The organism is Arthrobacter sp. 2RAF6 (assembly GCF_052115205.1).
In the GTDB taxonomy this organism is placed as follows: domain Bacteria; phylum Actinomycetota; class Actinomycetes; order Actinomycetales; family Micrococcaceae; genus Arthrobacter.
In genome coordinates, this window is record NZ_JBFRGF010000016.1 from 56,903 (window position 1) to 99,082 (window position 42,180).

Below are 42,180 nucleotides of genomic sequence, written 5' to 3' on the forward strand. Positions count from 1 at the left end.
ACCGGCTCCCAGCCTTCGCAAGCTCAGGCCGGGGCCCTCGCCGGCGTGGGCCCACCCACCGGCTCCCAGCCTTCGCAAGCGCGGGCCGGGGCCCTCGCCGGCGTGGGCCCACCCACCGGCTCCCAGCCTTCGCAAGCGCGGGCCGGGGCCCTCGTCGGTGGGGAGTTGCGGTTTCGGCGTTATTCGGGAACGGTTCATTCCTGATTCATGGGACGCCGATACGGTCTCCGGAGACCTCTCTGGAAAAGGACTCAACCCATGGATCGACGGACATTCGCCTCCGCTGCCTTGCTGACCGCGGCGGCACCGCTGCTCACCACCACTCCGGCCCTCGCGGACTCTTCCGGGCGGGGAAAGGATGCCAAGCTCACACGCACCATGTTGGACGCTTTGGAAGGGGAACTGGACGACCGTGCCACCGCCGCCGTCGTGGAGCCCCACATTGAAGACATCGGATTCAACTGGCATCCGCCAACCAAGCCGGTCGAGAGCATTGATTTCATCATTGCCTATGGTTTCGGCAACCGACCACTGGCAGGAGGCGGAGATCCCAGCCGCGTGCTCTACGAGCCTGGCCCGGTGAACGAAGCCCTCGCGGACACGGTTGCGAAGCTGCGGGCAAGGCGCAATGTTCCCGTCTTTGCCCAATGGGAAATCGCCAGGTTCCTCGAGTCCAAGTACCACATGAGCGGGGTGACTTCGATTGAACCGGTCATTTCGGCGGAAGGCACCATTGTGTATCTGAGCACGGACGGCGTCGCAGCCCAGGTCAAGGAGCGCCGCGCCTCTCAGCCTGCGGGGATCGCCGGCATTGTTGGATTCCGGGACCATATCAAGCGCTGTGTCCAGACCACCCAAGACCGCGGGATGGACGCTTTCGCTCCCCAAGGAATCGACATGCCCGGCACCTATGATCCGCAGTCGGGACAGCCGTGGACCCGGCGTCGTGATCTCTATCTGGTGCACGACATGTACGCCCAGATGGCTGTGCTCCGCGGGAAACTGATCGCACAGGCCTATCCCAACGGCTGATTTCCAGCTGGCGGAGTGGCATGTTCAGCAGGTCGTGTTCAGCGCGCCGGCACCGTATCCGAGCTATCCCAGTCGATGTGGTGGCGATAGAGCCAGTCGAAGTTGTCGGCCGTCTTCCGGGCGAGTGAGCGGAAGACGGCCTTGAGGATGAGGTCTTCGAAGACGCGCTTGAACTGGCCTCGGATCTTCGGGGCGGCGTTCCGGCGGCCCCATTCGACTACTGATTCGGCTCGTGTTCGGCGTTGTTTCTCGTAGAGGGACAGGGCGCCGGGGATGTCGCCGGGCGAGATGCCCCGGAGCGATCGGCCCAGCGCGATGGCGTCTTCGATCGCCATGGAGGCGCCTTGCCCGGAAGATGGCGAAGCGGCATGGGCGGCGTCTCCCACCAGCACGAGCCTGTCCCGGTGCCAGCTGGGTATGCTCGGAAAATCGGAGGTGCTGTAGGGCCGGATGATGCCGTCAGTCGCGGTGATGATCTCGGCCATCGGCGTGCGGTCCCCGGCCACGAGCTGCGTCAGCCAGGACTTGCGGGCCCGGTGATCCAGCGCGGCCGGATCCTCAGACGACCGCTGCAGCGGGTTGGCAAACCACCAGATTCTGCCCTCCGGATCCTGCATGTAGCAATAGAAGCAGCGCTTGCCGAAGACCATCTTCATTCGTCCCGGTTCGACGTCCAGCAGCCCGGCCGGGAGCAACCCGGCCTCGACGATCCCGCCGGTATTGAGCAGGGGGATATTGCGGGGTGCCGGGGATGAGGGGTCAACCAGGGGCCGAACGGCCGAGCGGAGCCCATCGGCACCCACCACCAGGTCTCCGTGCGCGGAGGTGCCGTCCGCGAAAACGGCCGTGACGCCGTCGGGCGCTTCCTTCACCGTGGCGAGCCGCTTGCCATACTCGATGCGGATCCCGCGGTGGCTTGCCGCCTCGCGGAACATGCCGTGCAGCTCGGAACGCGTCATGGTGCGGGCGGTGGTGCCGTCAGGGAGGGAACCGCCGTAGTCAAAGTCGATGAGGTGTTTTCCAGTACTACCCAGATACATGGACATCTGTGGGGTGCTGAAGCCCAGACTGGCGGCTGCCTCCTTGAGCTCGAGGGTTTCGAGGGCATCGAAGCCATTGACGGCCACAGTGAGGAAGCCGCCGACGCCGTCCGAGGGCCCACTGTAGGCCTCGAAGACGGTGGCGTTATGGCCGGCTTTCTGCAGGGAGATGGCTGTGGCGAGTCCGGCGATCCCGGATCCGATGACAAGGCAATTCAACATGGCGGAGTCCTTTGGAATATATTTCGTTCGGTTAAAAGAAATATATTGCTCCAATGTGGTGTGGTCAATCCTTTCGGTGAGGCGAAATAATTTGCTAGCCTCGGAGGATGAAGAACCAACCGGCCGTCAGTGCGCAGCGCCAAGAATTGCTCGAGGCGGTTTTTGCCTCGGGACGGGAGCTTTCGACGGCGGCGATCATGTTCCACACAAAGCTGTCCGAGCTGCGCGGACTGTCTGCGACGGAGGGCAAGGCGATCGACATTCTGCTGCGCTTCGGACCCATGACGGCGGGGGAATTCGGCGAACATTCCGGGCTGGCTCCCGCCTCGGTCACGGGACTGATGCAACGGCTCGAGAGCAAGGGTGTGGCGCGCAGGATCCGGCACGAAGAGGACAAGCGGAAGGTCCTGATCGAGCTCGTGGGGGACCAGGTTACTGCCGCAATGCCCCATTTCGTGGATTTCATGGCCGGGCTGGCGAGCCTGTTGGAGGGCTACAGCGACGAAGAACTCCGCGTCATCGCGGACTATTCGTCCAAAGCCGCCCGGATCCAGCAGGACGCGGCGGGGCGACTGGGTGCCTGAGCCCGGAGGGAAAGCGCGTGATTCCCCATCCAGTGCTGAGTAACCGCCGTTTTGAGCCATCAGAACGGCAGTTACGGAGCAACGGATTCCTAGCGAAGGAACCCCTCGATGGCGTCGGCGGCTGCGGGGGCTCCGCCGGCGCCGCGGACGCGCGCGCTCATTGCCTCGAGGTTGCCCTTGATCGCCTGGTCGGCGCTGACTTCAATGACAGTTTCCCGGATCAGCTCGGGGGAGAGCGCCTCCAGGGGGAGCCGCCGCCCGAGTCCCAGGTCCTCCACCCGGCGTGCATTGGCTCCCTGTTCGGGCTGCAGCGGGAAAGCCACTAACGGCACCCCGAAATAGAGCGCCTCCATGGTCGAATTCATCCCGGTATGGGAGAGGAAAGCATCGGCGTGGGGTAGGACTTCCAGCTGCGGAAAGAAGGGCCGTACCTCAAAGTTTTCCGGGATGTCCCCGAGCTCCGACTCCTCGACGCGCTCTCCGATTGCCATGGCGACTTGCCAGCGGGTGCCCGCAAATCCTTCCAGGCACATCCTGAAGAAATCCGGCCGGTCATTCAACGGTGTGGTGCCAAGCGAGACGAACAACAGCGGCCTGTCCTTCGCGCGCGGCTGCCAGGCCTCCTCGTTTCCCCGCAGGCCAAGGCAGGGGCCTACGAAGTGGAACCTGGCATCGAATGTCTCTCCCGAGGGCTGGAATTCCCTCGGGATGAAGGAGATGTTCAGCGACGCAGGAGGGCCTCCCATGAATTGCAGATGACCCACGCCATGCTCCGCAGCGAATTCATTGATCCTTTGACTGGCCTGTTTCCAGACCTCGACCATGCCTGGCGGCGGCGGGCCCGGCATGAGATCCCGCATCGAGAAATGTTCGTTGGTGGCATAGCTCGGAAGCAACGCAATATCGGGCAAGGCCAGCTTCGCGGCAGCCATCTTCCCGGAGAGCGTCATGGCGTCGTAGCACACCCCGTCCGGCATGTCCTCGGCCAGCCGGGCCAGCAGGGCCGGGAATTCCTCTCTCGCGCCCTTGAGAATCCGCTCAAGAAGTCCGGACATCATTCCCGATGGCATTCCGGCGAACATCCCCGCCATCGGTGCCGGCGCAGGACCGCCATCAGCGGAACGCTCGCGCGGGGGGAGGAATGCCGCCAGATCCTCTCCACTGGGGAAGAATGCGGCGCCGGCAGATTCGACCGCCTTCGAGTACTTCGCCGACGTCGCATACGTGACCCGGTGCCCCCGGCGAACCAGTTCGGCGACCACTGGCAAGGTCGGGTTCACATGGCCCGCCGCAGGCAAACAGATGAAGGCTATGTGCATAGCGCCAGTCCCAAGAACCGTGGAGGCCTCATTGAGAAAGGTCGGTGCTGTGAACGCTGCGCCGCCGCGATTTCAGCCCGGTCTCCAACTTGGTCCGCACCTCGCGCTTCACCCGGGCGGCAAGCTCAGTCTCATGCATTTCAAGGAAGGTTCGGACGGCGCGCGGATCCCACGGCACCAAGGACCGCAACGCCCAGCTGACTGCCTTAACAACGCTGTCGTCGCGATCATTGATCAAGATGCCGACGACGGCGAGCGTGCGTTGCGTATCGCCGGTTCCCCACCGCGACCTGGTGTTGAGCACAGTGGTGGAGACAAGCGCTATGCGCCGCCACCAATGGTCCGGGCTCCGCGCCCAGCGGTCGACATCGGCATCAGAGATGAGCCCTTCGCGCCACGCGGGTCCCACCAAGACGGTGGCGAAGGCATCGGCCTGGCCCCAAGCAGCGATGCCTTCTCCCAGGTGCTCAAGCCGGGCCGGCGTGAGTTCAGCGAAAGCCGCCCGATGGGCATTGATGAATTCCCAGCCCTCCCAGTCAAAGCCAGCCTGTACAAGCCCTTCGGCGAGATTGAAGACGACGGCGGCGTCCATCGTGGCGATTTCCGCGGAAACCCTGCGGCGGACGGTGCGGAAGCTCGCGGCGTCGTGCTTCTCCAAAGCGCGCAGTTCGTCGAGGACGCGCGCCAACAATTGCCCCGGTTGGGTATCCCCCGGAGGGACGAGTACCCCGTGCGAAGCCACTTCAGGCCTCGGATTTCGCAGGCCGAGCGCTACTGTGCGGGGGCGTCGTCGGTATCCGGCCCTTCGGCAGGTTCCTGGCTATGAAGGCCGGTATCGTGGGGCACCCAGCCCTCCGTTTCCCCTTCGGCAGGGGCGTCACTGTGATGGCGGACGTCGTTGGGATCTGCTGTTTTGCTCATTCCGGATACTTCCTGTCCTTCGTTGGACTGTTCCCGCGAACGCCTTAAAGTCTACGCCGGAGAGGGGGCGTGTGGCCTAGGCTAGGCAAGGAACTACCGAACGAATCCAACGGCTGAATGCAGAGGTGAAGAATGGCAAAGCGACCCAACCCGGCAGTAAAGATTGCGCAGGAAACGGCCCACAACGCCATGTTCGACGCCAGCGGCAAAGCCAAGCCCGGTGTCCACAATGTGCTGCTTCGGGCCGTCGAGGTCCAACGTCCCCTTGTCTTGGCAAACCTGCGCCGACTGCAGCGCAAACACCCGCAGGCCACGGCGGCGCAGCTGGCCGCCAAACTTGAGCGGGACTACCTCACCGCAGTCACTGGCGGGGGTGCCGCCGTCGGGGCAACCGCCGTCGTGCCTGGCATCGGCACCGCGGCCTCGCTGGGCCTTTCCGCGCTTGCCACCATCGGGTTCCTGGAAGGAACCGCGCTTTACGCCGCTTCCCTGGCCGAGCTCCACGGCATCCGCCTGACCGATCCGGACCGTGCACGAACCATGGTCATGGCCATTATGCTCGGCGAGGAAGGCACCGCCCTGCTGGGTGCACTGAGCGGACAATCGCTCGGCAAAGGCAAAGGCGTCACGCAGGCCTGGGGTAAGACCCTCACCAAGAAGCTGCCCGGCGGAGGATTCGGGGTCATTCGTGATGCCATCCAGCGCGCCTTCCTCAAGCGGCTCGTCAAGCGCCAAGGCGCCGCTTTCCTCGGCCGTGCCCTGCCTTTCGGAGTGGGGGCCGTGGTGGGCGGAGTCGGAAACCGCGTCATGGGGCGTGCAGTGGCGGCATCGGCGAGGGAAGCATTCGGTCCCATGCCGGACACCATCCCGGGCGAGCTGCTCCCAGCCGCCCGCCAGAACGCGCTGGAAGGCGGAAATAGTGGATCTCAACGCTGATTCGGGGGAGTCGTTCGGCTCCTGGACCATGGGGAACGACGCGTCAATGTTCCGGATTGTCAGCAGCGCCAACGTCGCGTGCGGCTTCCACGCCGGTGATCCGGTGACCATGCTTGACAGCTGCCGTGCCGCCTTCGAGCTCGACGTCCGGGTCGGCGCCCACGTCGGCTACCGGGACCTGCACGGCTTCGGGCGCCGATCGATGGACATGTCCTTCGATGAGCTCTTCGGCGACGTCCTCTACCAGCTTGGCGCCCTGGACGGCATGGCCCACGCGGTAGGCGCCTCCGTGGACTACGTCAAACCCCACGGCGCCCTGTACAACAGGATCGTCAACGACGTCGAGCAGGCCGAAGCCGTGGTGGCTGCGATTCACGCCTACGATCCCGGGCTACCGGTGCTTGGCCTGCCGGGCTCGGCGCTGCTGCGCCTCGCCGAGGAATCCGGGCACCCGGTGTTCCGGGAGGCGTTCGTGGACCGCGGCTACATGCCGGACGGCACCTTGGTGCCGCGCTCGCGGGAAGGCGCAGTAGTGCACGATCCCGCCGCGGTAGTTGAGCGGGCCGTGCGGTTTGCCGTACGGGGTGAGGTGCTGGCCGTCGACGGCACGGTGGTGCGGGTGAAGCCCGATTCCTTGTGCATCCATGGCGACACCCCGGGTGCTGTCGAGCTGGCGGCGGCGGTGCGCGCTGGCCTTGAGGAAGCTGGTGTGGAGATTGAATCCTTCGCCTGAGGTTCTTGGTTCGGGCGGCGCCGGTTCGGCGGGCGCGGGCGGCCGGATCCTTTTGCCCTGCGGCGACAGCGCATTCTTGGTGGAACTGCCCGAACTGACCGCCGTCGTCGCGTACTACCGCGGACTGACCGGGCCCGGCGCGTCGGCGGGCGTTTCAGTGCCGGAGGGGATCATCGACGTCGTGCCCGCCGCCCGCACTGTCCTCGTCACCTTCGATCCCGAAACGATCCGTCCTTCCGAAGTCCGCGGCTGGCTGGAGTCCGCGGAACCTGCAGAGGGGGTCTCCGGCTCGGGCCGCGAAGTGACCATCGAGGTCTCCTACGGCGGCCCCGACCTCGCCGAGACGGCACAGTTCCTCGGCATGAGCGAGGCCGAAATGGTCAAGCTTCACACGGGCTCGGCGTGGACGGCCGCCTTTTCCGGTTTTGCGCCTGGCTTTGTGTACCTGGTCACCACGCACGAGCGGCTCCGCGTTCCGCGTCGGAACACTCCACGCACGGCCGTGCCGGCTGGCTCGGTTGGCCTCGCAGGCGAGTTCAGTGGCGTCTACCCGCGATCCTCTCCAGGCGGTTGGCAATTGATCGGAACCACGACGGCGGCACTGTGGGACGCGTCCAAAGCCGAGCCCGCGCTGATCCGGCCGGGTGACCTGGTCCGGTTCGTGGAGGCCTGATGGGGATTGTCGTGGTGAACCGCGGCCCACTCACCTTGGTGGAAGACCTTGGCCGGCAGGGCTGGGCTTCCTTGGGGCTGAGCTCTTCCGGTGCCCTGGACCGGCAATCACTCCGGCTTGCCAATCTGCTGGTGGGGAACCCCACGGAATCGGCCGGCCTGGAAATATTGCTGGGCGGGCTTCGCTTGAGGTTCGTCACGGCGTCGACAGTCGCGGTGGCAGGCGCGGAAGGAATCGTGACACTCAACGGCGCCGAGATTCCGCTCAACCAAGCCGTGCGGGTGGCTCCGGGCGCGGTACTGGACTTCGGTGCTCCGCTGTTCGGTCTGCGATACTACCTGGCAGTGCAGGGCGGCATCGATGCGCCCAAGCTCCTCGGTTCACGCAGCACGGACATGCTCTCCGGCGAAGGCCCCGCACCGTTGACATCGGGTGTGCAGTTGGGAATCGGACGTGTTACCGCGGGCAACGGCCTGGTTTCGGAAGCGGGTTCCGTTCCCGGGCATGGGGTTGGACCTGGGGCCGGATCTGGGGCTGGATCTGGGGCCGGCGCGGCCACTGGGACCCTCAACAATGCGCATGCCCTCCCTGCCATCCGCCGCGCTCCTGATCCTGGGCGCGCCATCACAGCCCGCGTTGACCGCGGCCCCCGCGCAGACTGGTTCGACGACGATTCCTGGCGCCGCCTTGTCAGCCAGGAATGGACCCTGTCGCCTGCCTCCAACAGGATCGGTGCCCGGCTGGTGGGCCGCCCGCTCACCCAGACCCGGCTCGAGGAACTGCCCAGCGAAGGCATGGTGCTCGGCGCACTGCAAGTGCCGCCGTCGGGCCTTCCCACCGTATTCCTGGCTGATCATCCCGTGACGGGTGGCTACCCCGTGATTGCCGTGGTGCGTCGCATGGACCTGGACTTGTTAGGCCAAGCCCGCCCCGGCCAGCGGATCCGGTTCCTGGGCTGACGGTCCACCTCCACCGGACATGCGCCGCCTTCGCTGCGAAGAGCGGACATGTTGGGATTATGTCCGTTGCTTGCCGGAAGGGGTGGGCATGTCCCTTGCTTGCAGCCGCGCCGAACCCTCGTCAGCCGAACACCAAGTGCGCCACAGTGAAGATCGCGAGCCCGGCCAGCGATCCCACCACGGTGCCGTTGATGCGGATGTACTGCAGGTCCTTGCCCACCTGGAGCTCGATCTTTTGCGAGGTTTCCTCGGCATCCCAGCGCGCCACGGTGTCCGTGATGACCCCCGCAATGTCGGAACGGTACGTTTTGACGAGGTACGCGGCAGCATCGCCGATCCAGGCATTGACCTTGCCCGCCAGCTCGTCATCGCTGACAAGCCGCGAACCGAAGTCCCGGACGGCGCTCTTGAAACGCTGCGTCAGTTCGCTGTCGGGATCGTCGACGGCGGTGAGCAGCGCGTCCTTGATGGTGCCCCACGTGCGGGAGGCAAGTTCGCGGACCTCGGGATCACCAAGGACTTGGGTCTTGATTGCCTCGGCCCGGGCAATCATTGCAGGATCGTGCTGAAGATCCTGGGCAAGATCGCCGAGGTATGTATCGATCGACTGGCGCACTTGATGATCGGGATCCTGCTGCACCGCCCGGATGAACTTGGCGATTTCGTTGTAGACCCGGTCGCCGACGATGTCGTCCACGAAGGACGGAACCCAGAGCGGCGAACGGTCGGACACGAGCCGGTTCACCGTGGAGTGGTTCGCTTCCACCCAATCTGCCGCGCGGTCAACCAGCAGATCGACGAGCTTGTGGTGATGGCCCTCGGCAAAGATCCGTTCGGCCATCCGGCCCACAGGCGGTCCCCAAGGTGGAGTGAGCAGGTGCTTGCGGACCATGCCCTCGATCACTGCCTGGACGTCGTCGTCGTTCAGCACGGTGAACGCTCCGCGGATCAGTGCTGAACCTTCCTTTGCTATACGCTCCGGTCCGCCCGGGGAAGCGAGCCACTTGCCGGCTTTCCGGGCGATGTCGACGCTCGCGAGCTTCTCCTGGACCACCTGCTCGGACAGGAAGTTGGTCTCTACGAATTCCCCAAGCGAAGCGCCGATCTGGTCCTTGCGCCGCGGAATGATGGCCGTGTGCGGGATTTTCAGGCCCATGGGGTATTTGAACAACGCAGTGACGGCGAACCAGTCGGCCAACGCTCCCACCATTCCGCCCTCGGCAGCGGCCCGCACATATTCCAGCCATGGATATTGCCTCTGCAAGGCGAAAGCAGCGGTGAAAACCACGGCCATCACAATCAGGAGCGCCAGCGCCACCGACTTCATCCGACGCAGGGCAGCGGCCTTTTCGGCGTCACCATTTCGTTGCCCGACGCCGGCCGCAACCGTTGAGCTGTTCCCGGCACCTGCGTGCCGGGTGGCCTCCCTGGTCGGGTCACTATTGCTGTCCGTCACCGGGATTTGTTCAGAGTTCACCTGCATGTGCCCAGCGTAGCCCCGTCGCTGTCATGGGCGTGGGCTACCGTATCCCCATGACGAACGACGAGCCCGGTCGCCCAGACCAAAGCACGGACCAAACCACGCGGCCCATGGTCTACGCCCACCGCGGAGCGAGTGCCGCATTTGCGGAGCACACGCGCGCAGCATACCTGAAGGCAATCGCCGATGGCGCCGACGGCGTCGAGTGCGACGTCCACTTGACCCGGGACCAGCACGTTGTCCTGCTTCACGACGCAAACTTGGACCGTACCTCGGACGGCACCGGTCCCGTGGCTGAGAAGACGCTCGAAGAGTTGCGGCAGCTGGATTTCTCCTCCTGGAAGGGCGCCCGGATTCCGGACCAGTACGGCGCGAAGTCGGACCAGCTGCTGACGCTCCCGGAGTTGCTGGACATTCTGCGCGATGCCGGCAGGGCCATCGGCTTGGCCATTGAACTCAAGCACCCGAGCCCGTACCAGCTCAAGCTTGAAGACCGCGTGCTCGGGCTTCTGGGCAGCCAAGGCTGGAACGCAGAGACGTCCATGCTGGACAACATCCAGGTCTCCTTCATGAGTTTCAGCCCGGATTCGGTCAAGCACCTGCTCCAGTTCGTTCCCGCGCAGCACATCTGCCAGTTGGTGGACGACGTCACGGTGGAGGAAGTCCGCGATGAACTCGGCCTGGGCGTCATCACCGGGGGAGCGGTGGCCAACGTGATGAAGGCAGCCCAGCAGGAAGGCGAACGGATCCTGGACGACTGCGAGGTGGGACTGGCCGGCCCAGGTATCGACTACGTCCGCAAACACGCCCGCACGGTCCAGCGCTGGCTGGAATCAGGCCGCCGCTTCCGGGTGTGGACCGTCGATTCAGAGAACGATGTAGCCCTCTGCCAAGGCCTTGGAATCCACGAGATCACCACGAACAAGCCGGCACAGGTCCTCGCACAGCTTTAGGGGAGCACAGCTTAGGGCCCAACTGACTAGCAGTTGTTGTCGTTATAGGGCGTGAAAACGACAACAACTGCGAGTCAGATGACCGTGTTGCTGAGGGTTCCGATGCCGCCCAGCGTGATGTCCACCCGGTCGCCGGGCTGGACAGCCACGAAGGTGTTCGGAGCTCCCGTCATGATGATGTCGCCGGGCTCCAAGGTCAGCCATTCGGTGACGTAGACAAGGCAATCCGTGACGGAGGACGGCAGGTTGAAGGAACCGGACCGGGCCTTGACCTCGCCGTTGACTACGACCTCGGTGCTGACGTTGTCCGGGTCCTCGATCCCGGTTTCGATCCACGGTCCGAGCGGTGTGTAGTTCGTGCCGGACTTGCCTTGGAAGAGCTTTTCGTCGACCTGGTTTTGGTCCACGTTGGTGACGTCGTTGACCACGGTGTAGCCCAGGACATGGCTCAAGGCGTTCTCGGCCGTGAGCTTCTCCGCCCGTTTTCCGATGACGGCGGCCAGCTCGCCTTCCACGTTCACCGTGCCTGCGTTGCGCACGGCCACGATGTCATCACCGGGGCCGGCGATGCTGTGGACCGACTTGTGCCAGGCCTGGATGGGCAGCGCGTGGTTGTTGTTGCCCAGGTTGTGCCCGATTCCGAGCACCACGGAAGGCCGGACCGGGGCGAGATACACGGCGTCGTCCGAGGAAGTGGAATCTCCAGTGAAAGAAAGAATCTCGGCAAAGGGATCCTCGATGTGGTCCCAGCTTCCGTTGTGCAGGACTGCGTGCTGAGGGCCGGAAGGGGTCTGTAGTCGGGCGATGCGCATGGAACTCCTCGTTGAATTTCTTGTGGCGGTGGACGATGGCGGTGGACTGTGTCAGGCACGGCCTAGAGAGAAACATACATCATGCTGAACTGAGTCCAATACTCTGAACACATAAGAATTGCGCACACTCAGTCCGGAAACCTTCCGGTTACCGTGCCGGGCAGGGCTGTGGTTGCATGAATACATGCCTTTTTCATGGTCCGCCCGGACAGCCCAGACAATCTCCGCGGCGGCCATGAGCGCTCTGTTACTCGTGAGCGCCAGGAAGCACTTCCAGCAGCCGAAATTCTTTGCCCCCGTCGTCCCGGACTATCTCTGCCGTGAGGACTATGCGTGCGAAGAGGCGCCGCTCGAAGTCGGCCAAGACAAGGCCAAGGCAACCGCGCCGCGGAACGGCGCCTTGGCGGTCATGTCCCGGGAGGAATGGATCGCGGTGAGCGGGCTGCTTGAGGCGGCGGCCGCCGTCGGGCTCCTGATTCCTGCCACGCGAAAGGCCGCGGCCCGCGGTACCACGCTGATGTTCACGGCATTCCTGGCCGGCCACGTGGACGCGCTCCGCCGCGCATACTCTCCTGCAGGGACCGTGTCCGCGCGGCGGATTCACACACTGCGCCTGCCTCTGCAGCTCCCTTTGATCCTGTGGGCATGGAGTTTGGCCGGAGCGAAACGGGCCGCATGAAACTCTTCGAATCCCCGGCGGTGAAGGTGGGCCTCTCCATCAGCATCGCAACGGGCCTCTACGGCATCTCGTTCGGGGCATTGGCCTCGGCCTCCGGGTTCAGCTTCTGGCAGACCATGGCGTTCAGCCTCCTCATGTTCAGCGGAGGCTCCCAGTTCGCCTTCATCGGCGTCGTGGCCGGCGGCGGTTCCGGCATTGCCGCCATGACCGCTGCCGCGCTGCTGGGCCTGCGCAATGGCATCTACGGGATGCAGATGAACGCGCTGTTGCGCCCCCGCGGGTGGCTCAAGTACCCGCAGGCCCACATCACCATCGACGAATCCACCGCCACCGCGTCGGGCCAAAGCGATCCGGATGAACAGCGCCGTGGCTTCTGGACCGCCGGACTCGGCATCTTCGTGCTGTGGAACATTTTCACCGCCGTCGGTGCCCTGGCCGGCGACGCCTTGGGCGATCCCAAGCAGTGGGGGCTCGACGGCGCCGCCGTGGCAGCGTTCCTGGGCCTGCTCTGGCCGCGCCTCAAGGGCCGAGAGCCGTGGGCGATTGCCGCGGCGGCTGCTCTGGCCACCATCATTGCGGTCCCGTTCGTTCCGGCGGGCGTGCCCATCCTCGTGGCTGCCGTCGTGGCCGGGGCCATCGGCTGGTTCAGCCACGGACGCAGTGACGAAGGCATGGAGCCCGACGTCGATCCCTACCCGCACGGTCATTCACAGGCGGCCCCTGCCAGCCGCGAAAGGAACGCCGAATGAACCTCTGGCTCTGGATCCTCATCGCCTGCGGACTGGCGTACCTCACGAAGCTTTCGGGCTATTTCGTGCCGGCGAAGCTGCTACGGAGTCCCCGGATGATGCGTGTGGCCGGCACCATGACCATCGGCCTGCTGGCGTCCCTGACCGTCGTCAACGCGGTGGCATCAGGACAGTCCCTCGCCTTCGACGCCCGGCTCGGTGCGCTGGCGGCCGGGGCCGTCGCGCTGTGGCTCCGGGCCCCGTTCCTTGTGGTGGTCATCGTCGGATCAGCGGCAGCCGCCTGTCTGCGGCTGCTCGGCTGGCGCTGACCTGCCACACGCGGTTCCGACCGCCGCTGCGCTGCGCAACGCCGTCGTGCGCTGGTTACTGGAAAGCCATCCCAGGGATGGGGGTCTGCTGCGGCAACGGGCGCGACGGGCGTTCGGTGCGGATGGCGTCCTCAAGCAAAGCAACCGGCCGTTCCCAAGCGCGGGACCCCGGCTCCATGGTGTCCACGGCGCCGATCAGCATCGCAACAAGGCGCACCATGTCCTCAATGGAAATGTCCCGGCGCAGCGAACCCTGGCCCTGGCCGCGGCTAAGCAGCTCAGCCATGGAATCGATCAAGCCGCCGGTGATGCCTACCAGGAGTCCGCGGCGGCCGGCGACCGCGCCCAGCAGGTTGGCATCTTCGCTGGCAACCTGCATCACCGCGTCGATCACGTTGATGAGCCCGACGGCGGCATCCATGCCCGCGAGGGCATCTTCAACAACCGGGTCCACATGAAGCCTGAGTTGCCGCGACAGGGCGGCCAAGACGAGTTGTTCTTTGTCAGCGAAGTTGCGGAACAACGTAGCCGGGCCAACACCTGCGGTGGTGGCGATCGTCTGGAGCGGAACCTCCGGGCCCAGCTCGTGGAAGCACTGGCGCGCTGCCGTGATGATCTTGTCTACGTTACGCGCAGCATCAGCTCGAAGTGGCTTGCGTTCCAAGGGCCGGTCCATGCTGCTCACAGTAGCAACGGAGGGGCTCCAATCACTTTTGTGACATTCTTGCCCGTGAAAGACTGGATTCATGTTGCTTGCCTTCTCAGTTGCCCCGTCCGGCCAGCCCGCTGCTGGCGCCGTATCCGTTGATGGCTCGGTGCACGACGCCGTTGCCGAGGCCGTCAAGATCGTCCGCGATTCCGGGCTCCCCAACCAGACGGACTCGATGTTCACCACTATCGAGGGTGAGTGGGATGAAGTCTTCGACGTCGTCAAGCGCGCCACGGAGGCAGTGGGCAAGTACGGAAACCGGGTGTCCTTGGTGATCAAGGCGGATATCCGGCCCGGGTACACCGGGGAGCTCACCGGCAAGGTCGAGCGCCTGGAAAAGGCTATCGCCCAAGGATAATAGGCCCTAACGTGCTTGGCGATCCGTACGCCTTGTATGCCAGGGAGCGGGGTTGCATCCCGCGTGAGGATTTTATAAAGTCGATGTAGTAATCGTCACTTCCCTCCTCAAAAGTCAAGGAACCCAGTCATGGCGAATCTCAATGTCACCTTTGATGAGCTCGAAACAGCCGCCAAGAGCTTGGAAACAGGCAAGGCGGACCTCGAAGCGAAACTGGGCGAGCTTCAGAAGCAGATCCAGGCCTTGGTCACCAGCGGGTACGTGACCGACAAGTCCTCCAAAGCCTACGAAGCTGAATACCAGCAGTTCACCCAGGGAGCGCAGCAGACCATCGGCGGACTTGACGGACTCTCCCATTACCTTCACCACGCAGCCGAGACGCTTCGCAGCACGGACGAGCAGCTGGCCGGTCAGATCGGCAGGTAACTCCGTTGACAAACGGGCCCGGACGTCCGGGCGTCCGCGGCACTGAACCCCCGGTCCGCTGTCGACCGGGGGTTCAGTGCGGTGATGGTTGGATTGCGTTGGGGGCGACATGGAGTCTTTAAGGATCAGCAGCACGGCTTTGGATGTTGTCGGACGCTCGTTGGCGCAAGTCAGCGGATTCCTTGGCGATGCGAAACAGGTTCGCACGGGCGATGCCGGTTGTTGGCGGCTCATGGCCAAGGGTGAGGAAGCCGCCGACGCGTGGCTCGTGTCGATGGGTCCACTGACCGAGGCGGTAGCCGCCGACGGTAAACAGTGCATCGCGGCCGGTCAGGAATTCGCACGAATCGACAATGCTCTGGCCGATGTTCTCATGGGCAGGACGCCCTAATGGGCCGGCCGGCGGACTGGTCCTTGTTGGGCGGCGCCGACCCGGCGCCTGGAAGCGTTCAGGACATGCAAGAAGCATCCAGGGCCTGGGGTGAGAACGCCGGACGGCTCGCTGATGCCCAGGACGTTCTCCACCGTGTGACGGTGGACGGTGCCGGATCCACGGTAGAGGCTGTCCGGACGCTTCTGATTCGCGACGCGGCGCTTGTCGGGGTTTACCGGAGCGCCTGCGAGACCAACGCCAATATCTACAGGTCCTGGGCATCAAGCCTTGAGGGCTTCCAGGCCGAGGCGGACCGGTTGCGCGTCCATGCCGAACAGGCACAGCTGGAGCAAGCTCAAGGCTTGGCTTTGTTGCACGCCCAGGCGCCCCCGTCACCGTTCTCTGACTTGGCTACCCGCCCCAGCCCAATGCAGGAGCTATGGGACCTGGACCGGCAACGGGGAAGCATCATCCTTCAGGGCAGCAACCAGGCACTGGCCGAGCTGCAGCGTCAGGCCGAGGACCTCAGGGACCGATACAAGAGCGAAGGGAACCGGCTGGCGGAAGCCCTTCATGTTCCGACACCATCGGAGGCCGTACAACAGGCTCATCTTGATACCGATGTTCCCGTCGGGGACGGCGCGCTGGCGGCCCTGTTGGCCCCGGGGAAGGACCCGCAGCTGAACAGATTGAACGGCCTTCGGGACCAGCTCAACGCCGGGAGCACCGGTGCCCGTGCAGAGTATCTCGCCCTCTTGGCCGCGTTGACGCCTGCCCAATTGGCCCTGTACGGGGTCTGGAACCCGGCCGCGGCCAGGAACCCCATTCCCGCAGGTACCAATGAGGACGTCCTGGCGGCAAAGAACTGGTGGGCGGCGCTCGATCCCGCCAGCAAAGCAGCACTGACCGCCGCCGTGCCAGGCATCATCGGCAACCTCAACGGCGTCCCGTACGCCGACCGGGCCAAAGCCAACAAGACCACCATCGACGCCACCTACAACGACCCAGGATCCAGCGAGGCAACCCGGAAAACCCTTGACACCATCAAGACCGCCTTGAAGGTCCCGGGCAAAAACGGTACTCCTCGGTCCGTTATTTCCTTCGATCTGAACAACGGCAGACCCTTGGCAGCGCTGGCTATCGGAGACATGGACACGGCGGGCAACGTCACCTGGAACGTCCCTGGCATGGGCACCACTGTCGACGACGGACTGGAATCCTGGACAATGGCCGCACAGGACCTCTACGACAGCCAAAACGCCGCCTACAGGTACTTGAAACAAGCCAATCCCGGCACAGCAGTGGTGTCGTGGCTTGGGTATGACACGCCAGGAGCTCAGCCCAGTCCCGAAGTGCTCATGCCGTACAAAGCCGTGACAGGTGGTGACCGGCTGGCTGCGGCCCTGGACGGATTCCATGCCACCCGCGGCGGTGGCGCCGCCGGGCTGCCCAAGGTGAACTTGGTTGCGCACTCCTACGGGACGACGACCGGCTCTTATGCGTTGACGAAGACGAACTTCAGCGTCGATACGGTCACGTTCTTCGGATCCGCCGGAGTCGACCCCCGTGCGGTTCCCGACACGACCGCCCTGCACGTGAACGCCGGGCCGGATCACAAACCTGCCGTCTATGTGACCCAGGCTTTGAACGACCGGGTGGCACCCTATGCCGGAATTGCTGGAAGCAGCGTTTTCGGCCCGCTCGTGCAGCACGGCGACTGGCTAAGAGTCAGCCCGTCCGATCCTGCCTTCGGCGGGCACAACTTCTCCTCCGACGGCGGTTACGACCCAAAGACGGGGCAGGCATACAAAATGGTCACCGGCCATGACGCAAAAGGCTGGTCCGACACTTTCCAGGTCGCAGGGGCCACCACCGGACATGGCTACCTCGACCCGGGAACAGAGTCTGCGCACAATATCGCCCTGGCCTCCACCGGGCACGGGGACCAGATCCAAAAACTCGTCCCCCTAAAACAAGAATGGGCCCCGGCCCTTCCAGACGGGAACAGTCCCTTCGGGTTCAACATTGACCCATGGCGGACGTTCCCCGACGAATCGAACCAAGACCCCGCAACCCTGACCAAAGGCTGACCACCATGACCCGCCCCACCCGACCTACATGCCGGATGCTTGCCGTGTCCGCCGTCGCATCGGCCCTGGCACTGGCCGGCTGCGCGCCCGCCACCACCCAGCCCGGAGGAACCATGACCAGCAACAACACGCCCAAACCCTTCGATGGCACGCGGCCCGCCAAGGAGGTCTTCACTGATTTCCTCAACGTCATCGACGACACCGTGCAGCACTCAGGAACAACGTTCCCCAAATGGAACCGCCAGGATGTCGCGGGCTACAACGCCCCCGCTTGCGGTGTCAAGGCCCGGGAAGACGGAAATCAGTACTATACAAATCTTGAAGGGGGCCCAGTCGGCGATCCAAAGGCTGCGGTCGAGTCGATGAAATCCCGCTGGGAAGCCCTCGGCTACACGATCGAAGGGACAGTGCCATGGCCGGGTGCCGCTGCAGCCATAGACTTGAGTGCAACGACACCGGCCGGTCTCAGAATTGTTTTCGGAGCGTCTACCAATGGCTCGACAATCAACGTGAAGAGTGATTGCACGCTCGACCCACTGTCGAAAGAGACAACGACAGAGACAATACCTCTGGGCGGAACAGGTACTGCTCCCGCTTCAGCCGGATCCTGAGCGGCAACGGATTCGGCGCTATCCATAGCTAAAGGCTGACCACCATGACCCGCCCCGCCCGACCGGCATGCCACCTGCTTGCCGTGTTCATCATCGCATCGGCCCTGGCACTGGCCGGCTGCATGCCCGCCACCACCCAGCCCGGAGGAACTATGACCAGCACCAGCGCCCCCAAACCCTTCGACGGAACCCGGCACGCCAAGGAAGTCTTCACCGACTTCCTGGACACCATCGACGACGCCGTCCAACATTCCGGAACCACCTTCCCCGGGTGGGACCGGAAAAAGACTGCGGGCTACAGCACAGAATCCTGCGGGATTAATTCGAAGGAAGGCGGTAACCGCTATGCCGTGGTGGGACAGGGTGGCCCGATCAGCGATCCGAAGGCTGCGGTCAGAGCAATGAAAGCCCACTGGGAAGCCAAAAGCTACAAAATTGGGAACCTGTTCGATGAGAGTGAGACCACATCTGGCAAGGGCGTCGAGATCAATGCAACGACTCCTAGCGGTGTCTTCGTGCAGTTTTCCGCATCGACCTTTGGCTCGTTCGTGAATGTGAAGAGTGACTGCACGCTTGACCCCCTAGCGAAAGAGACAACGACAGAGACCATACCCCTGGGCGGAACGGGCACCTCTGGTCAAGGCGGGTAGCCGGTCCTTCCCTCCGCCGTGACCCGGTGCCAGACTGGGGCCATGTTTGAACACAAGGCCCAGCCCGGCTGGGTGGCCGTCGAGGAATACTTGTCCACCGCCGTCGTCCGCCCGAACGCCGCGCTCAAACACGCGGTGCAGTCCGCCCTCGACGCCGGGATGCCGCCCATCGAGGTGGCGCCCAACGCCGGCAAGCTGCTCAAGATGCTGGTGCAGCTGTCCGGTGCGCGGCGCGTGCTGGAAATCGGTACCCTGGCCGGCTTCAGCGCGATCTGGATGGCCCAGGGACTGCCCGACGACGGCCGCCTGGTCACGTGCGAATACCTCCCGAAACACGCTGAAATCGCCCGGGCGAACGTTGACATGGCGGGGATCGGCCACAAAGTGGACATCCGGATCGGCCCAGCGTTGGAGACCCTTGCCGCGCTGGCCGAAGATCCCACGCGGGACGGCCCGTTCGACTTCGTCTTCATTGACGCCGACAAGGAGAACGACTCCAACTACCTGGACTGGGCCATCCGGCTCGGGAGACCGGGCACGGTGATCGTGATGGACAACGTCATCTGGGAGGGTGCCATCCTGGATCCTTCCATGGACGAGGTGAACGCTCCGGGCATCGTGGGGGCACTGGAGATGATGGGCAAGGATCCGCGCCTCGACGCAACGGCCATCCAAACAGTCGGATCCAAGGGGTGGGACGGCTTCGCGATAGCCCGGGTGGTGTGACGCTAGGCTGAGCGAATGGAATTTACCCTCCGCCCGGCAACGGTGGACGACGCCGAGCCCCTGACCCGCATGCACGTGGCTGCCTGGCGGGAAAGTTACGGTCACCTTTTGCCCGAGGAGTTCTTCGCCTTCCGTGAGGCCACCATCAACACGCGGATCGAGAGGCAGCGGGAAGCCTTGGAGGGTTCGTACAAGCCGATGCTCGCCCACGACGCCGACGGTGCCTTGGTGGGCATCGCCTCCGCTCGCGAGGCTCCGGATGAGGACCGGCCCTGCGAGCTGCAACTGCAAGTGATCTATACCTTGCGTCGTGTGCACGGTTTGGGCGTGGGGCAAGCATTGGTCGACGCCGTGATCGGCAACTCTGCTGCGTTCCTTTGGGTGCTTGAAGACAATCCACGGGCCCAGGCTTTCTATCGCAAGAACGGCTTCCGGGCCGACGGAACGCGCCAGCTCTTGCCGCCGGAATGGCGCGAACTGCCGGAGATCCGGATGGTGCGTGCCGCCGTCGGGGGCTGAACGCAAGGCAGCGGCGTCAATTAGGGTTGAAGCATGACCGGAAGAGGGCGGCTGTAGTGGCGAAGCGTGGCAAGGGCAGGGGCGCCGGGCAAGCTGCCGGGGTTATCGAGGTGCCCGCGGGCACGAAGCCGAACGGTCCCGTGGAGGGCGTCTACTACATCGACACCGGCGACTGCGAACTCGTTGCCGACCCGGACAACTCCAACGGCTGGCTCCTGAAGATCAACGGCGTCATGAGCTCGCACATCGATGTGGCAGAGCCGCTGTTCCTGGACTTCGAGTACATGCGCTGGATTGCTGCCCTGGTGGAATCCAAATGGCCGCCCGAGTCCAAGCCGAAGCTTCGTGCCTTGCATCTAGGCGGCGGAGCATGTTCCCTGGCCCGGTACTTCCACGCCGCCTACCCGGATGCACGGCAAGTGGTTGTGGAGCTCGACGGCAAGCTGGCCGAATACGTGCGCGGCTGGTTCGATCTTCCGAAGGCACCGTTGCTTCGAATCCGTGTGGGCGAAGCCAGGGAAGTCACGGAAGGCCTCACCCCGGACACCCGCGACCTCATCATCCGGGACGTCTTTGCCGGCGCTTTCACTCCGAGGGCGCTCACAACCCGCGAATTTAACGACCACGCGCAAAGGGTGCTGGCTCCGGGCGGGCTCTACGTCGTGAATTCCGGAGATGCGCCGGACCTCAAGAACGCCCGCGAGGACGCCGCCACCATCGCAGACACCTTCGCGCACACCATGATCATTGCCGACCCCGCGATGCTCAAGGGCCGGCGGTACGGAAACATGATCATGGCCGGCAGCCACGAGCCCTTCGGCGACGATCCCCAACTGGCCCGGAAGCTCCTCGGCGGGGCGGTGCCCGCGCATATCTGGAACGATGCCAAGGTCCGGGCATTCGCCGTCGGCGCCCAGATCCGGCACGATCCCCGGCCAGCAGCCTGACCCTCGAAAACCCGCCCGGGGGAACGGTGGAAACAGCTTGCAGGTTTCCTACCTACTCCTTGACAGTTGCAAAACGTTTTGGTTACTGTGATCAACACAACATACAAAACGTTTTGCAAAAGGGAAGTCAATGACGACGAGGGTTGGTATCCGCGAGGTGGCGAAAGCCGCTGGCGTGTCCGTGACTACGGTCTCGCACGCACTCAACGAAGCAACCAGCTTCCGAGTCAACGCCAAGACCCAGCAACACGTCCGGGCAGTGGCCAAAGATCTTGGCTATGCCCCCAACCGGCTCGCCAGCGGTCTGCGGAAGCAACGTTCGAAGATCATCGGCCTGGTCAGCGATGAGATCGCCACTACACCATTTGCCAGCGCCATGATTCTTGGAGCCCAAGACGCAAGCTACGAACGGGGCTATGTGGTGATGGTGGTGGACTCGGGCCTCGACGAGCAGCTCGAACGCGATGAAATCCGTATGCTTCAGCAGCATCAAGTGGACGGCTTGGTCTATGCCAAGATGTACCACCAAGTCACCAGGCTCCCCGCGGAATTGAATGCTCTCCCAACGGTCGTTCTGGACGCGGTGACTGACGATGCTTCGGTCTCTTCAATTGTGCCGAGCGAAGTTGCGGCCGCTGAAACAGCAGTTGCCGTCCTCATCAAGGCCGGCCACACGCGAATCGGCATGCTCAATAATCCAGATGACATCCCGGCAACCCGTGGACGCCTCGAAGGCTTCCACAAGGAGTTGTCCACGCATGGCCTCGAAGCGGATCCGCGCCACGTCGTCGTCGTCTCTGTCGCAGACACGAACGGGGGCCGAGAGGCCGCCTTGGACCTCCTGTCCCATGACGACCGCCCGACGGCGTTGTTCTGCTTCAATGACAGGATCGCCATGGGGGTCTACCAGGCAGCGGGAGCACTCGGCCTTCGCATTCCGGAGGATCTTTCGGTGGTCGGCGTGGACAACCTGGAGCTTATTGCGGATGCGTTGTGGCCCGGGCTGACCACCGTCGCCCTCCCGCACTATGAGATGGGGCACTGGGCTGCCACGCAGCTTCTAGACATCCTCGAGAATCCCGACACTCGTCCTGTTCAGGAGATGCTAGCGTGCCCGCTCATCGAACGGGGCTCAGTAGGCCCACCGCCGGAGTGAGCCGCCGACGCATGCCGGCGATGTAAGACAGAAACTCCATCCCCAACCGGACCCGTAAAAAAGGGACGCAGCCGCTGCAACGGCCACGTCCCCAGCGGACCCGGGCTCATCAATCACGCGAAAAAATCAGCAGAAAGATTCAGCAATGATGAATAAGCGCTTCACAAAGGTCCTGGTCACCAGCATAACCGCGGCCGCGCTCGTCGCCGGCCTCGGCGCGTGCGGCAAAGGCAGTGCATCGGCCACCACAGGTGGCTCCAACGAAATCACCTTGTGGACCCACAACGCCGGCAACCCCGACGAGCTCAAGGCCATTCAGGGCATCGTTGACTCCTACAACGCCAGCAGCTCAGCCAAGGCGAAAATCAAGCTCCAGGCGTTTCCGCAGGACTCCTACAACGACTCAGTGGTATCTGCCGCTGCGGCAGGCAAGCTGCCTTGCATCGTGGACATTGACGGACCCAACGTCCCCAACTGGGCCTGGGCGAAGTACCTGCAGCCACTGAAAATCTCCGCTGACTTGTCGGGCAACCTGCCCAGCACGGTTGCAAAGTGGGATGGCCAGACGTATGCCGTGGGCTACTACGATGTGGCCCTCGCCATGCTGGCACGCGCCTCCGACCTCAAGGCGGCCGGCGTGCGCGTGGCCACCATCGACAAGCCATGGACCAAGAGCGAGTTTCAGGATGCGCTAAGCAAGCTGAAGGCCTTGGGCAAGTGGGACTATCCGCTGGACATGGGGACTGCGGGAACCGGTGAATGGCTGCCCTACGCCTACTCGCCGTTCCTGCAGTCCGCCGGGGCCGACCTGGTCAACCGCGAAGGCTTCAAGACAGCGGACGGCACCTTGAACAGCGATAAGGCCGTGGACTGGGCCAACTGGTTCCGTGGATTGGCTGATCAGGGGTTCATAGCCAAGAAGAGCGGCAAGGACAGCACCCAGGACTTCCTGAACAAGAAGAGCGCGATCGTCTATACCGGTTCCTGGTCCGCGGACAAGGCCAAGGCCGCGCTCGGTGACGATCTCGTGGTCATGCCGTCGGTTGACTTGGGCGCGGGCCCCAAAATTGGCGGCGGATCCTGGCAGTGGGGCGTGACCAGCCAGTGCCAGAACACCGATGCTGCCATGGACTACGTCTCCTACTCCCTCAAGCCGGAGAACGTGGCGGCAGTAGCCAAGGCCGCGGGAACGATTCCGGCCACCGACGCGGCGGCGGCCCTTGTGCCCGCCTACGCCCCGGGCGGCGCTGACCACGTCTTCATGGACTTCTCCCGTAAGTACGCCGTGATGCGCCCGGAGACTCCGGCTTATCCGTTCATCGCCACCGAATATGGCAAGGCCGTTCAGGACATCCTGGCCGGCGCCGATCCCAAGACTGTCCTGGACAAGGCGGTCAAGGCGATTGACGCCAACATCAAGTCCAACGGCGACTACAAAAACTAGCCAGCGGTGATGGGCTCCGACGACGGCGGCCGGCAACTGCCGTCGTCGGGCCTCGCCCCTGCCGGTTACTGGAGAATCCAATGACAACCAAATCCCTCCCGACACGTTCACGCCCTCCCGCCACCAAGGCAGAAGCGCCACCGCCGTTCCGCCGTCGCCGGCTCCACGCCAGCCGTATCCGCGAGCAGATCAGCGGCTGGGGAATGATCGCCCCTGCCGCGATCCTGCTGCTGGCATTCGTTTTCCTCCCTGCGATCCTGGGATTCGGCCTCGCCTTCACCAACGCCCGGTTGATTTCTCCGAGGCCGATCGAATTCGTGGGAGCGGACAACTTTGTCCGTCTCTTCACCGATCCCACCTTCTGGCGTTCACTGCTCAATGTCACCTACTTCGCGGTCGTCGTGGTCCCCGTTCAGTCCGCGTTGGCCCTGGCAATGGCGTTGCTGATCAATAAGAAGTTCCGTGGGGTGAACTTCTTCCGGACCATCTACTTCCTGCCGGTGGTGACCTCCATGGTGGTGGTGTCCTTGCTGTGGCTCTTCATGTACCGCAAGGAAGGCCTGATCAACGAGCTTTTGTCCAACTTGAGCTTTGGCTTGATCCATGGCCCGGACTGGCTCAACGATCCCGCAACCGCCATGCCGGCCATCATCGCGCTCTCGATCTGGCAGGCCGCCGGCTTCCACATGATCATTTGGCTTGCCGGCCTGCAAAGCATCTCCGGCGAGTTGTACGAGGCGGCGCAGCTGGACGGCACCAGCCGTTGGCAGCAGTTCCTCTACGTCACATGGCCGGGCCTCAAGCATACGCGGAGCCTGATCCTGGTGACCATCACCATCCAGGCACTCGGCCTTTTTGACCAAGTCAATGTCATGACCCAAGGTGGCCCGCTGGACTCAACAACCACCATCATCTTTGAGGCTGTCCGCTCGGGCTTCAAACAGCAGGAGACTTCCTACGCCTCGGCCATCTCGCTGGTGTTCTTTGTCATCGTGCTGCTTATCTCCGCCGTGCAGCGCTACCTGACCCGAGAGAAGGACTGACGTGAAAAGCGCTCCTCAACTCAAAGTCCTTAACAACCTGGGCGCCATGCTCGTGCGGATCCTGTTCGCCGTCGTCGCGGCCTTCCCGATCATTTTCATGATTGTGTCCTCGCTCAAGCCCGACCAGCAGATCTTTGGGGACATGTCCTCCGTGGCGGCGTTCCTGCCCATCGGCAATATCTCCCTGGACAATTACGCCGCCGTGTTTGACCGCGTTCCCGCCGCCCGCTTCCTTGTCAACTCGATCGGCATTTCAGCCGTGACTGTTGTCCTGGGCATCTTCATCAATAGCCTGTGTGCTTTCGCTTTGTCCCGCATCCAGATCCGGGGCAAGAAGATCGTTTTCACGGCCGTCCTTGCCACGCTGATTGTTCCTTTCCAGACGCTTGCGCTGCCGCTCGTGTGGTGGGTCAACCAGCTGCCGTGGCTTGAAGTCAACGGCTTCAGCATTGAGTTCAGCAAAGGTTGGCTCGACACCTACCAGGTTCAGATAATTCCCTTCATTGCCAACGCCTTCTCGATCTACCTGTACCACCAGTACTTCGAATCCATTCCCAAGGAATTGGACGAGGCCGCCAGGATCGACGGCGCGGGATGGTTCAAGATCTATCGCCAAGTTGTCATGCCCCTTGCCGGGCCGGCGACCGCAACCGTGGCAATCCTGACGTTCCTGCCAGCTTGGAACTCGTATCTCTGGCCGCTCATGGTGGTCCAGTCCGAGGAACTGCGTCCGGTGCTGGTCGGCATCCAGTACTTCTTCCAGCTCAACGTTTCCTGGGGCGAAGTGATGGCCTATGCCTCGCTCATCACGATTCCCGTGGTGGTTCTGTTCATTGCCTTCCAGCGCTCGTTCATCAACAGCATTGCGTCCAGTGGCGTTAAGGGCTGACATCCTTCCGCAACTCCAATCTTTGAAAGCAGACAACACTCGCATGAACGTAACCACGGACCTTGAGTGCCGGTTCCGGCCGCGGCATCATTTCGCGGCGGAACGGAACTGGCTGAACGATCCCAACGGCTTGCTCTACGCCAACGGCCGCTATCACCTGTTCTTCCAGCACAACCCTTTCGGGGATGTCTGGGGAAACATGTCTTGGGGGCACGCCACCTCTACCGACCTGGTGAACTGGGTTGAACAGGCGGTGGCCATCCCGTGCGACGAGCAGGAAGCGATCTACTCCGGCTCCGCCGTGCTGGATGTCCACAACACCTCTGGCTTCGGCACCCCGGACTCCCCGCCGCTCGTGGCAATCTACACCAGTGCCTACACAGCACGATCACCTCTGGGGGGCCGGCAGGCGCAGTCCCTCGCGTACAGCACGGACGACGGTATGACGTGGACAAAGTATGCCGGTAACCCGGTGTTGGACCGGGCTTCCGCGGAGTTCCGCGATCCGAAGGTCTTCTGGTATGACGGCGCAGCGGGAAGCTATTGGGTGATGGTGGCCGTCGAAGCGCAGGACCGCGAGGTTGTCATTTACAAGTCTTCGGACCTGAAAAGCTGGGACTACTTGAGCTCCTTTGGCCCGGCGAATGCCACCGCAGGAGTCTGGGAATGCCCCGACCTCTTTGAACTCGCGGTCGACGGCAACGCGGAGAACAGCAAGTGGGTCTTGATCGTTAACCTGAGCCCGGGCGGGATTGCCGGCGGCTCCGGCGGGCAGTACTTCGTCGGCGAGTTCGACGGCGTGACGTTCCGTTCTGAAAGCACGGTCACCGAGGGTATGCAGGCCGATGACAGCCGCATGGCTGAGTATGGCTGGCTGGACTGGGGGCGTGACTACTACGCGGCGGTCTCCTTCAATAATGCCCCGGGCGGCCGGAGGCTCATGATCGGCTGGATGAACAACTGGCAGTACGGCGCCGAGACGCCTACTACGGGATGGCGCAGTGCCATGTCGCTTGTTCGCGAGGTCAGGCTCGTCACCCACAGCGGCAAAACGCTGCTGCTGCAGAATCCTGTGATGCCCCCCGGCGAGCGGCTTTTCAGCCTGGAGCGCCAAGCGATATCGGCCGGAACCACATGGCTGTCGCCCGATGCCACGGGCGAGGTCTATGGACTCGACGTGGAGTTCGAACCGGGTGACGGCGGAGAAGTGGGCTTACTGCTGCGGGTGGGTGGTGAAGAACGCACGGTGCTTGCCTACGATGCGACGGCCGGAGTCCTTCGCCTGGACCGTCGCCGCTCGGGAAACACCGCCTTCCAAGAGACCTTCGCATCGATTGAGTCGGTGCCTGTTCTCCTGGAGGACGGGCGCCTGCGGCTGCACATCCAAGTAGACCGCTGTTCGGTGGAAGTCTTCGCACAGGACGGGCTGGCAACCATCACGGAGCTGGTCTTCCCCGGCGAGGACAGCACCGCTCTGGGGATATTCGCCGAACGGGAGGGTGGCACCCTGGTGAGGTTCGACGTCGTGCATTAGCCCGAGCGCCAGTCCCCACCGGACGCTCGTTCACCTCTGGGAATGTCAGCCAGATGTGAGCGAGCGTCGGCCGGGGAGGGCTCAGATGTGAGCGAGCGTCGGCCGGGGATGTCAGCCAGATGTGAGCGAGCGTCGGCCGGGGAGGGATGCACCTTAGCGGCGCGCCAGCAGCAGCTCGCGGTGGGCGGCAGTCTCCTCTTGCAAGGCATGCACGACGGCGGCAACGGCGGGGCGGCGCATCGAGTCGGGCCTCAGGACCATCCAATAGGGAAGCAGCTCCGCGAAATCCGAGGGCAGCAGCCGCACGAGGTCCGGGTGCCGGTCCGCCATGAAGCACGGCAGGAAGCCGATACCGGCGCCGGCGCGCGTCGCCTCCACATGGACGAAGACGTTGGTGGAGCTCAAGCCGTCGCGCATGGACGGGACCAGCCGGCGAGGAGCATCGAGGTCGTCCACTTGCAGCATGGAGTCCACGAAATAGACCAGCTGATGCCGCGTCAGCTCTTCCACGGTGCCGGGCACGCCGTGAAAAGCCAAGTACTCGCGCGATGCGTACATTCCCAGCATGTACTCGCCCAGCAGCACAGCCTCGGCCCGGTGCACCTGGGGCTCGCCCACCACCACCTCGACGTCCAGGCCCGAGCGCTGCTGGAGCGCCCGACGGGTCACGGTGATGATCTCGACGGTGAGGCCGGGATGCGATCGCCGCAAGCGCGCCACGGCCGGTGCCGCGATGTACGCGCTGAAACCGTCAGTTGCGGTCATGCGCACGACGCCGGCAATGGGGTCAGGCGCGCGGTCCTCCGGTCCCAGCGTGCCTACCGCCGCTTCAATCCGCTCCGCCACGGCCACGGCCTCGGCGCCGAGCTCCGTGACTTCCCAGCCGCCTGCCGCCCGCGCGAGGACCCGGCCGCCGAGCGCTTTCTCGAGCGCGGCGATCCTGCGGGAAACGGTGGTGTGGTTCAGGCCCAAGGCTTGGGCCGCCGTCGTGAACTTACCTGAGCGCGATACAGCGAGGAGGACCAGCAAATCGTCGGGATTCGGATTCATATCTGCAATTCTGCACGCACTTGGTGCCATTTTGGCTATTGATGCACTAGTAATGTGCGGCAATACTCATTGGAGCATTTCGTGTTTGGATCACAGCACGTGTCAGTGTGGACACTAAGGAGATGGACATGAGCGTAGGACAACGCTCCGCAGCAGGCGCCGCCACCGGTAAAGGCGCAGGCCTCAAGAAGATCGTTGCCGCCTCGATGGTGGGCACCGTGGTGGAATGGTACGAATTCTTCCTCTACGCCACTGCCGCAACGCTGGTTTTCGGCAAGTACTTCTTCCCGCCCACCGGCAACGACCTTGACGGCATCATCCAGGCGTTCCTGACGTATGCGGTGGGCTTCGTGGCCCGGCCCCTGGGCGGCATCGTCTTCGGCCAGATCGGCGACAGGCTCGGTCGCAAACCCACCCTGCAGCTCACCATCGTGATTGTCGGCGTGTCGACGTTCCTGATGGGCTGCCTCCCCGGCTTCGCCGACCTCGGTTACTGGGCGCCGGCCATGCTCGTGGCGCTCCGCTTCATCCAAGGCTTCGCACTGGGTGGCGAATGGGGTGGCGCGGTGCTGCTGGTGGCGGAACACAGTCCCAAGGAGTCCCGCGGATTCTGGTCAAGCTGGCCGCAGGCCGCGGTTCCCGTCGGCAACCTCCTGGCCACGCTAGTCCTCTTCATCATGTCCACGACCCTGAGCAGCGCAGCCTTCCTGGGCTGGGGATGGCGCGTGGCCTTCTGGCTCTCCGCCGTGATCGTCTTCGTGGGCTACTACATCCGCACCCACGTGACGGAGGCCCCGATCTTCCTTGAGGCGAAGGCCCAGGTGGAGAAGGAGCAAGCCATCAGCTACGGCGTCGGCGAAGTCATCCGCAAATACCCCAAGGGCATCCTGCAGGCCATGGGACTGAGGTTGGCGGAGAACATTATGTACTACCTCGTGGTGAGCTTCTCCATCGTGTACCTCAAGAGCGTGGACAAGTACGACACCTCCTCCTTGCTGCTCGCCCTGCTGATCGCGCACGTTGTCCACTTCGTGGTCATCCCGCAGCTGGGCCGGCTGGCAGACACCTGGGGACGCAAGCCGGTTTACCTGATCGGTGCCGTCAGCGGTGCCACGTGGCCGTTCTTCGCCTTCCCGATGTTCGACACCAAGAATCCCGTGGTGATCGTTGCAGCCGTGACCATCGGCCTCTGCCTGCACGCCTTCATGTACGCAGGGCAGCCGGCTATCATGACCGAGCTCTTCCCCACCCGCATGCGCTACTCGGGCGTCTCCCTCGGTTCGCAGGTCACCTCGATCTTCGCCGGTTCACTGGCCCCGCTGCTGGCAACCCAGTGGCTCAAGGACACCGGATCCTGGATGCCCACCGCCATCTACCTCGTGATCGCCTGCGCCATCACCGCCGTCGTCGTCTTGACGCTCAAGGAGACCCGCGGGGTGGCGCTGGAAGACGTTGACAATGCCGACGCCGTTCGCCACGGCCTCCCCATCGGTGCCCGCGCATGAGCTTGGAGGGCCGCAAGGCCCTGGTCACCGGCGGGGCGGGCGGCATCGGGGCAGCATGTGCCACGGCCCTCGCCGCGCGGGGCGCGAAGGTTGTGGTGGCTGACGTCGATGCTGCCGGAGCTGCGGCGCTCGCCGACAAGCTGGGCGGCACCGCCTGGGCCGTCGACTTGCTCGACACGGAGGCCCTCGCCGGACTCAGCCTGGATTGCGACATCCTCGTCAACAATGCCGGAATCCAGAAGGTTGCCCCCATCGAAGAGTTCGAGCCGGCGGACTTCCGCCGCATCCTGGCTCTCATGCTCGAAGCCCCTTTCCTGCTCATCCGGGCCGCACTCCCGCACATGTACGCCAACGGATTCGGCCGGATCATTAACATCTCCTCGGTCCACGGGTTGCGGGCGTCCGCGTTCAAGAGCGCCTACGTCTCGGCCAAGCACGGGCTCGAGGGGCTCAGCAAAGTGACGGCCCTCGAGGGCGGCCAGCACGGGGTCACCTCCAACTGCATCAATCCGGGGTACGTGCGGACACCCCTCGTCGAGAAGCAGATCGCGGACCAGGCACTGCTGCACGGTATCCCTGAATCCGAGGTTTTGGCGAAGGTCATGCTGACGGAGTCCGCGGTGAAGCGCCTCGTGGAGCCGGAGGAAGTCGCGTCGTTGGCAGCGTGGATAGCGTCCGACGACGCCGGCATGGTCACCGGGGCCAGCTACACGATGGACGGGGGCTGGTCCGCCCGCTAACTACGCCCCTCGATGTCGTAGGCTGATGCACACGAGGGGAGCGAATATGGGTCTCGATCCGGTCAGCTTGAAGATAGCTTTGGGCATTGTCGCGTTTACGCTCTGCCTGCTGTTTTTCGGATCGTTCCGCCGGACCCGCTCCGCGTACAGCGGCTGGTGGTGCCTCGCCCTCGTTTTCCTGCTCTCGGGGAACATGGCGTACCTGTTCGCCGGGACTTCCCAGCAAATCTGGGCGGGTCCCCTCGGCAACGCTTTGCTGGTGGCCGGGGCGTTCAGTGTGTGGGCGGGCTCGCGTTCTCTGCGGTTGCTTCCGACGCCGCGATGGCAGCTCCTCGCTGGACCCGTCGCCGCCGCTGTGGCCGCCGCGCTGGAGAATCCAGCTGCTAACGTATGGTCCGGTGGCCTGGTGTATTTGGCCATGATGTCCTTGGGCATGGGTTTGGCAACAGTTGAACTCTGGCGTTTGAAGCCCAGCGTTTCACAGGCCCACCGCTCCTTGGCGCTCGCCGCAGGAGTGCTGGCGTCCTTCTTCCTCTGCCGGGGGATCGCCTACGTCGTGGAAGGGCCCGACGGTCCGGATTTCGGTACCTATCTCAGCTCGGCAACCACGAGCGTGGTCACCATCGTGCTTCTCGTCACCGTGTCCTTCAGCATGACGGCGCTGAGTAACGAACAGCTCATCAACGGGCTGAACGAACGCGCCACCCGGGACGGCCTGACGGGGCTCCTCAACCGCACCGCCTTCATGGAGCTGGCCACCCAGGAAATGAGCAGGCTGCACTCCGCGGGATCGATCTCCACCTTGATCCTCGCCGACCTCGACCATTTCAAGGCCCTCAACGACAGTCATGGCCACGCCGCGGGTGACACCGCCATCCAGGCCTTCGCCGCCGCGTGTCAGGCCTCGGTCCGCCACACAGACCTCGTCGGGAGGTACGGAGGAGAGGAATTCACCATCCTGCTTCCCGGGGCCGACCTGGAGAGCGCAGAAATCATTGCCAACGAAATCAGCCGCCGTTTGGCCTCGGCAGAACCACCGGACGGCGTCATCTTCCCCACGGTGAGCTACGGCATCGCCCCCAGCACCCTCGCCAACGCCGAGGTGGCCCACATGATCGTGGCCGCCGACAAAGCCCTGTACCAGGCCAAGTCCCTTGGACGGAACCGCGCGGTCTGCGCAACTTCCTGACCGCCGTCGTGCGTTAACTCCCGCACCGCAGAGCCGATCCCGCAGCGTTCGGGCCAGTCCGCCAAAACAATCTGCTTAAACGCTTGATCAAATATGTGACCTCGGTTACGCTTGCAGTGATCAAACGCTTTAGCAGAAATGGACATCAACGCCGATGACTTACTCAGTCTTCTTCCAACCCGCCGATGGATGGGTTGGAGACGTGATCCCGTTCCAGAAAGACGGGGAGTTTTGGCTTTTCTATCTGCACGAGGTGCGGAGCGACCCGAAGCCGGGAACGTCCTGGAACCTCGTGACCACCAAGGACCTCACCCGGTTCGAGGACCATGGAGTATCGCTGCGCCATGGCGGGGACGGCGAGGCCGACTTCAATGCGTACACGGGCAGTGTTGTGTGCGACGAGTCCGGAATACACCACTTGTTCTATACCGCACAGAATCCTCGGCACCTCGGCTCCGACGGGGCCCCGCTGCAACTCGTCATGCATGCCACGAGCACGGACGGAATGCTGACGTGGATCAAGCATCCGGAACTGACCTTCGGCGCCCCGGCCGGCTACGAATCCGGCGACTGGCGCGATCCGTTCGTCTTCAAGGACGAGGCAAGCGGCTTGTGGCGGATGCTGCTGGCAGCACGGCACGCGGACGGTCCGGAGCGCCGGCGCGGAGTGATCGCCCAATGCGTCTCGCCGAACTTGATGGATTGGGAGCATGCCGAGCCGTTCTGGGATCCCCGCCGGTACATCACGCACGAATGCCCGGACGTTTTCGCCTGGGGTGACTGGTGGTACTTGGTCTATTCGGAATTCTCGGAGTCCTTCACCACCCGCTACCGCATGGCGAAAAGTCCCGATGGGCCCTGGATCGTGCCGGATCGGGACAGCGTTGACGGCCGTGCCTTCTATGCATCGAAGACGGCCGAGCGGGATGGCCGCCGGTTCTTCTTCGGCTGGATCGCCAGCAAGGAGGACAACCGCGACGACGGCGCCTGGCAGTGGGCGGGCACGATGTCCGTCCTCGAGGCCCGCCAGAACGACGACGGCACCCTCGCGTTTTCCTTCGCCGACGAGCTTGTCGAGAGCTTCTGGGACGACATCCCGGTAACCTTCGGCAGCGCCCTTCCTGTGGCGCTGCATGCTCCCGACGGGTACACGGCCATGGTGTCCGATGAGGTGCTCCCTCGGCAGTTCTACGCCCGGGCGGTGCTGCAGATAGAACCCGATACCACCGAATGCGGCTTGCTGCTCCGCTCAAGCGCGGACGGAGACGAGTCCTACATCATCCGCCTGGAACCGAAACGCGGCCGCATGGTCTTTGACCGGTGGCCCCGCGAAATCAACGGCGACGCGCAATGGCACATCTCGGGGGATGTCCCCTTCGAGATCGAACTGGAACGCCCCTGCGAGCTCGTCCCCGGAGAACACACCCTCGAACTTGTCGTGGACGGGGACCTCTGCGTCGCCGTCGTCGACCGGCAGGTCGCCTTGAGCACCCGGATCTACGGGCTACCGGACGGCCGGATCGGCGTTTTCGCCGGTGAAGGCACCATCGCTCTCACTGACCTTGAGATACGTAAGCGCACAGACAACTAAATACCCAGCGCCAGACCTCCGTTCAAATCAAAGGAGATTTTCCCCCATGAAGAAACTCATGCGAACGGCCGCCGTAGCAGCGGCCGTCACCCTCGCCCTCGCCGCATGTGGCAGCGGCGGCGGCAATCCCGCAGCCAACGTCAGCCCTACAGGCGAAATCAAACCGCGGCAAATCTCGTGGCTTCTGTCCCGGCCGGCTGACGGTGCAGTCATCAACATCATGAAAAAGATCGCCGATGAGTACGCACAGACCCATCCCGGCTTTTCCCTGAACCTGATCACGACCCCAGACCGGCCCTCGTACATCCAGAAGTACGAAACCCTCGCCGCGGCAAACAAGCTTCCGGAGCTGTTCGACACGGACGCTACCCCCTTCGCCCAGCAACTCGCCAAGAAAGGCACGATGGTCGATGCCGAGAAGCTGCTCAAAGACCTCGGTGTCTACGACACCTACCGGACGAACGCACTGAATTACCAACGCTTCGACGACGGATCCCTCTACATGATCCCGTTCCAGTTCGAGCTCGAGTACTTTTGGTACAACAAGGCTCTCTTCCAGCAGGCTGGAGTATCAGTGCCGAAGTCACTCGATGACATCCCTGCGATGTGCACGGCCCTGCGCAAGGCCGGCATTACGCCCCTCGCCCTGGACGGCCAGGACCAGTGGCCCCTTGAGCGCTACGTCTCCTACCAGCCATTCCGCGACGCCGGACCCGACTTCGTGCAGAAGCTCAAGAAGGGTGACGCGAAGTTCAGCGACGCCACCGGCCAGAAGACCGTCAATTGGATAAGCCAGCTCGGAGGGGCCGGTTGCTTCCAGGACGGGTTCTCGTCGCAGGGTTACTCAGACGCCCAGAACCTCTTCACCTCCGGCAAGGCGGCGATGTACAACATCGGCACCTGGGAACTGCCCAGCCTCGCGACCGACAAACTGAATCCGGCGGTGCGCAACGACGTCGACTACTTCACGCTTCCGGCCACGCCAAGTTCCGCCACGGCCGCCAACGAGTACGTGGCAACTTCAGGGATCGGCATGGCGGTCAATTCAAAGACCTTTGACCCGCTCGTGAGCGACTTCCTGAAGTTCGCCCTCGCCAAGTACCCCTCGGAGTACGCGGCCACGGGCGCCCTCTCGCCCACGACGAACGTGCAGACCACGATTCCCGCCAACGCCACGCCACTGTACAAGAAGGCAATCGACCAGGCGCAGGATCTCGGGACGAAGCTCGCGATGCCTTGGGACACCCAGCTTGATCCGACCACCAACAGCAGGCTGCAACAAGAGCTCGTGCTTTTGGCCCAGGGCAATGTCAAGCCTGCCGAGTTCACCAGCACGATGGATAGCACCATCGCACAGAACGCTCCCAAGTTCTTCAAATAACACGCAGCGGTGGGGGGCCCAGGCCCCCCACCCGAAAGGCACTCCCATGCTTCCCAATCGATCACGACTCTCGGTCTTGGTCTTCCTGCTCCCGCCGCTGCTTCTCTACGGCGTCGCGGTGTTGTTCCCGATATTTCAATCGCTGTTCCTCAGCTTCTTCTCTTGGAACGGCATCAGTGACATGGAATTCGTGGGCTTCGCGAACTACGTGCACATGCTCAGCGGTGACGGCGTGTTCTGGCGTTCCTTCTTCAACGCCCTCGGCTACCTCGCCATCTGCCTCGTCCTCCAATTGGGCGGCGCGTTGTTCGTCGCCAGCCTCCTGACCTCGCTGCGAAGAGGCCGCGAGCTCGTCAAGACCCTGTATCTCCTGCCTGCGGTGATCTCGACGGTGGCCATCGCCTTCCTCTTCGTCCGCATCTACTCGATCGATCCCGTGGGGCTTCTCAACCAAGTCCTCGGCTGGATCGGTCTCAGCGGCCTTGAGCGCCCCTGGCTTTCGGACGTCAATACTGTCCTCGCGGCAGTTTCAGCACCCGAAGGCTGGCGGTTCACGGGACTCTACATGCTCATCATCTACGCCGCGCTGCTCGCCGTCCCGCAGGAACTTGAAGAGGCGGCACGCCTGGACGGCGCCAACCGATGGCAGCTGTTCACCAAGATCAGGTTCCCCCACATCCGGCCCGTGTGGATCACCACCACCATCATGGCCACAACCTACGGCCTGCGCGGATTCGATATCCCCTACCTCATGACGAACGGCGGCCCCGGCCAGTCCTCGGAGCTCCTGACGACCTACATGTACAAAACCGCGTTCACCAGCACCGACTTTGGCTACGCCAGCACCATCTCGGTGTTCATCGTGGTCGAGTGCCTCGTCGCCGTCGGATTCATCTTGCTCATGCTCAAACGAAAGGCTGACGCATGACCGCGCAAACAGCCCCGGTTACCCGGCCGATCCCTGCCCCGCCAAGCAGCCCGGCTCCCCAACGCCGACGGCGCAAGCCAAACGTCTTCCGAAGCTTGTCCAGGGTGCTGATCGCCCTCATCGTCGTCGTGCAGGTCTACCCCCTCGCCTGGCTGTTCCTCACGAGCCTGCGCAACGAGCACGACTTCGCCACGGGTGATCCCTTCGCGCTGCCGAGCTCCGTCAGCTTCGACAACTACGCCCGCGCGTTCCAGACCGGCAACCTCGGGCAGAACATCCTGAACAGTTTCATCGTCACGATGGGTGCCAACCTCCTGATCGTCCTGCTGGGGATGATGGCGGCGTATGCGTTGCAGGTCCTCGGATTCCGGTTCAGCAAATTCGTCCGCGGCCTCTTCCTGATCGGCATCATCGTGCCGGTGCAGATCGCGCTTGTGCCCCTGTTCATCGACTACTCGTCCGTGAACCTGCTGGACACCTACCAATCGATGATCATCCCGTTGGCGGGGTTCGCCCTTCCCATGTCGATCTACCTTTTCTCGTCATTCTTTGAATACATTCCCCGCGAGACCTATGAGGCAGCCTCCCTGGACGGCGCCGGACCGTACCGGATCTTCGGGTTGATCACCCTTCCGCTCTCGACCAATACGGTAGTGACAGTGGTCCTGGTGAACAGCATCTTCATCTGGAATGACTTCATCTTCGCGAACACGTTCGTTCTTTCCGAAGGGCTCAAGACCATCCCGCTGGGGCTGCAGAACTACATCGGAGCAATGGGCAAGGTCGACTGGACTGCAACGTTCGCCGCTGTCTGCATCACCATCACTCCCTTGCTGCTCGTGTTCCTCGTCCTCAACAAAGCGATGATCCAAGGCCTCGAGAGTGGGGCCACGAAAGGGTGAGAAAGCGGCCACTGGATAGACTGTGAGGGGAGGGCCAATGACGTCTGAAAAAAGCTTGAAAGAACCCGAGGTTAACCCCTCGCATCCACCGGCGACTCCGAGGACGAGTCATCCGGTCACGATGCGTGAGGTAGCGGAAGGGGCTGGAGTCTCCGTTGCGACGGTTTCCCTCGTTGTCAACAACAAGAAAGACGCCAGGATCGGCGCCGGGACCCGCAAACGCGTCTTGGACACCATCCGCGAACTGGGGTACCGCCCGAACGCCCTTGCGAAGAACCTCGTGAGCGGCAGTTCACGGTTCATTGGCCTCGTCGCTGACGCGATCGCCACAACCCCCTTCGCGGGGCAAATCATCCACGGCGCCCAGGACGAAGCCTGGAAACACGGATTCGTGCTGTTGGTCGCCAACACCGAGGGCGACGAGCCCGTGGAAAAAGACGCTATCTCAATGATGCTCGAGCACAAGGTTCGCGGCATCCTGTACTCCACTTGGTTCCACCGCCCAACTGAGATCCCCGCCGCGTTGCAAGAGACAGACTTTGTGCTGGTGAACTGCTTCTCACCGGACTCCGACGCCCTGGCCGTGGTCCCGGATGAAGTCCACGGCGGACGGGAAGCCACCGACATCCTTGTGCGCAAGGGTCACCGGCGGATCGCCTTCATCAATGCCACGATTCCTGCCCCGGCGAAGGACGGACGCCTGCAGGGCTATCGGGAAGCGCTCGAATCTGCAGGGATCGCCTTCGATCCGCAGCTTGTGTTCGACGCGTATCCTGACCAGGAAGGCGGATACGGAGCAGTCGAGGAGCTCCTCAAACGGGACGTCACGGCAGTCTTCTGTTACAACGACCGTATGGCCATGGGCCTCTACGACGGGCTGAAGCAACAGGGGTTATCCATTCCGGATGACATGGCCGTGGTGGGTTTCGACAACCAGGAAGTCATCGCCGCCCACATGCGGCCACCGCTGTCCACCGTCGCGCTGCCGCACTACGAGCTCGGTGCCGCGGGTGTGCGCTTGCTCCTCGGCGTCGACGAACCGGCCGGCAGCCCGGTGGTTAAGCTTGAATGCCCGCCGGTGGAACGCGACTCCGTTGGACCGAATACCCTCACGGGTTCCCGGCTGCCTTAGAGGGATTCTGCTCAGCCTCGTCCACGGCGGAATGCTCAATGTAGGACTCCACCGCCGATTCCGGTACGCGGTAGGACCGCCCGAACCGCACCGCATGGATGGCGTGCGAGTTCACGAGGCGGTAGACGGTCATTCTGGATACCCGCAGGGCCTCGGCAACTTCGGCGATTGTCATGAACCGGTTGGCTGGAATGCCGGCAGCGGACATATTCACCATGGCCTCCTCAATTGGCGGTCGTCGTTTTGGCTTGCTTGGATGCCGTGGAAAATACCCGGCAAAGTCGCGAAGCCAGCGCATGGCGGCGCTGCTTGCGCATCCGAACGGCGTGCCTTGAGTAAGGATCGAACATCGGAATCACTCCTTTGCAGTCGCGATCTTCCAACGGTAGGCGCCGACCACACAAGACACATGAGTGACTTTCACCCGTTATGGCACATGGGCCACTCACGTCACTTGGACCACTACTCGGACAAAGACCCCAGGGTGAGGAAGTGGTGACCCGAGTAGTCCCGGCAAAAGACGGGTAGGGGTTACGCATGCCAGGCCGGGCGAACAGTCCCTACGCTCAAAGCAAATGTTCCGTCAGGTCTGGGAGGGGGGAACAATGCGACGAGCTGCAAGAGCAGGAATCGTCGTTGCGGGCGTGGTGGCGGTCGGACTGGCGGGGGCGATCACCCTCAACACCACGCAGACGTCCTCGAACTCCGTTGCCGGCGCCGCGCCGTCGGCCACCGTCAGCGCGGCGGCTTCGGCGCCGGGTGCCACCAAGACGCCGGCCGCGACGCCGGGTGCCACCGCTTCACCGCCAGCCGCCAACGCCGCGCCTTCGAGCCAGGCTCCGGTCCCTGCCCCGGCGAGCAGTGCCAAACCCGACGCCCCGGTCGCACCGGTGCCGGCGCCCCCTGCGCCAGCTCCCGCCCCCGCTGCGCCTGCTCCTGTGGCACAGGGCCTCGACGCAGCCGGGATCCAACGCATCAAGGACAGCTGCACCACCCGGCTTCAAAGCGATGCCGCCCACTCCGGAATAGTGACCGGAACGGTAGTGCCCCGGCCATTCACTATTGTCTCCATCGCCTATTCCGGGAACCCCGTGCAGTCAACGGCGGCCTCGGGTCTGGCGTCGTACGACATCCTCATGAAGATCACCACCAAGCTTGTTGATGGTCCTGCCCAGGAGAGCGTGCGGGTTTGCCGGGTCTACGACTCGGACTCGCACGTGGATTGGCTTCCTGCCGGCTGAGTCCGCGGTTGCTTCCGGTTCTGAGGCGCTAAGACTTGGTGCCTGTGAGCGCCAGGGTTCCGCCGAGCCCGATCATCATGACCCCGCCCGTGGCACCCAGGGTGGAGATCCGCCGCGGAGAGCGGGCAAACCAGTGGCGTGCCGTGCCCGCGGCAAGGGCCCAGATACTGTCGGAGATCAGGGCGATCATTAGGAAAACAGCTCCGAGTTCAGCGAGCTGCAACGGAATGCTGCCGTTGGAGTATTCAACGAACTGGGGCAGCACGGCCACGAAGAACACGATCGACTTCGGGTTGCTCGCACCCACGATGAAACCTTCGCGGATGAGCCGCCACATAGACCGCGACGGCGCCGGGCCGGCCGCCGTCGAACGCCCGCCGCGGTGACGGATCGCCTGCACCCCGAGGTAGACCAGATAAGCTGCGCCGCCGAACTTGATGATGGTGAACAGCATGATCGACTGCGCCAGGACCGCACCAAGCCCCAGCGCCACTGCGATGATCTGCGGAACCATGCCAAGTGCGTTTCCGAGGACGCTCAGGAGTCCGCCTTTGCGGCCGAGGGCGAGGGAACGTCCAATCACGAACAGGACGCTGGGACCGGGGACTGCGATAAGGACCGATGCGGCCAGCGCAAACGCCATGAGGTTGGTGAACGGAACCATGCCTGATGATAGCGCTGGCCTGCGGTGACGGTCGAGGGCTAGTGGCCGGCCGCCGTCGGGCAATGTCCGCTAGTAGCGCTGGGCGACCACGGGGATCGAGGCTGTTTCGTCGACGAGCTCGGCGCGCACCCGGCCGCCACCCCGAACCCACAGCTTGTAGGCCAGCACCAGCAGCCCGAGCCACACGGCGCCTACGTACAAGGCCACGCGGGTGTCCTCGAAGACGCCAAGGACGACGATCACCAGGGCCATGAAGGCGATGGTCACAACGGACGCTGCCGGCCACCACGGCGACGCGAATTCCGACGCCGGGAGCCCCTTGCGCTTGATCTCACGCTTCATGGCGACGTGCGAGGCGAGGATCATGACCCACACCCACACCGTCGCGAAGGTGGCGATGGAAGCGATCACGAGGAACACGTCCTCGGGGATTACGGCGTTGAGCACCACGCCCACCAGCAGGATGCCGCCCATAAGGACCACGGTCATCCACGGAACACCGTGCCTTGAGATCTTGCCGAAACTCTTCGGAGCATGTCCTTGCTGGGAGAGCCCGAAGAGGATGCGTCCGGCGCCGAAAATGTCGCTATTGATGGCTGACAGAGCCGAGGTGATCACCACGGCATTGAGGATGTGGGGCGCCGCAGGGATACCGAGGCCGCTGAAGATCTGCACAAACGGGCTGCCGTTGTTCCCGATTTCATTCCAGGGGAACAAGCTCATGAGCACGCCGAGCGTCAGGATGTAGAACAGCAGTACGCGCACCGGGACGGTATTCACGGCCTGCGGTATGACCTTCTTGGGGTCGGCGGCTTCGCCTGCCGTGATGCCGATCGTTTCGATCCCGCCGAAGGCGAACATGACGACAGCGAACGAGGCCAAGAGCCCTCCGAAACCGTTCGGGAACAGGCCGCCGTGGTCAACGAGGTTCCCCAGCCCGGGTGCCGCACCGGCGCTGCCGGAATGGAAGCCGAACACGATGATCGCAGCCCCGCCCGCAATCATGGCGATGATCGCCACCACCTTGATGAGCGAGAACCAAAACTCGAGCTCCCCGAAGACCTTGACGCTCAGGAGGTTCATGGCCCCAAGGAGGAGGATGATCGCCAGGACCCAGATCCATCGATCCACCTGTGGGAACCAGAAGCCCATGTAGATACTGAACGCCGTCACGTCCGCGATCGCCACGATGGCCATTTCGAAGACGTAGGTCCACCCCGTGATGAACCCTGCCAGCGGTCCGAGATAGCGGCTGGCGTACTGGCCGAACGAGCCGGAGACGGGGTGGCGGACGGCCATTTCGCCGAGGGCACGCATCACCATGAAGACGGCGGCGCCACCGATCATGTATGCGAAGAGAACCGACGGGCCGGCCTTTTGGATCGCAGACGCGGAACCGTAGAAGAGGCCTGTCCCGATGGCCGAACCGAGGGCCATGAAGCGGATGTGGCGGACATTGAGGCCACGGCTGAGAACGGTGGTGACCGCGCCTTCGACTACTTTGGCAGCCGGCGTCCTGACGGCTGTTGGGGCTTGCTGCATGCGAATACCTTCTCGTCATTGGGAGGGGGACTGTTAACCAGCAGACCATTCCGGGGCGTCCTGTGATGGGTCTCACGGCGCATCGTTGTCTCGGTTCTCAGACGCTGTGCCACCAGGCGGTTGGCGACTGGGTGTCTTGTGGGCAAATGTCTGGTATTCCAGACAGCTTAATGTTCTGATTGGCTTTCAGATCAGCTCCACGGGGCGCACGCTTAAGTACGGGATCCCGGACACCCGCCTTGCCGCCTTTGTGGCGGAAGAGGCGAGCCGGGCATCACCGTGCACTCGAAGAGGAGCCATGACCATACAGCCATCCACTCAGGGCCGGGCCGCTTCCAAGGTTCCGGCCGCCGAGAACACCCTGCGCATCCTGAAGTTGCTCGCTTCCCGGCGTGGCCCGATGGCAGCGTCCAACATCGCCACCGCGCTGGGCCTGCCCCGGTCCAGTGTCTATCACCTGCTTGGCGTCATGGAGGCCAACGGTTTCGTCCTGCACCTTCATGAGGAGCAGCGCTACGGCCTGGGCATCAGTGCCTTTGAACTCAGTTCCGCTTACTCGCGTCAAGAGCCTTTGTCGCGGCTCGGCCGCCCCATGCTTGCCGCCCTTGTGGATGCGATCGGCGAGAGCGCGCACTTGGCCGTCCTGCACGGCCGCGATGTGCTCTACATCGTGGAGGAGCGGGCCAAGAACCGCCCGTCCCTCGTGACCGACGTCGGGGTCCGGCTTCCCAGCCACCTCACCGCCAGCGGGCGCGCGATCCTGGCCGCGCTGCCGAAATCGCAGGTCAGGGCCCTGTACCCGAATGCTGCCGCGTTTACTGCCCGGCACGAGATGGAATCGCCCATCATGAAATATTCGGCCCTGTCCTCGCACTTGGACCAGGTCCGGCAGCGCGGCTACGCTACCGAACACGGCGAAGTCACGCCCGGCTTCGGCTCGGTGGCCGCCGCCGTCACCGACCATTTGGGATGGCCGACGGCGGCAGTCGCCGTGACCTTCCTCGAGGACAAGGTGCCGGTCGAGGAATGGCCCGCCCTGGCCGCCCGAATCCAGAAAACAGCGGACGAGCTGTCGATCCGTATCCACGGCCGCCCTTCCTAGCCCGCCCACGCCCAACTAGCTAACAGCAGGTGTCGTTTTGGGCCCTCTTAGCGACATCTACTGCGAGTCAGTTGAGTCTGGTATTCCGGACAGCACCGTCCATAAAGCCATTCCAAGAGGGTTGCGGAGGGGCTCTACTGGATACAGAAGGACTTCCACCTAGCAACCTCCAGAGACAAAGGAGTCATCATGGCACCCGCCGATTTCACTACCGGAGCCCGTCCTGTCCGGGCCGCCCGCGGTACCGAGCTGACCGCGAAGAGCTGGCAGACCGAAGCGCCGTTGCGCATGTTGATGAATAACCTGGACCCGGAGGTTGCCGAGCGTCCGGATGACCT

At 63.5% G+C, this 42,180-nt stretch carries 46 protein-coding genes; 35 read left to right on the plus strand and 11 right to left on the minus strand.

What is annotated here, in order from left to right; genetic code table 11:
* Positions 1-258 precede the first annotated feature (258 nt).
* On the plus strand, positions 259-1,032 hold the full coding sequence (locus tag AB4Z38_RS13155; RefSeq protein WP_441430124.1) for a hypothetical protein: 774 nt from the start codon (positions 259-261) through the stop codon (positions 1,030-1,032).
* A gap of 38 nt (positions 1,033-1,070) precedes the next feature.
* Here the strand turns inward: AB4Z38_RS13155 and AB4Z38_RS13160 are convergent, their stop codons facing one another.
* Complete coding sequence (locus tag AB4Z38_RS13160; RefSeq protein ID WP_441430125.1) at positions 1,071-2,294, minus strand: FAD-dependent oxidoreductase; 1,224 nt, start codon at positions 2,292-2,294, stop codon at positions 1,071-1,073.
* Positions 2,295-2,401: 107 nt separating this feature from the next.
* On the opposite strand from AB4Z38_RS13160, the gene AB4Z38_RS13165 reads away from it, so the two are divergent.
* On the plus strand, positions 2,402-2,878 hold the full coding sequence (locus tag AB4Z38_RS13165; protein WP_441430126.1) for a MarR family transcriptional regulator: 477 nt from the start codon (positions 2,402-2,404) through the stop codon (positions 2,876-2,878).
* A gap of 89 nt (positions 2,879-2,967) precedes the next feature.
* Here AB4Z38_RS13165 and AB4Z38_RS13170 read toward each other — a convergent pair whose 3' ends face one another.
* The 3 genes from AB4Z38_RS13170 to AB4Z38_RS13180 are packed head-to-tail and all read right to left on the minus strand — an operon-like array spanning position 2,968 to position 5,118.
* A complete protein-coding gene (locus AB4Z38_RS13170; protein ID WP_441430127.1) occupies positions 2,968-4,197 on the minus strand; it encodes a macrolide family glycosyltransferase in 1,230 nt (409 codons plus the stop codon).
* 28 nt (positions 4,198-4,225) lie between these two features.
* Positions 4,226-4,939, minus strand: coding sequence for a DNA alkylation repair protein (locus tag AB4Z38_RS13175; protein ID WP_441430128.1), 714 nt, complete (start codon positions 4,937-4,939; stop codon positions 4,226-4,228).
* A 29-nt stretch (positions 4,940-4,968) separates the two neighbouring features.
* Positions 4,969-5,118: a hypothetical protein gene (locus tag AB4Z38_RS13180; protein WP_441430129.1), complete on the minus strand. Its 150-nt coding sequence runs from the start codon at positions 5,116-5,118 to the stop codon at positions 4,969-4,971.
* Between the two features lie 132 nt (positions 5,119-5,250).
* Between AB4Z38_RS13180 and AB4Z38_RS13185 the strand changes: the two genes are divergently transcribed.
* Genes AB4Z38_RS13185 through AB4Z38_RS13200 form a run of 4 tightly spaced genes read left to right on the plus strand, consistent with a single transcriptional unit; the run spans position 5,251 to position 8,419 of the window.
* Positions 5,251-6,054, plus strand: a complete 804-nt coding sequence (locus AB4Z38_RS13185; RefSeq protein WP_441430130.1) for a hypothetical protein — start codon at positions 5,251-5,253, stop codon at positions 6,052-6,054.
* Positions 6,038-6,787: a LamB/YcsF family protein gene (locus AB4Z38_RS13190; RefSeq protein WP_441430131.1), complete on the plus strand. Its 750-nt coding sequence runs from the start codon at positions 6,038-6,040 to the stop codon at positions 6,785-6,787. Before AB4Z38_RS13185 ends, AB4Z38_RS13190 begins: the two co-directional genes overlap by 17 nt.
* Positions 6,762-7,460, plus strand: coding sequence for a 5-oxoprolinase subunit PxpB (pxpB, locus tag AB4Z38_RS13195; RefSeq protein WP_441430132.1), 699 nt, complete (start codon positions 6,762-6,764; stop codon positions 7,458-7,460). The genes AB4Z38_RS13190 and pxpB overlap by 26 nt, the downstream gene beginning before the upstream one ends.
* The gene (locus tag AB4Z38_RS13200; protein ID WP_441430133.1) at positions 7,460-8,419 is read left to right on the plus strand and encodes a biotin-dependent carboxyltransferase family protein; all 960 of its coding nucleotides are present in this window, start codon (positions 7,460-7,462) and stop codon (positions 8,417-8,419) included. Before pxpB ends, AB4Z38_RS13200 begins: the two co-directional genes overlap by 1 nt.
* Positions 8,420-8,540: 121 nt before the next feature.
* Here the strand turns inward: AB4Z38_RS13200 and AB4Z38_RS13205 are convergent, their stop codons facing one another.
* On the minus strand, positions 8,541-9,746 hold the full coding sequence (locus AB4Z38_RS13205; RefSeq protein ID WP_441430163.1) for a DUF445 domain-containing protein: 1,206 nt from the start codon (positions 9,744-9,746) through the stop codon (positions 8,541-8,543).
* A gap of 206 nt (positions 9,747-9,952) precedes the next feature.
* Between AB4Z38_RS13205 and AB4Z38_RS13210 the strand changes: the two genes are divergently transcribed.
* Positions 9,953-10,852: a glycerophosphodiester phosphodiesterase family protein gene (locus AB4Z38_RS13210; RefSeq protein ID WP_441430134.1), complete on the plus strand. Its 900-nt coding sequence runs from the start codon at positions 9,953-9,955 to the stop codon at positions 10,850-10,852.
* 74 nt (positions 10,853-10,926) lie between these two features.
* On the opposite strand, the gene AB4Z38_RS13215 is transcribed toward AB4Z38_RS13210, so the two are convergent.
* On the minus strand, positions 10,927-11,664 hold the full coding sequence (locus AB4Z38_RS13215; RefSeq protein WP_441430135.1) for a fumarylacetoacetate hydrolase family protein: 738 nt from the start codon (positions 11,662-11,664) through the stop codon (positions 10,927-10,929).
* Between the two features lie 184 nt (positions 11,665-11,848).
* Here AB4Z38_RS13215 and AB4Z38_RS13220 point away from each other — a divergent pair, with 184 nt between their 5' ends.
* The 3 genes from AB4Z38_RS13220 to AB4Z38_RS13230 are packed head-to-tail and all read left to right on the plus strand — an operon-like array spanning position 11,849 to position 13,400.
* Positions 11,849-12,343: a DoxX family protein gene (locus AB4Z38_RS13220; protein ID WP_441430136.1), complete on the plus strand. Its 495-nt coding sequence runs from the start codon at positions 11,849-11,851 to the stop codon at positions 12,341-12,343.
* Positions 12,340-13,092, plus strand: coding sequence for an AzlC family ABC transporter permease (locus AB4Z38_RS13225; protein WP_441430137.1), 753 nt, complete (start codon positions 12,340-12,342; stop codon positions 13,090-13,092). The genes AB4Z38_RS13220 and AB4Z38_RS13225 overlap by 4 nt, the downstream gene beginning before the upstream one ends.
* On the plus strand, positions 13,089-13,400 hold the full coding sequence (locus AB4Z38_RS13230) for an AzlD domain-containing protein (protein ID WP_366178545.1): 312 nt from the start codon (positions 13,089-13,091) through the stop codon (positions 13,398-13,400). Before AB4Z38_RS13225 ends, AB4Z38_RS13230 begins: the two co-directional genes overlap by 4 nt.
* Positions 13,401-13,455: 55 nt before the next feature.
* Here the strand turns inward: AB4Z38_RS13230 and AB4Z38_RS13235 are convergent, their stop codons facing one another.
* Positions 13,456-14,076: a TetR/AcrR family transcriptional regulator gene (locus AB4Z38_RS13235; RefSeq protein ID WP_441430164.1), complete on the minus strand. Its 621-nt coding sequence runs from the start codon at positions 14,074-14,076 to the stop codon at positions 13,456-13,458.
* 70 nt (positions 14,077-14,146) lie between these two features.
* On the opposite strand from AB4Z38_RS13235, the gene AB4Z38_RS13240 reads away from it, so the two are divergent.
* From AB4Z38_RS13240 to AB4Z38_RS13305, 14 genes are all read left to right on the plus strand, one after another.
* Positions 14,147-14,467 (plus strand): thiamine-binding protein, encoded by a 321-nt coding sequence (locus AB4Z38_RS13240; protein WP_441430138.1) that lies wholly within the window; start codon positions 14,147-14,149, stop codon positions 14,465-14,467.
* A gap of 129 nt (positions 14,468-14,596) precedes the next feature.
* On the plus strand, positions 14,597-14,893 hold the full coding sequence (locus AB4Z38_RS13245) for a WXG100 family type VII secretion target (RefSeq protein WP_441430139.1): 297 nt from the start codon (positions 14,597-14,599) through the stop codon (positions 14,891-14,893).
* Positions 14,894-15,002: 109 nt separating this feature from the next.
* On the plus strand, positions 15,003-15,284 hold the full coding sequence (locus AB4Z38_RS13250) for a hypothetical protein (protein WP_441430140.1): 282 nt from the start codon (positions 15,003-15,005) through the stop codon (positions 15,282-15,284).
* Between the two features lie 65 nt (positions 15,285-15,349).
* Positions 15,350-17,356 carry an alpha/beta hydrolase gene (locus AB4Z38_RS13255; protein ID WP_441430141.1) on the plus strand — a complete coding sequence of 669 codons (2,007 nt, stop codon included), beginning with the start codon at positions 15,350-15,352 and terminating at the stop codon, positions 17,354-17,356.
* A gap of 113 nt (positions 17,357-17,469) precedes the next feature.
* Positions 17,470-17,967, plus strand: coding sequence for a hypothetical protein (locus tag AB4Z38_RS13260; protein WP_441430142.1), 498 nt, complete (start codon positions 17,470-17,472; stop codon positions 17,965-17,967).
* Between the two features lie 44 nt (positions 17,968-18,011).
* The gene (locus AB4Z38_RS13265) at positions 18,012-18,617 is read left to right on the plus strand and encodes a hypothetical protein (RefSeq protein WP_441430143.1); all 606 of its coding nucleotides are present in this window, start codon (positions 18,012-18,014) and stop codon (positions 18,615-18,617) included.
* A 42-nt stretch (positions 18,618-18,659) separates the two neighbouring features.
* Complete coding sequence (locus tag AB4Z38_RS13270) at positions 18,660-19,343, plus strand: O-methyltransferase (RefSeq protein WP_390282656.1); 684 nt, start codon at positions 18,660-18,662, stop codon at positions 19,341-19,343.
* 15 nt (positions 19,344-19,358) lie between these two features.
* Positions 19,359-19,862, plus strand: a complete 504-nt coding sequence (locus tag AB4Z38_RS13275) for a GNAT family N-acetyltransferase (protein ID WP_441430144.1) — start codon at positions 19,359-19,361, stop codon at positions 19,860-19,862.
* A 56-nt stretch (positions 19,863-19,918) separates the two neighbouring features.
* Positions 19,919-20,809 (plus strand): spermidine synthase, encoded by an 891-nt coding sequence (locus AB4Z38_RS13280; protein WP_441430145.1) that lies wholly within the window; start codon positions 19,919-19,921, stop codon positions 20,807-20,809.
* Between the two features lie 130 nt (positions 20,810-20,939).
* Entirely contained in the window at positions 20,940-21,965 is a 1,026-nt protein-coding gene (locus AB4Z38_RS13285; RefSeq protein WP_441430146.1) for a LacI family DNA-binding transcriptional regulator, read from the plus strand.
* Positions 21,966-22,110: 145 nt separating this feature from the next.
* Positions 22,111-23,409: an extracellular solute-binding protein gene (locus tag AB4Z38_RS13290; RefSeq protein ID WP_441430147.1), complete on the plus strand. Its 1,299-nt coding sequence runs from the start codon at positions 22,111-22,113 to the stop codon at positions 23,407-23,409.
* A gap of 80 nt (positions 23,410-23,489) precedes the next feature.
* Positions 23,490-24,452, plus strand: coding sequence for a carbohydrate ABC transporter permease (locus tag AB4Z38_RS13295; protein WP_441430148.1), 963 nt, complete (start codon positions 23,490-23,492; stop codon positions 24,450-24,452).
* A 46-nt stretch (positions 24,453-24,498) separates the two neighbouring features.
* The gene (locus AB4Z38_RS13300) at positions 24,499-25,341 is read left to right on the plus strand and encodes a carbohydrate ABC transporter permease (RefSeq protein WP_441430165.1); all 843 of its coding nucleotides are present in this window, start codon (positions 24,499-24,501) and stop codon (positions 25,339-25,341) included.
* 43 nt (positions 25,342-25,384) lie between these two features.
* Entirely contained in the window at positions 25,385-26,875 is a 1,491-nt protein-coding gene (locus AB4Z38_RS13305) for a glycoside hydrolase family 32 protein (protein ID WP_441430149.1), read from the plus strand.
* Positions 26,876-27,028: 153 nt separating this feature from the next.
* Here AB4Z38_RS13305 and AB4Z38_RS13310 read toward each other — a convergent pair whose 3' ends face one another.
* Complete coding sequence (locus AB4Z38_RS13310; RefSeq protein WP_441430150.1) at positions 27,029-27,925, minus strand: LysR family transcriptional regulator; 897 nt, start codon at positions 27,923-27,925, stop codon at positions 27,029-27,031.
* Between the two features lie 128 nt (positions 27,926-28,053).
* On the opposite strand from AB4Z38_RS13310, the gene AB4Z38_RS13315 reads away from it, so the two are divergent.
* The 8 genes from AB4Z38_RS13315 (at position 28,054) to AB4Z38_RS13350 (ending at position 37,293) form a co-directional block, all read left to right on the plus strand.
* The gene (locus tag AB4Z38_RS13315) at positions 28,054-29,430 is read left to right on the plus strand and encodes an MFS transporter (protein WP_441430151.1); all 1,377 of its coding nucleotides are present in this window, start codon (positions 28,054-28,056) and stop codon (positions 29,428-29,430) included.
* Positions 29,427-30,170: a 3-hydroxybutyrate dehydrogenase gene (locus AB4Z38_RS13320; protein ID WP_441430152.1), complete on the plus strand. Its 744-nt coding sequence runs from the start codon at positions 29,427-29,429 to the stop codon at positions 30,168-30,170. Before AB4Z38_RS13315 ends, AB4Z38_RS13320 begins: the two co-directional genes overlap by 4 nt.
* Positions 30,171-30,822: 652 nt before the next feature.
* Positions 30,823-31,359, plus strand: coding sequence for a GGDEF domain-containing protein (locus tag AB4Z38_RS13325; RefSeq protein ID WP_441430166.1), 537 nt, complete (start codon positions 30,823-30,825; stop codon positions 31,357-31,359).
* A gap of 154 nt (positions 31,360-31,513) precedes the next feature.
* Positions 31,514-32,950: a glycoside hydrolase gene (locus AB4Z38_RS13330; RefSeq protein ID WP_441430153.1), complete on the plus strand. Its 1,437-nt coding sequence runs from the start codon at positions 31,514-31,516 to the stop codon at positions 32,948-32,950.
* 46 nt (positions 32,951-32,996) lie between these two features.
* Positions 32,997-34,331: an ABC transporter substrate-binding protein gene (locus AB4Z38_RS13335; protein WP_441430154.1), complete on the plus strand. Its 1,335-nt coding sequence runs from the start codon at positions 32,997-32,999 to the stop codon at positions 34,329-34,331.
* Positions 34,332-34,377: 46 nt separating this feature from the next.
* The gene (locus tag AB4Z38_RS13340) at positions 34,378-35,259 is read left to right on the plus strand and encodes a carbohydrate ABC transporter permease (RefSeq protein ID WP_441430155.1); all 882 of its coding nucleotides are present in this window, start codon (positions 34,378-34,380) and stop codon (positions 35,257-35,259) included.
* Positions 35,256-36,161 carry a carbohydrate ABC transporter permease gene (locus tag AB4Z38_RS13345; protein WP_441430156.1) on the plus strand — a complete coding sequence of 302 codons (906 nt, stop codon included), beginning with the start codon at positions 35,256-35,258 and terminating at the stop codon, positions 36,159-36,161. The genes AB4Z38_RS13340 and AB4Z38_RS13345 overlap by 4 nt, the downstream gene beginning before the upstream one ends.
* Before the next feature lie 121 nt (positions 36,162-36,282).
* The gene (locus AB4Z38_RS13350; RefSeq protein WP_441430157.1) at positions 36,283-37,293 is read left to right on the plus strand and encodes a LacI family DNA-binding transcriptional regulator; all 1,011 of its coding nucleotides are present in this window, start codon (positions 36,283-36,285) and stop codon (positions 37,291-37,293) included.
* Here the strand turns inward: AB4Z38_RS13350 and AB4Z38_RS13355 are convergent.
* Positions 37,271-37,501 carry a helix-turn-helix domain-containing protein gene (locus tag AB4Z38_RS13355; protein ID WP_441430167.1) on the minus strand — a complete coding sequence of 77 codons (231 nt, stop codon included), beginning with the start codon at positions 37,499-37,501 and terminating at the stop codon, positions 37,271-37,273. The genes AB4Z38_RS13350 and AB4Z38_RS13355 overlap by 23 nt on opposite strands.
* A gap of 397 nt (positions 37,502-37,898) precedes the next feature.
* On the opposite strand from AB4Z38_RS13355, the gene AB4Z38_RS13360 reads away from it, so the two are divergent.
* Positions 37,899-38,534 carry a hypothetical protein gene (locus tag AB4Z38_RS13360; protein ID WP_441430158.1) on the plus strand — a complete coding sequence of 212 codons (636 nt, stop codon included), beginning with the start codon at positions 37,899-37,901 and terminating at the stop codon, positions 38,532-38,534.
* Positions 38,535-38,562: 28 nt separating this feature from the next.
* Here the strand turns inward: AB4Z38_RS13360 and AB4Z38_RS13365 are convergent, their stop codons facing one another.
* Together AB4Z38_RS13365 and AB4Z38_RS13370 are read right to left on the minus strand one after the other, a co-directional pair.
* Positions 38,563-39,198, minus strand: coding sequence for a LysE family translocator (locus AB4Z38_RS13365; RefSeq protein WP_441430159.1), 636 nt, complete (start codon positions 39,196-39,198; stop codon positions 38,563-38,565).
* 69 nt (positions 39,199-39,267) lie between these two features.
* Positions 39,268-40,740, minus strand: a complete 1,473-nt coding sequence (locus tag AB4Z38_RS13370) for an amino acid permease (protein WP_441430160.1) — start codon at positions 40,738-40,740, stop codon at positions 39,268-39,270.
* A gap of 298 nt (positions 40,741-41,038) precedes the next feature.
* Between AB4Z38_RS13370 and AB4Z38_RS13375 the strand changes: the two genes are divergently transcribed.
* Together AB4Z38_RS13375 and AB4Z38_RS13380 are read left to right on the plus strand one after the other, a co-directional pair.
* Positions 41,039-41,842 (plus strand): IclR family transcriptional regulator, encoded by an 804-nt coding sequence (locus tag AB4Z38_RS13375; RefSeq protein WP_234753996.1) that lies wholly within the window; start codon positions 41,039-41,041, stop codon positions 41,840-41,842.
* A gap of 189 nt (positions 41,843-42,031) precedes the next feature.
* Positions 42,032-42,180 (plus strand): hypothetical protein (locus tag AB4Z38_RS13380; protein ID WP_441430168.1); only part of this gene is annotated, 149 nt, incomplete at its 3' end.

What these genes read in the sequence shown, in the direction of transcription:
- AB4Z38_RS13155 (WP_441430124.1), top strand. Translation starts at nt 259, where the DNA reads ATGGATCGACGGACATTCGCCTCCGCTGCCTTGCTGACCGCGGCGGCA.
- AB4Z38_RS13160 (WP_441430125.1), bottom strand. Translation starts at nt 2,294, where the DNA reads ATGTTGAATTGCCTTGTCATCGGATCCGGGATCGCCGGACTCGCCACA.
- AB4Z38_RS13165 (WP_441430126.1), top strand. Translation starts at nt 2,402, where the DNA reads ATGAAGAACCAACCGGCCGTCAGTGCGCAGCGCCAAGAATTGCTCGAG.
- AB4Z38_RS13170 (WP_441430127.1), bottom strand. Translation starts at nt 4,197, where the DNA reads ATGCACATAGCCTTCATCTGTTTGCCTGCGGCGGGCCATGTGAACCCG.
- AB4Z38_RS13180 (WP_441430129.1), bottom strand. Translation starts at nt 5,118, where the DNA reads ATGAGCAAAACAGCAGATCCCAACGACGTCCGCCATCACAGTGACGCC.
- AB4Z38_RS13185 (WP_441430130.1), top strand. Translation starts at nt 5,251, where the DNA reads ATGGCAAAGCGACCCAACCCGGCAGTAAAGATTGCGCAGGAAACGGCC.
- AB4Z38_RS13200 (WP_441430133.1), top strand. Translation starts at nt 7,460, where the DNA reads ATGGGGATTGTCGTGGTGAACCGCGGCCCACTCACCTTGGTGGAAGAC.
- AB4Z38_RS13205 (WP_441430163.1), bottom strand. Translation starts at nt 9,746, where the DNA reads ATGAAGTCGGTGGCGCTGGCGCTCCTGATTGTGATGGCCGTGGTTTTC.
- AB4Z38_RS13210 (WP_441430134.1), top strand. Translation starts at nt 9,953, where the DNA reads ATGACGAACGACGAGCCCGGTCGCCCAGACCAAAGCACGGACCAAACC.
- AB4Z38_RS13215 (WP_441430135.1), bottom strand. Translation starts at nt 11,664, where the DNA reads ATGCGCATCGCCCGACTACAGACCCCTTCCGGCCCTCAGCACGCAGTC.
- AB4Z38_RS13220 (WP_441430136.1), top strand. Translation starts at nt 11,849, where the DNA reads ATGCCTTTTTCATGGTCCGCCCGGACAGCCCAGACAATCTCCGCGGCG.
- AB4Z38_RS13225 (WP_441430137.1), top strand. Translation starts at nt 12,340, where the DNA reads ATGAAACTCTTCGAATCCCCGGCGGTGAAGGTGGGCCTCTCCATCAGC.
- AB4Z38_RS13230 (WP_366178545.1), top strand. Translation starts at nt 13,089, where the DNA reads ATGAACCTCTGGCTCTGGATCCTCATCGCCTGCGGACTGGCGTACCTC.
- AB4Z38_RS13235 (WP_441430164.1), bottom strand. Translation starts at nt 14,076, where the DNA reads ATGGACCGGCCCTTGGAACGCAAGCCACTTCGAGCTGATGCTGCGCGT.
- AB4Z38_RS13240 (WP_441430138.1), top strand. Translation starts at nt 14,147, where the DNA reads ATGTTGCTTGCCTTCTCAGTTGCCCCGTCCGGCCAGCCCGCTGCTGGC.
- AB4Z38_RS13245 (WP_441430139.1), top strand. Translation starts at nt 14,597, where the DNA reads ATGGCGAATCTCAATGTCACCTTTGATGAGCTCGAAACAGCCGCCAAG.
- AB4Z38_RS13250 (WP_441430140.1), top strand. Translation starts at nt 15,003, where the DNA reads ATGGAGTCTTTAAGGATCAGCAGCACGGCTTTGGATGTTGTCGGACGC.
- AB4Z38_RS13255 (WP_441430141.1), top strand. Translation starts at nt 15,350, where the DNA reads ATGCAAGAAGCATCCAGGGCCTGGGGTGAGAACGCCGGACGGCTCGCT.
- AB4Z38_RS13260 (WP_441430142.1), top strand. Translation starts at nt 17,470, where the DNA reads ATGACCAGCAACAACACGCCCAAACCCTTCGATGGCACGCGGCCCGCC.
- AB4Z38_RS13265 (WP_441430143.1), top strand. Translation starts at nt 18,012, where the DNA reads ATGACCCGCCCCGCCCGACCGGCATGCCACCTGCTTGCCGTGTTCATC.
- AB4Z38_RS13270 (WP_390282656.1), top strand. Translation starts at nt 18,660, where the DNA reads ATGTTTGAACACAAGGCCCAGCCCGGCTGGGTGGCCGTCGAGGAATAC.
- AB4Z38_RS13275 (WP_441430144.1), top strand. Translation starts at nt 19,359, where the DNA reads ATGGAATTTACCCTCCGCCCGGCAACGGTGGACGACGCCGAGCCCCTG.
- AB4Z38_RS13285 (WP_441430146.1), top strand. Translation starts at nt 20,940, where the DNA reads ATGACGACGAGGGTTGGTATCCGCGAGGTGGCGAAAGCCGCTGGCGTG.
- AB4Z38_RS13290 (WP_441430147.1), top strand. Translation starts at nt 22,111, where the DNA reads ATGATGAATAAGCGCTTCACAAAGGTCCTGGTCACCAGCATAACCGCG.
- AB4Z38_RS13295 (WP_441430148.1), top strand. Translation starts at nt 23,490, where the DNA reads ATGACAACCAAATCCCTCCCGACACGTTCACGCCCTCCCGCCACCAAG.
- AB4Z38_RS13300 (WP_441430165.1), top strand. Translation starts at nt 24,499, where the DNA reads ATGCTCGTGCGGATCCTGTTCGCCGTCGTCGCGGCCTTCCCGATCATT.
- AB4Z38_RS13305 (WP_441430149.1), top strand. Translation starts at nt 25,385, where the DNA reads ATGAACGTAACCACGGACCTTGAGTGCCGGTTCCGGCCGCGGCATCAT.
- AB4Z38_RS13310 (WP_441430150.1), bottom strand. Translation starts at nt 27,925, where the DNA reads ATGAATCCGAATCCCGACGATTTGCTGGTCCTCCTCGCTGTATCGCGC.
- AB4Z38_RS13315 (WP_441430151.1), top strand. Translation starts at nt 28,054, where the DNA reads ATGAGCGTAGGACAACGCTCCGCAGCAGGCGCCGCCACCGGTAAAGGC.
- AB4Z38_RS13320 (WP_441430152.1), top strand. Translation starts at nt 29,427, where the DNA reads ATGAGCTTGGAGGGCCGCAAGGCCCTGGTCACCGGCGGGGCGGGCGGC.
- AB4Z38_RS13325 (WP_441430166.1), top strand. Translation starts at nt 30,823, where the DNA reads ATGACGGCGCTGAGTAACGAACAGCTCATCAACGGGCTGAACGAACGC.
- AB4Z38_RS13330 (WP_441430153.1), top strand. Translation starts at nt 31,514, where the DNA reads ATGACTTACTCAGTCTTCTTCCAACCCGCCGATGGATGGGTTGGAGAC.
- AB4Z38_RS13335 (WP_441430154.1), top strand. Translation starts at nt 32,997, where the DNA reads ATGAAGAAACTCATGCGAACGGCCGCCGTAGCAGCGGCCGTCACCCTC.
- AB4Z38_RS13340 (WP_441430155.1), top strand. Translation starts at nt 34,378, where the DNA reads ATGCTTCCCAATCGATCACGACTCTCGGTCTTGGTCTTCCTGCTCCCG.
- AB4Z38_RS13345 (WP_441430156.1), top strand. Translation starts at nt 35,256, where the DNA reads ATGACCGCGCAAACAGCCCCGGTTACCCGGCCGATCCCTGCCCCGCCA.
- AB4Z38_RS13350 (WP_441430157.1), top strand. Translation starts at nt 36,283, where the DNA reads ATGCGTGAGGTAGCGGAAGGGGCTGGAGTCTCCGTTGCGACGGTTTCC.
- AB4Z38_RS13355 (WP_441430167.1), bottom strand. Translation starts at nt 37,501, where the DNA reads ATGTCCGCTGCCGGCATTCCAGCCAACCGGTTCATGACAATCGCCGAA.
- AB4Z38_RS13360 (WP_441430158.1), top strand. Translation starts at nt 37,899, where the DNA reads ATGCGACGAGCTGCAAGAGCAGGAATCGTCGTTGCGGGCGTGGTGGCG.
- AB4Z38_RS13365 (WP_441430159.1), bottom strand. Translation starts at nt 39,198, where the DNA reads ATGGTTCCGTTCACCAACCTCATGGCGTTTGCGCTGGCCGCATCGGTC.
- AB4Z38_RS13370 (WP_441430160.1), bottom strand. Translation starts at nt 40,740, where the DNA reads ATGCAGCAAGCCCCAACAGCCGTCAGGACGCCGGCTGCCAAAGTAGTC.
- AB4Z38_RS13375 (WP_234753996.1), top strand. Translation starts at nt 41,039, where the DNA reads ATGACCATACAGCCATCCACTCAGGGCCGGGCCGCTTCCAAGGTTCCG.